This is a genomic window from Exiguobacterium indicum HHS 31 (assembly GCF_001939065.1).
GTDB classification, from domain to species: domain Bacteria; phylum Bacillota; class Bacilli; order Exiguobacteriales; family Exiguobacteriaceae; genus Exiguobacterium_A; species Exiguobacterium_A indicum.
Map to the genome: position 1 here is coordinate 115,343 of NZ_MPSZ01000006.1, position 57,671 is coordinate 173,013.

Sequence of the window (57,671 nt, forward strand, 5' to 3'; positions counted from 1 at the left end):
CCACGTTTACGGGAAGATGTTTACAACATGATGCGCTTTTGGCGGGATAAAGGAGTCAGCGGCTTCCGACTTGATGTCATCAATTTGATTTCAAAGACGCCAGGTCTTCCAAACGATCCAGCAGGAGACGGACGGACGTATTATACGGACGGACCGAACGTCCATGACTACTTGCAAGAGATGAACGCAGAAGTCTTTGCCGGACACGATCTCATGACGGTTGGTGAGATGTCGTCGACGTCACTTGAACACTGCCTTCGTTATTCTTCGCTTGATGAACAAGAACTGAAGATGACGTTCAACTTTTATCATTTGAAGGTCGATTATCCGAACGGTGAAAAATGGACGGCGGCACCGTTTGATTTCAAACAACTGAAACAGATTTTCTCCGACTGGCAATCCGGCATGAACGGACAAGCCTGGAACGCGATCTTTTGGTGCAACCATGACCAGCCACGCGTCGTCAGCCGGTTTGGTGACGACGCCACGTATCGCGTCGAAAGTGCGAAGATGCTCGCGACGACGCTTCACGGCTTACAAGGGACACCGTACATCTATCAAGGAGAAGAGATCGGGATGCCGAATCCGGACTTCACGGATCTGTCCGACTACCGCGATGTCGAAACATTGAATGCGTATCAGGAAGCGCGGGACAACGGTGTAGCGGAAGAAGAAATTCTTGCTGCGATTCGTCAAAAATCGCGTGATAATGCGCGGACGCCGATGCCATGGTCGGATGCTGTCAACGGTGGCTTCAGTACGAGTGAACCATGGATACCGGTCTCGCCAACGTATGATCAGATCAATGTCGAGACGGCTGTCGCAGATCCGGAATCGGTCTATCATCATTACAAACAGTTGATACAGCTCCGTAAACAGTATGACGTGCTCACGGATGGTTCGTACCGTCTGTTGACACCAGACGATCCGTCACTCTGGGCGTACGAACGCGTAACGAACGAGGAAGAGTTGCTTGTCGTTTCGAACTTCTACGGAACAGACACGACGTTCACGTTACCTCGTGACGGGTCGGACTATACGGTGTTGATTCACAACTACCAGGAGATGCAGACAGAAGATCACACTCTGACGTTACGTCCTTATGAATCCTTGATGCTTTATCGTAAAAAGTGATGCATCTCTTGTTGTTCTCTTGATCACCATCTCTAACAACGCATGTTTTATCATCCTCGCTTTCCACAGGCGGGAGTCGAGTATGATGCACATTCGTATTTCTTTCGGATCAAATAAAAAGGGAAATCACCATCCGAGTACATGACCCGGAACGTGATCTCCCTTTTCTCATACTTCATCATACACGAACTCGTTTTTAGAGCATGTATCCTACGAAACCTTCCGATTCGCTTCTTCTCGTCTCAACTGTTCGCGGAACAGTCGTGTCTCGGCAATGACGACGCCAGACAATCCAATCAAACCGATTAAGTTCGGAATCGCCATCAATCCGTTAAAGACATCGGAAATCGCCCAGACCATGTTCAAGTTCGTCGTCATCGCGCCGGCTCCGGCGACTAAAACGAACAGGATGCGGTACGGTAGGATTGATTTTTGACCAAATAGATAATAGATCGACTTTTCACCGTAATACGACCAACCGAGGACCGTCGAGTAAGCGAACATGACGAGACCAATCGTAACGATGTATTTCCCGGCAGGACCGAGGAAGACCTCGAAGCTTGCTGTCGTCAACTCGACGCCTTCTAATTTCGTGTCCAACTGTCCCCCCATGACGAGCGTCAGACCCGTGATCGAACAGACGACCAATGTATCGAGGAAGACTTGCGTCATCGAGACGAGCGCTTGACGCCCCGGGAAGTCCGTCTTCGCAGCAGCGGCTGCGATCGGTGCTGAACCGAGTCCTGCTTCGTTCGAGAAGACACCACGCGCGACACCATAACGAATCGCTGCCCCGATTGCCCCACCCGTGATGGCTTCGTTTGAGAACGTACTGCTGAAGATCGTCGAGATCGCACCTGGAATCAAGTCATAATTCATGACGAGAATCAGCAAGCCACTTCCGACATAGAAGAAAATCATGAACGGAACGAATAAACTAACAACCTTTCCAATCGATTTGACTCCGCCGAGAATGACGACACCCGTCAATACCATCAACGCGATCCCCGTCACGTAAAGTGGCACATCGAACGTCGATTTCATCGCAAGGGCGACCGAGTTTGTCTGGACCCCGTTTCCAATACCAAACGCAGCGATCGAAGCGAATGCAGCAAACAAGACACCGAGCCATTTTTGCTTCAGTCCACGCTCAAGGTAATACATCGGTCCTCCTGCCATCTGTCCTTTTTCATCGACGACGCGATATTTGACGGCAAGGATCGCTTCCGCGTACTTCGTCGCCATCCCGAACAAGCCGGACAGCCACATCCAAACGATCGCCCCAGGTCCCCCGAGAACGACAGCTGTTGCGACACCGACGATATTCCCCGTACCGACGGTTGCAGCTAGTGCCGTCATCAATGCTTGAAAGTGACTGATGTCGCCTTCTGACTTATCGTCCTGATGCTTTGAAAACGCAAGCTTCAGCGCATACGGCAGTTTGGTAATTTGAATGAATCCTAAGCGAATCGTCAAGTAAATCCCCGTACCGACCAACAGAATGAGTAACGGTGGTCCCCAAACAAAATTGGACACCTTACCAATCCAGTCACTAAATGAATTTCCCATTCGTTTTACCTCCCCCTATGTAATCTATAGTTCCTTACCATTTTTTCAGAATTTACTGATAATTGTCAAACTATTTTTTCATAAAACTATTCTACATTTTAATTTTTTCTATAATAAGTAAATTTTTTACTTGTGACGGTATAATCAAGAAAATGAATAGTTCATCTTGCAAAAAAAGGAGCGAATCATATGAAGATTAAAACGAAGCTTATCTTATTGTCCTCCATCCTTTTGCTTAGCTTGATCGGTGTCGGGTTATACGGCGCATCTTCTCTCAATCGTGTTGACCAAGAGAGTCAAACGATCACCTCGTCCTGGATTCCCGGTCTGAACTTATCTCATGAAACGAATACTGCTCTATCTGATTTACGACGTGTCGAATTACTACACATTCAAGAAAATGATCCAGAAATCAAAGCCGGTTATGATAAGCGTGTCAAAGACGGTTTAGCGACCGTTGATGCGAATCTCGCGAAATACGAAAAAACGATTTATTTAGAAAGCGATCGCGCACTGTACAATGATCTCACAAAAAAATGGCAAACTTTCAATGAGACGACTGATCGTCTTCTCGCCCTCAGTACACCAGAAACTCAAAAAGAAGCGGTCACCTATTATGAAGGTGAGAGTCGTGATTCATACTTCGCTGTTTCGGATCAATTGACGAAAATCGTGAAATACAATAATCAACAAGCTGGTAAAAATGGTGACGCTATCACCAGCGCCGCTAATACGGCGCACCTTATGCTGTTCACGATCATCGGTGTCGTCGGATTGCTCGGTGTCATCTTCACCGTCTTGATTTTACGCTCAATCTTCGGTCCACTCCGTCAACTGCAGGCGAAAACGCATGAACTCGCAACACAAGGTGGTGACTTGACGGCGCAACTCGACGTCGTACGAGAGGACGAAATTGGACAAATCGCCAAGTCGATGAATCAATTCATCGCTCACTTACGAACAATTATTGTCCAAGTCGATGATACGGCAACACACGTCGTGTCGACCTCTCGTCATGTCTCTGGTCGAATCAGCGAACTCGATCAAGATATGGCGTCGACTTCGCATACGATTGAAAACTTATCGGCGGGTATGCAAGAGACAGCCGCTTCAGCTGAAGAGATGAACTCGTCTGCCGTCGATATGGAAGCGACGATTCATGACATCGTCTCCGGCGCAGAAGCGAACGGAAAACGCGCTCAAGAAGTCGGCGGTCGTGCTGAATCGCTTCAAGTTGTCGCCACAGAAGCGAAACAGACCGCCACTCAAATTCTCTTCGAAACAAAAAATAAACTGGAAGATGCGATGGCACGGGCGAAAGCCGTTAAGGAAATTTCCGTTTTGTCTGACGCGATCCTTTCAATTGCGGCGCAAACGAATTTATTATCCCTTAACGCTTCGATTGAAGCAGCACGTGCCGGAGAAGTCGGTCGAGGCTTCGCCGTCGTCGCCGATGAGATTCGAAAACTCGCCGAGAGCAGTCGAGATACCGTTGAACAAATTCAAGACGTCTCACTCTCCGTCATCGATTCCGTCGAACACTTGAATGCCGCGTCCGGTGAGATGCTCTCTTTCATCGATACAAAGGTCGTCAAAGACTATGATTTATTCGAAGATGCCTCGATTCAATACCGTGATGATGCGCAATTATTCGGTGATGCAGCAGAACATTTTGCCGCTCAAGCTGGTCAACTTCAGGAACTGACAGCAAATATGCTTGGTGTCATCCACGATGTTGCCGTCACCGTCAATGATGGGGCGCAAGGCACACAATCGATGTCGGAGCAAATCAATCATTCCGTTCAAGCGTTCCGAGATGTGCATGAACAGACTTCCGTCAGTCAACAGCAGGCGGAAGCATTAAAAGAGGTATTACGTCAATTTCAAGTCTAAATGAGACAAGCCCCTCACTTCCGATTGGAGGTGAAGGGCTTGTTGTTCGTTATTGTGTCGCACCTGTGAGCGGTTGGGCATCTTTTGCTTCCGCCGGTAATTTGATTTCGTCAATCTCATTGAATTTCGAGAACGTCGACGCGTTTTTCATATTGAACTCGGTATCTTTTTCAATCGCAAATACCATGTCCATGTCGAGAGACTTCGGATAGAACGTTTTTGCGTCATACGTCATCTTGTAGTTCATCTTCTTATAGTCGATGCTATCCATCGCATCCTTCATCTGCGCCATCTGTCCTGTTTGTTCGAGCGAATCCTTCATGAAAGCTTTGAGGTCGTCACCCTTTAGTTTGACGTCGATTTGATAGACGTCACCCTCTTTTTTTGCTGTCCAGTTGTCTTTATACTTTTTCAACAGCTTGAGATTTTGATCCGTCGATGCCGATGACTCCATTGCTTCAACCATATCGCCTAGTTCCGAGACATCTTGAACGAGCCATTGTCCGTTTTGCGAGATATACATCTTATCGTCGACGATATAGCTCTCAATCGACATGTCTTTACCGTCCTGTGGATTTTTCATTGTCATCGTCTGGTGCATCGTAAGCGGCTTCTGGATGATATCGGCGGATACCTTTTGATCCACTGTCATCTCACCTGCTTTTGAGTTGACTGTCCCTTCCATATGGAACGATTTAATATCTTTTTGAGCGGCTGTCGCTTTATTCAGTAATTCCGTATTCGAGAGTTCCCCCGACTTCGTCGAACCAGACCCACTGCCACTCCCTGTATCTGTTTGTCCATCTTGACATCCAGCAAGCCCAATCGATGCTGCAACGATCCCGGCTGCTACCCACCTAGCTTTCTTCATATTCATTTCCTCCTTTATACGCGTTACCCTGATTTACGAAAAACATTGGAAAATGTTTCAAACTTTCTTTAGTAGACCATTACCGTTCTACTTAAAATTGAATCCTCAAATTTCAAATCAACGATTCTTTTTTTGAAATTTGATTCAATCTTCAAGAGATTTCCGCAAAAAAACAGGATGACGGAATGTACCGTCACCCTACCTCTATTCAATTAAATCGTCCGTAAAAGATTCGCCATCTCAATCGCAGAAACCGCAGCTTCGTAGCCTTTGTTTCCGGCTTTCGTGCCAGCACGTTCGACTGCTTGCTCGATCGAATCCGTCGTCAGGACACCGAAGATGATCGGCACGCCTGTATCGCGCGAGGCACTTGCGACACCTTTTGCGACCTCGTTACAGACATAATCATAGTGCGACGTCGCCCCACGGATGACGGCACCGAGTGTGATGACGGCGTCGTACTTACCGCTTTTCGCTAACTTTTCCGCGACGAGCGGAATTTCGAATGCTCCCGGAACCCACGCTGTATCGACAGCATCCGCTGCGACCCCGTGGCGGCGGAAAGCGTCGTTTGCTCCTCCGACGAGTTTTGAAGTGATCAATTCGTTAAAACGTGCTGCGACGATTGCGACGCGTAGTCCTTCTCCTGTTAAGAAACCTTCGTAGATCATGATGTGTGTCCTCCTTGGATGTCGAGCCAGTGCCCGAGTTTCGTTTGTTTTGTTTTTAGGTAACGCTGATTTTCCGGCTCGGCCGGTACTTGATGGGGTACACGTTCGATGATTTCGATCCCCTCTTGCTCGAGCACCCGTTGTTTGTCCGGGTTGTTCGTCATCAAGCGGATCTTCGTCACGCCGAGATCGCGCAACATATTGGCTGCGACCGTGTAGTCACGCATGTCCGTCGGATAACCGAGTGCATGGTTCGCTTCGACCGTATCGAGTCCTTGTTCCTGTAACTCGTACGCTTTTAACTTCGCCATTAGACCGATGCCGCGTCCTTCCTGACGTAAATACAAGACGGCTCCACCTTCTCGTTCGATCCGCTCGAGTGCCGCATCGAGTTGTGGTCCACAATCGCAACGCTTCGAACCGAAGACATCCCCTGTCAGGCATTCCGAGTGTAGACGGACGAGCATCCCGTCTTGCGCTTCGCCGGATAAGACAGCGACATGTTCTTTCTCGTCTTGCGTCGTATAGCCAATCATCCGGAAAGCTCCGAACGTCGTTGGAAGTAATACTTCTGCTTCACGTGTCAATGGACGCTCGAGATACGCGACAAGTGCTTCGATCGTGATCAGTTTTAAATCGTGTTCTTCCTTATAGAGAAGTAGATCGTCGACCCGTGCCATCGTGCCATCTTCTTTAATGATTTCACAGATGACGGCGATCTCATCGCTACCGGCAAGACGGGCAAGATCGACACCTGCTTCCGTATGTCCGCGTCGCTCCCGGACACCACCCTCTTTTGCGATCAACGGGAAGATATGACCCGGTCGTTTGAAACGTTCCGGTCCATCCGTCAGCATCCGCTGAATCGTTAGCGACCGTTCCTCGGCACTGATGCCGGTCTTTGCCTCTTCATGATCGATGCTGAGCGTGAATGCCGTCCCATGCGGGTCCGTATTATTCGCTGTCATCGGAGCAAGTTCGAGTCGCTGTGCGATCCGCGGACTGACTGGTACACAGACGAGTCCTTTTCCATGTGTAATCATGAAGTTGATGTTTTCCGGTGTCGCGTGTTCCGCGAGCATGACGAGATCGCCTTCATTCTCACGATCCTCGTCATCACAGACGATGATCGGTCGTCCGTTTTTCAAATCTTCTATTGCGTCTTCAATCAAGTCGAATCCGTTCATTACATGTCGCCTCCTAAGAATGCTGCCCAGTCCGTCTGCTTCTCATGCTGCGTGAAATGATAGAGATGTTTCGCCATCATGTCACACTCGATATTGACGACTGCACCGCTTGCCAATCGATCAAACGTCGTCACTTGACGGGAGTGCGGAATCAATGAAATCGAGATCGTTTCCGGTGTGACGCGTTGCAACGTCAGGCTCGTGCCGTTGATTGCGATCGAGCCTTTCGGAATACAATACTTTTGCCACGCTCCGACATCAAACGTATAGACCATCGCTTCTCCATCCGGTCGCCGACTGATCAGTCGGGCTGTTCCGTCGATATGTCCACTAACGAAATGTCCACCGAAGCGACCGTCTGCCGGCATCGCCCGCTCAAGTTGCAAGGGACTTCCGACTCGGTACGTACCGAGTGCTGTTGAACGGATCGTGTCATGGACGGCATCTGCCGTGAAACCGGTTGGACTCATCGACGTGACCGTCAAACAAATCCCGTCGACGGCGATGCTATCACCGATCTTCGTTCCTTCGAGTACCCGGTGCGCCTCAATTTCAAGCGCTAACCCGTTCGGTCGCGGGATCTTTCGTTTTAAGGTTCCGACTTCTTCAATCAATCCGGTGAACATGTCGTCTCCTCCTTTCGGATGTACGTCAGATGGAGATCCGGTCCGACCGTCTCAACCTGGTCGATTTGAAAACGATCTTCGATATCGTGTTGACCATTCCACGCATCGCCTTCAAAAATCGATGGGGCTTGGTAGACTTCGATTCGGTCAACGAGATCTGCCTCAAGGAAAGCGGCTTGAATCGTTGGTCCGCCTTCAATCAAGACACTACGGATGTCTTGTTCGTATAAGCGTTTCAAAATCGCTTCCGGCGTCTCATATTCACCGACAAGGACCGTCACCTGATCGTGACTAACACGCGGAACACTCGTCAGCCAGTAGGTTGGATTTTTACCATCGCGGAAGACTTGCGCCGTCTCCGGAATCCGCCCCCGGCGATCAACGATTACTCGAATCGGCTCGATGCCTGACGATGCGCGTAACGTCAGTGCCGGATCATCGACGAGCACCGTCTCACTTCCGACGAGGATGGCATCGTGGCGTCCACGCAGGGCACGACCGTTCGCGCGTGCTTCTTCTGACGTGATCCAGCGCTGTTCACCTGTCGTCGCGATCCCGTTCATCGTCTGAGCGATTTTGACGGTCACGGTCGGACGTTTTCGTTCGATCGTCTTCCAGAATACCGTGTAAAGGGCTTCTGCCTCATGCCGTAACAAGCCGACATCGACTTCGATTCCCGCGTCCTGTAGCCGTTTGATTCCGGAACCAGCGACAATCGCATGTTTGTCTTCCGTTGCAACGAAGACTCGTTTGATTCCTGCTTGTAGAATTGCTTCCGTGCATGGTGGCGTCTTGCCGTGATGGTTGCATGGCTCGAGCGTCACGTAGAGATCGGCACCACGGGCGGCTTCTCCTGCCATCCGTAAGGCTTCGACTTCTGCGTGCGGCCCACCGGCAAACCGATGTGCACCGAAGCCGATGATGCGTCCTTGTTTGACGATGACACAGCCGACACTTGGATTCGGACTTGTTTGTCCGTGTAACATTTGTGCTAATTGCATGGCATAACTCATCATCTGTGACATCGCGTTCACTCCTTTCAAATGAAAAAAGACGCCCCTTGAAAAAGGGGCGTCTGTATAGAAGGGTTCACGAAATACACGGTTCGCTTCCTGCATTTTTTCATGCAGAAAGAGACCGTCTCCTGAAAACATTTTTTCAGAAAACAGCTTGAATCGCGTCGTTTCGTTCTTCTCCCATCCGGACTTTACCGTCGGCCCTGGAATCTCACCAAGTCAGCCATGATGCGTACATCATGGGTCGCGGGCTCGTCGATCGATTGATCGCATCACCGCCGGTTGGGATTTTCACCCTACCCCGAAGAACTGGATTATTGAGTTATACAACTTTAGCCTAGCATATCTTTTTCAAGAAAACAAAGCGCAAATGCTTCTGTCTTGTCTCTTTTTTGATTTCGTTCCACTTCTGTCACCCGTCCCCAATTCGTAATCGACTGCATCTCAAAAACGACCGGAGCACTTGATAGCAGTGCGTCCAGTCGTTATTTTCCACTTACAAATAACCATTCTTCCGGTCATGGAATTCTTGCGCAATCACCCCGCGCGTCCGTTCATCAGCGAGGACGCGAAGCGCTGTCCGGGCGAGGATTTTTGCTCCTGTGATCAATGCTTCATCTCCAGCTTCTGAACGGGCCGCTTCTTTGAATGCTTCCGTATGGGCGACGAGATCATCTGGTCCAATCTTGATATACGGATGGATCGTCGGGATGACTTGACTGATGTTACCGGCGTCCGTTGAACCAAGACCCGGTCGTTCGTCCAAGTGAACGATTTCGCCGAGCGCCTCTGCTTCTTCTTGGAACAGACGGTCGAACGTCCGGTTGAAGACGAGGTTATCGACTTCATTTTGGAAGGCGATGACGTCAAGCGTCGCCCCGGTCGCGAGTGCCGCGCCTTGGGCAACGGCCTTGACTTTTTCCGTGACGGCATTGAGGCGTTCCCGTGTCGTCGCCCGGATGAAGAAACGTGCTTTTGCGTATTCCGGAATGATGTTCGGCGCATCGCCACCATGCGTGATGATCCCGTGGATCCGGACATCGTCCGGTAATTGCTGACGTAAGGCGTTGATTCCGTTGAAGAGTTGAATGACAGCGTCGAGGGCGTTGATGCCTTCTTCCGGTGACGCCGCTGCGTGTGCCGGACGACCCGTAAAGGCAAAGTCGAGCGGATCGACCGCAAGCGAAGAACCCGTGATCCGTGTTTGACCTGACGGATGGACCATTAAGGCTGCATCGATCCCTTCCAGCAACTGATGTTTGACGAAACTGCCTTTCGCACTACCGTTCGGTCCACCTTCCTCGGCCGGTGTTCCAAGGACAACGACACTCCCGCCGACTTCATCGAGTATTTTACTGAGCGCGATCGCCGCTGCGACGCTCGTCGTGCCGATGATATTATGACCGCACGCGTGACCAATGCCTGGCAACGCATCATACTCAGCAAGAAAGGCAATCGTCGCACCTGGTCGGTCGCTCGACTTCTTCGCGAAGAACGCGGTATCGTGCCCCGCGACGCCGAGTTCTACCGTAAAACCTTCCGCCGTTAGACGCTCCGCATGGAGCCGCGAAGCAAAGAATTCCTCGTTCCCGATTTCCGGCGTCGCATGAATTCGGTGACTCGTCTCAAGGTACGATTCCCGTTTTTGTTCGATGTCTTGTTCAATCGTCTCTACCCATGTCGTGCGTACTGGTGTCGTCATGCTATCCACTCTCCTTTTGAAATTATTCGCCGATGTCGCTTAGTGGGACGAACGTCGGGATTGTACTGCCTTTGTATTCTTTTTTGATGAAGGCCGCGACATCTTTTTGTTGATACAGCGATGCGATTTTTTTCAGTTCTTTTTTGTTCTTGTCTTCCGTCCGTGTCGCGATGATGTTGATGTATGGTTTTGCTGTCTCGTTCTCATGGACGATCGAGTCCTTGATCGGGTTGAAGCCAGCGTCAACGGCAATGCCATTGTTGATGATTGACGCCGCGACGTCCGGTAAGACGCGTGGCGTTTGCCCGGCGACGATCGGAACGATTTTCAGCTTCTTCGGATTCTCGACGATCTTATCGACCGAACCGTTGCCATCGAAGTCATCCGGTAACTTGATCAGACCGGCTTCTTGCAGTAACAAGAGGGCGCGTCCCATGTTCGTCGCTTCGTTCGGAACAGCGATTTTCCCGCCAGTTGGAATGTCTTTGACGTCCTTGTATTTATCCGAGTAGATCCCCATCGGTGCGATGACAGTCGTCGCAATCGGCGATAGCTTCAAGTTATGTTCTTTCTTGAAAGCGTTGAAGTAGGAAATCGTCTGGAAGGCATTGGCGTCGATTTCACCCTCAGCCAGTGCCATGTTCGGCTGGACATAATCGGAGAACTTGACGAGCTCGATTTTGATGCCCTCCTTTTCTGCTTTTTTGGCGACATAGTCCCAAACTTGTGTGTCTGAACCGCTGACACCGAGCTTGATTGTCTTTTCGTCTTCTCCTGATGCTGCGCACCCGGCAAATAAAATCGTCGTGAGTGTTGCTCCAATTGCTACTGCTTTTTTCATGGCTGAATCGCTCCCTTGATTAATGTCTTCTGATTTTTCGTGCGACGATGTTGCCTGTCGTCTGTAAGCCTTGGACTAAGATGACGAGAATCCCGACCGTGATGATCATGACTTTCGTATCAAACCGTTGATAGCCGTAAGTAATTGCTAAGTCACCCAAACCGCCACCACCGATGGCGCCTGCCATCGCCGATGCCCCGATCAAGCCGACCGTCGCGATCGTTAAGTTCAGGATGAGTGAACCGAGTGCTTCCGGTAGGAGGAAGCGGAAAATCGTTTGAAACGGTGTCGCGCCCATCGCTTCTGCTGCTTCAAGAACGCCTTTATCGACTTCGAGTAAAGAACTCTCGATCAGACGCGCCATGTACGGTGCAGCGTAAAAGACGAGCGGGACGATTGCAGCTTCGGTTCCGATCGACGTCTGGACGATCAACCGTGTCAACGGGATGATCGCGACGAGTAGGATGATGAACGGAATCGAGCGGAAGATATTGACGATACTGTTGAAGAACGTGAACAACGGAACATTTTCAAGTAACGCTCCTTTTCGCGTGACAACAAGCAGGATACCGAGTGGTAAGCCGATCAAGGTCGAGAACAAGAGCGAAACGGATACCATCGTCATCGTCTGCAAGAATGCTGTCCAGATATCACTGTAGTTAACTAGCATCAGCGAGCACCTCCTCGACCGTCACCTGTGCCTGATCGATGTATTGTAACGCTCGTTTCACTTCAGCCGGCTCACCAATCAACTCGACGAGCAAGGTGCCGAACGGCGTATCCTGCAACTCTGTGATGCTCCCGTGCAAAATGTTGACATCGACGTCAAAGCGTTTTGCGACTTGCGATAAGAGTGGTTGCCCGGTGTGATGTCCAAGGAAGTGAATCTTATAGATTGGATGCGCATTTCGCGACTCGATCAACTGACGAATCGATGCTGGAATCTCGTCATGCATGACAGACCGGACGAAGTTCCGTGCTGTCTCGGTCTTTGGATTCGAAAAGACGTCGAAGACCGTTCCTGACTCGATCAACTTTCCAGCTTCGATGACGGCGACACGGTCGCAAATCTCCCGGATGACGCCCATCTCGTGGGTGATCAAGAGAATCGTGATCCCGTACTCGGCATTGATCCGTTTTAATAACTGAAGAATATGATGCGTCGTCTGGGGATCAAGTGCTGACGTCGCCTCGTCACATAAGAGGACGGAAGGTTGCGTCGCGAGTGCCCGGGCGATACCGACGCGCTGTTTCTGCCCACCCGACAATTGATCCGGATAATGATTCGCCTTGTCCGCGAGATCGACGAATTCGAGTAACTCCGTCACCCGGCGGCGAATCTCGTCTTTCTTGACGCCTGCGAGAACGAGTGGCTTTGCAACATTCGTAAAGACCGTGTTCGCATTCAATAGATTGAAGTGCTGAAAGATCATCCCGATCCGTTGTTTTGCTTGGCGTAATTTTTTCGGAGACAGTTGCGTTAAATCTTCCCCATCGACCGTCACCGTTCCTGACGTCGGTCGTTCTAACAGATTGACACAGCGGAGCAGTGAACTTTTTCCGGCACCGCTAAAGCCGATGACACCAAAGATTTCGCCTTTTTCGATCGTCAGGTCGACACCGTCGAGTGCTGCAATCGTCTGATCTTTCGTGACGTACGTTTTTTTGACTTGATGAAATGCAATCATTCCGTTTTCCCCCTTCATTCAACAAAAAAGGTCCCTTCTTGAGAAACAAGAAGAGACCTGGATCCGCACAGTGGCAGAATCCACTCCACTCATCTCTCAGACATCTGTCTGATGGAATTGGCACAGTGCTCATAATGAGTCTGTTGCCGAGGTTTCGTAGGGCCAGTCCCTCCACCTCTCTGGATAAGTATTGCGGTATGAAATTCGTATGTGTGTTGTTGCGTTGTTGCTTATGTCGTAAAACTAATTTTTACATTACGGGTCGGAACTTTAAAAGTCAACCAACTTTTCAAAAATAATCCATTTGGCGCATATCGATGGATGATTAAGTTATGAGTTAGCTTACTGAACGGATCATGATTCGTCAAGAACGATTTGACAAGTCATTTTTGAACGTGCTACCATCGTTTCAATGATTATTCCGACAATTCCAATATGATATTTATCAAGAGTGAACGAGAGACCTGGCTCTATGACTTCACGGCAACCTGCAATCTGTAAGGTGCTCCGACCAGCAAAGCGCGGCTTTGGATGATACGGTGAAAAACTCGTGAGCGTCCAAGCAGTGACGTCGACGAGTTTTTTTCATGAATGGAGGAAAAATAGTAATGATGAACTATCCTGTATTGACTGGTGCTGAAGCGTTTTATTTTCAAGGTGGATCGATCGGCATTCTAATCTGTCATGGTTTTAACGCCACTCCGCAAAGTGTCCGGGACGTCGGTGAGGCATTTGCTGCTGAAGGTTTTACCGTCTATGCCCCGCGCTTACGTGGACATGGAACGAACGTCCGCGAGTTTGAACAATCGACTGCTCGATGTTGGAAGCAAAGCCTGAAAGACGGCTATGAACGTTTACAAGAAACATGCGATCAAGTCTTCGTCATCGGTCAATCGATGGGTGCGACGCTTGCACTGTCACTCGCCGCTGACGGCATTCCGTTTGCCGGCATCATTACGATCAATGCTGCACTCTCCGTTCCATCCTATGAAGCACTTTCGTTCGAGGACGGTCCACAGTACTTACCGGAAGGGGCACCGGACATTAAGCGAGCAGCCTTCGAAATCATTTATGACCTCGTTCCGAGCCGTTGTGCGTTTGAACTCGTCCGTCTGATGGATGAGACAAAAGGACGCCTCGGATCGATCCTTCTACCGACATTGATTCTCTACTCGGCGACCGATCACGTCGTTCCGCCGTCGAGCTCAGATTATCTGCACCAGCACATCGGAACGAATGATAAACGAAGCTACTGTTTACTCAACTCGTATCACGTCGCGACACTCGATCATGATCAGGATCTAATCGTCCGTGAGACGATTCGCTTTATCGAACAATCGTGTCAGTTTTCGCAAGAAACAGGCTGAATCAAAAAAACAGCTATTCGTTTCTATATGGAAGCAAATAGCTGCTACAGATTGTAAGCAAAGCGCAATTTTCTCTAATGGGAGGATTGCGCTTTGTTCATTTCAAATCGTTTTCCTGGGACAAGCATCGACCTCGTCCTGTTAATCAAGATGACGCTTCTTCAACATGTATTTAGTATTTCCTACATGCGACGTACCATCAAAGAGATCTAGACTAACATGACATTCCGTTAATTTTTAGGTCTTGGGTTGAAGGAATAGGTACCCTATTTCTCTACATTAGACGCGTTGCCCGAAAGCAAAAAGACAAATTAGATTAAGACGTCATATACAGGAGAGTACAACAGATCCGGGGAGTGAAAAAACGACGCTTCAAGCAATGCTTACTTTCATTACCGTGAACCTCGAAAAGCCTACAAATTGGTCCTTGGATCCCTCAGGGAATCCACGTTTCTTTAACATTTTAGTAATTAATACATACAACAACCCCTCATTTCAATTACGAAGTGAGGGGTTGTCTACAAGCTGAAACTCCCATATTTAATTATAGGATTTTTTTCTCACTTTTTTCTTTTTTAGCTGCTTTAAAGTTAAGATAAATGGTACACCCAACAGCTGCGATTAAAAAGATTATCCCGTACCCTATTTCAAAGTTAAAACCATAATACAAGATTGTGACTGTAACTAATACAATCAAAACTAATCGTATGCTAGATTTATGGTATTTACTCATTTGTTTACCTCCAATTCCTTACATCAACAGTTATCGTTGTTTGATCTTTTCAATTTATCCATTAAATAAATCCTTCAAAAACACTATACCTTACACCAAAAACCTTCGAAAGGTTACATACAAACGAGAAAAACAGTAAGAGTTTTCAGTTGATGAATCCTTATTGTCTTTTTAATTACTTATATACTCTATGTTTAGAGTTAGCTAACTCACGATAAAGAACTGTTACAAGTAGTAATTAGTTACTTTATTCTTTTAGTCCTAGCTTTCTTTATCATTAATCTCGAGTTTAAAAAAGTGACTAAAAGAAGCTGAGACTTAACTAGCTGAGTTTAACGAAAAAAAAGAATCGCCATCACTCAGGATGTGCAATTCCTTTTTATCATCTGTAAAACTGAGTTATATCCCAGCCTTCGCCTTTTTTCATTTATCGTTCTTGGTGCTGCACCGATTGGAGCGGCTTCGGTTTTCCAGGTACCTCATGGCAATGACGGCAACGTGGCTCATACGATTCCGACGCTCCGACTAGGATGATCGGATCATCATAGTTGGCTGGTTTCCCATCAATCAAACGTTGTGTCCGGGAAGCCGGATCCCCACACGAAAGACAGATGGCTTGTAGTTTCGTCACGAATTCTGCGCGCGCCAGTAATTCAGGCATTTTCCCAAATGGCTCTGCCCGGAAATCTTGATCAAGGCCTGCACAAATGACGCGTTTTCCGTCTTGTGCGAGTGCTTCGATGACTTGTACGATCTCATCATCAAAGAATTGAACTTCATCGATCCCGACGATTTGTGTTTCTTCTGCTACTGCCGCATAAAGATCACGACTCGTCGCCATCGGAATCGCTACGACAGAGTTGCCAACGTGAGAGACAACATGCTCTTCATGGTACCGGTCGTCGATTGCCGGCTTGAATACTTGCACGGGCAGTTTGCCGTACTGCGCCCGTCTGACACGACGAATCAACTCTTCCGATTTCCCGGAAAACATACTGCCACAAATTACTTCGATCCAGCCGTACTGATTTATTACATGCATCATCGTCCGACACCGTCCTCTAAAAATAGTCACTTTAACGAGTATAGCCCGAAACGGTATCGAGAAAAAGGGTTGACTTCCGGAAATCAAAATTCATTTTTTCTTTCCCTAGAATTTTTGTCCTTTCATTCCAACTGCCCCCTATTTCCTGTACACTGAAGAAGAAGATTCTCACGAAAGAAGGTGTCCCCGATTCATCATCTCTTACATGACATCCTGCACCAATATGGTGCCCTTGGTCTCTCCGTCCTTCTCGCAGGTGGTATCGTGGGATTGCCGGTTCCTGATGAGACCCTGCTCGTTTTGTCCGGATTTTGGATGCATCAAGGCAATCTACCACTCGTCGGTACGATTCTCGCCGCTTACGCCGGCAGTTGCATCGGGATGACGATCAGCTATTTACTCGGATTAAAACTCGGTATGCCACTACTACACCGCGTTGGACCGAAAATGCGTATCTCAGAAAAACATATTCTTTCCGCTGAAGCCGGTTTTCGTCGTTACGGAAAATCGGTCTTGATCATCGGTTACTACATACCTGGTCTCCGCCAACTCTCTGCCTTTTTTGCAGGCGTCTCAAAAATGCCGTTTCGCGTTTTTGCGAGTTATGCGTATACAGGTGCCTTGATTTGGATCAGCGTGTTCTTAGGTGCCGGTTACTTCGTCGGCCGCCATCTCTCGTTCCATAAAGTCATGGACTATGTCTTGGCACATCCGGAAGTCATGCCCTATTTAATCGGGATTGCTGGCGGAATCGCCTTCTCGTTCGTCTTGAAGACGTATCTCACGTATCGTTCACAATTCAGTCTATACAAAAACAGCCTGCTTCCGTAATGGAGGCAGGCTGTTTTTTAAGAACCAACAAGTAATTACTTGCGGCCGTATTTTTTGTTGAAGCGATCGACACGACCATCTGCCGCGTTGAACTTTTGACGACCTGTGTAGAATGGGTGCGAGTCTGAAGACACATCCACACGGATGAGTGGGTACTCGTTACCATCTTCCCAAGTGATCGTTTCGTTCGAAGAACGAGTAGAACCGCTTAAGAATTTGTACTCAGTCGTTGAATCCATAAATACTACTTTGTTGTAGTTAGGGTGAATTCCTTGTTTCATGGTTGATTTCTCTCCTTCCGCCCTGGTTCATTTGCTGAGCCAGAGTAAGTTACCTTCCTATACTAAACGATTTTTTTATGCGTCGCAATAGTTATTTTTCTGTCGTCGTTTCCTTCTTGACGGTACGTGGTTTAGCTGGCGCGCGTCGGACCGCCTTCTTCTGTTCTTTCTCAAGTACGACGAAAAATTCTTCATTATTTTTCGTATCACGAATCTTACGCAGGAACGTATCGACGAACTCGTTCGACTCATTCATCGTCCGGCGAATCGCCCAAAGCGCATCAAGCTGCTCTTTCGGAAGCAACAGTTCTTCCTTCCGTGTACCGGACTTCCGAATGTCAATCGCTGGGAAGATTCGACGCTCTGACAACTTACGATCGAGATGCAGTTCCATGTTGCCGGTTCCTTTGAATTCCTCATAGATGACGTCATCCATGCGCGATCCTGTCTCGACGAGTGCTGTCGCAAGAATCGTCAAACTACCACCGTGTTCGATGTTTCGCGCTGCACCAAAGAACCGTTTCGGCTTATGGAACGCAGCCGGATCAATTCCGCCCGAAAGCGTCCGACCACTTTGCGGTACCGTTAAGTTATAGGCCCGTGTTAGACGCGTGATCGAATCCATCAAGATGACGACATCCTTCTTGTGTTCGACGAGCCGCATCGCCCGCTCGAGGACCAGTTCAGAAATTCGGACGTGGTTGTCCGGTGTTTCGTCAAACGTCGAGCTGACGACGTCTGCTCCTGGAACCGAACGCTCAATGTCCGTTACTTCCTCAGGTCGCTCATCAATCAAGAGAATGATTAGTTCGACATCCGGATGATTCTCCTGAATCGAGTTTGCGATTTCTTTGAGGAGTGACGTCTTCCCTGCTTTTGGCGGTGCGACGATCAAACCACGTTGACCAAATCCAACCGGTGCGATCATATCCATGACACGAACGGATAGATGGCGTGGTTCTGTCTCAAGTCGCATCAATCGGTCCGGATAAATTGGTGTCAGTGCCGGGAAGAATAAACGGTTACGGGCAGTATCCGGTGCTTCACCGTTAACGGCTTCCACGCTAAGTAACCCTTGGAACCGTTCGTTTTCCTTCGGTGGACGGACTTTACCTGTGACGACATCACCATTACGTAGATTAAAGCGTCGGATTTGAGATGCTGCGATATAAATATCTTCAGAGGATTGGGAATAATTGATAGGACGAAGGAAGCCAAAGCCACCATCGTTTTGCATTTGTGGATTGCCAGGGATGACTTCGAGTACCCCTTCGAGGAAATAAAGACCAGTCGATTCAGCCTGTGCTTTTAAAATCTTGAACATCAACTCGCGTTTACGGGCTTCCCGGTATTGTGGGACATTTTTCGTCTTTGCGATTTCATAAAGTTCTTTTAATGTCAGTTGGCTCAATTGAGCCAGTGTATAGGAACGTTCTGGTTTATCTTTTTTATCAGTTGTTGGCATGTTCTTCACCTATTCTTTATAAATTCAACTGCATTCAGCATACTTCCATACATACATCAGGAGGTATGTAATTTTATTCGTGAACTAAAGGTATCATATTTTTTTGAATTCGTCGTCAACAATCCTTTGCGTTTCTTACTTTGTAATATTCAAGGATATTATTTCAGTTATGTTACAAAAACATCTGTTTTGTCTTCTAACTGAAAAAACGTTTTCAAGTGTGCGCATGCTAAGATATTCCTGCAGACAAAATTCTTACACAGTTGTAAGGTTCACTGCTTAACCAAACACTTAATGATTTCATCATATAACTTACGGACGCAACACACTACATTAAACGGAGGAATTCTTAACATGAAACGTTTTCTAGCATCGATCGCGACAGCAGCCTTAGTGGTTTCAGGTCTTACATCAGTGGGTACAGGTAAAGTTGAAGCAGCAACAGTCACGAAAGTCAAGATCACGGACAACGGTCTTCGTGTTCGGACAGCACCTTCTACGAAAGCAAGCATCGTCGGGAAAGTCAACGCTGGTCAAGTCTTTACATATAAAGGCAAGTCAGGCAGCTGGACAAAAATCTCATACGGCGGCAAAACACGTTATGTCTTCTCACAATACACAAAGACATACAAATCATCTTCAAGCGCTAAAAAAACAACGAGCACATCTTCTAAACGGACTAAAATCCTAAGCGAAGCAGCAAAACATAAAGGTACACCATATGTATGGGGCGGAACGACGACTCGTGGATTCGACTGCTCTGGTTTCACAAGCTATGTCTACAAGAAAGCGGCTGGTAAAACATTACCACGTACGTCTTCTTCACAATATTCTTCTTCTAAGAAAGTCAGCGTTTCTAAAGTACAGCCAGGAGATCTTGTCTTCTTCTCACACGGTAGCGGCATTCAACACGTTGGGATCGCAACAAGCAAGTCAAGCATGGTCAACTCAGAAACAGGTGGCGTTAAATACTCAAGCTTCAAATCAGGGTACTGGGGTTCACGCCTTGTCGGCGCAGGATCTTACCTATAATTCATCATCTCAAAGCGGTTGAGCATTGGCTCGATCGCTTTTTTTCATCGAATCGATTACAGGAGGAGGGAATCGGATGCATGTCTTAATCACAGGTGCTTCAAGAGGTCTTGGTCGTGAATTTGCTTATCTGCATGCCAAGCAAGGGGATCACGTCTTGCTCGTCGGACGCGATGCGACAGCACTCTTCGAAACGAAGTTCCATGTCGAGCGACTCGGGGGAACGGCAACCGTCTTTCCGTATGACTTAACGCAGCCGACGCATCGTCTCGCACTATTTCGGGCAACGGAACAGATTCCGGTCGACTGCGTCATCAACAACGCCGGGATCGGCGTCTTTGGTTCTTTCCTTGAGACCTCGTTCGAAGACGAGTCCCGGATGATTGCCTTGAATATCGAAGCATTAACACACGTGACGAAGGTCTATGCCTCTCGCATGAAAGCACAGGGAATCAAAGGACGTATCGTCCATCTCGCATCAACGGCTGCGTTTGAAGGGGGTCCATGGCTGAGTGTTTATTACGCAACAAAGGCCTACGTCCTTCATTTCTCGGAAGGATTGACGGAAGAACTCGCACAAGACGGTATCCAAGTCAGCGTTGTCTGTCCAGGCGCGACCCATACCGGCTTCGAATCAGCAGCAAATCTTGAACAGTCACGCTTGTTCTTGCGACCTGGTGTCATGGATGCTCCGACGGTTGCGCGCATCGCCTACCGCGGCTATATGAAGGGGAAAACGTTCATCGTTCCTGGCTTCGGGAATGCCTGGTATATCTTTTCGACGCGTTTTCTACCGCGTCGGTACGTCACCCGACAAGCAGGAGAAGTCCAGCGTCCGCGGTGATAGTTATAATGTTCATTATTTCAATATTTATGACGTTCATCCTCAACTCCTACAGGAAAAGGAAACGAGTTCAACGTTTCCGTCAGGGTAAGGTAAGACCCGACATTTCGCATAAGTTGCGAGATGTCGCGGCTTACCTCCCGCCTGAGGAAAGTGAGGATATGAACGTTATCAGTTTTAAACATCATCAAAAAAGAGTTGGCCTTCCGGAAATCATCCGTAACGCCAACTCTTTTTGTGTGGATTCAGACGTCCTTTTTGAGGAGTCAGTCTGTTTTACTTAATGACGAGCTTCGGTTTTTTCTTGAACGAATGAATACCTTCGACGAAACGTACCGTTCCGGATTTTGCACGCATGACGACAGAGTGTGTCTGACCGCCTTGCGCCGTGAACTGAACACCTTTCATCAATTCACTGTCCGTGACGCCTGTCGCAGCAAAGATACAATCGTCTCCTGAAACGAGATCATCCATCATAAGGATCTTCGATGGATCTTCAATGCCCATCTTCTTGCAACGCTCGACCTCGGCATCGTCTGCCGGTAACAAGCGTCCTTGGAGCTCACCACCGAGGCATTTCAAGGCAACGGCAGCAAGAACGCCTTCCGGTGCACCACCTGAACCGAGCAGGATATCAATCCCCGTATGCGGGAACGCCGTGTTGATCGCAGCAGCGACGTCACCGTCACCGATCAAGCGAATCCGCGCCCCTGTTGCCCGAATCCGTTGAATGATTTCTTCATGACGTTCGCGATCCAGAATCGAGACGACGACGTCTTCGATTTCTTTGTTCTTCGCCTTCGCTACGGCTGCGATGTTTTCTTCGATCGTCGCATCCAGACTGATGTGTCCTGCCGCTTCCGGGCCGACTGCGATCTTATCCATGTACATGTCCGGTGCATGAAGTAAATCTCCTGCATCCGCGACCGCGAGAACAGCAAGTGCGCCCCATGTTCCTTTTGCGACGATGTTCGTTCCTTCCAGCGGATCGACGGCGACGTCGAGTCGTGGTCCATACCCATTTCCTAGCTTTTCTCCAATGTAAAGCATCGGTGCTTCATCCATCTCGCCTTCCCCGATGACGACGGTTCCTTTCATCGGAATTGTATCGAAGACATCACGCATCGCGCTTGTTGCCGCATCATCCGCTTCATTCTTCAATCCTTTTCCCATCCAGCGTGCAGAGGCGAGTGCTGCTGCCTCCGTGACGCGTACCAGTTCCATTGATAGACTTCTCTCCATGTGTATGTCCCCTCTCCCTTGTTACAAATCGGTCAAATCGTTTCACGCCATACGAGGGCGCCAAGTTCCTTCAACTTCTGATCAAATCGTTCGTAACTCTGGTCAAGCACTTCTGCATGGTGCAGCGTCGTCTCCCCTGAAGCGAGAAGTCCCGCCAAGACAAGTGCTGCGCCACCGCGTGGGTCCGGTGCCTCGATTTCCGTACCAAGTAAGGATTCGCCACCACGAATGATGATTGAGGCGTCTTCATGCGTGATTCGAGCATTCAAGCGTCGTAACTCCTGCACATGCCGGAAACGCTGCGGATACAACTTATCGACGACGATACTTGCTCCTTTTGCTTGCAGCAACGCTGCCGAGATGACAGGCTGTAAGTCGCTCGGGAATCCACCGTAGTGGAAGACACGAATATCGACCGGCTTCGTCTCCTGAAACGTCGCCGTGACGGAATCATCCGTTGCTTCGATCAACGCACCGTACCGCTCGAGTTTTTGGATGACGCTCTCGAGATGAAGCGGAATGACGTTATCGACGGTGACGCGTCCAAGTGCCGCCCCCATCGTCAAGAACGTTCCTGCCTCCATTCGGTCCGGAATCAAGGTATGCCGGCAACCACTTAGTTGCGATACGCCCTTGATTCGAATCTCGTCCGTTCCTGCCCCTTTGACGCTTGCCCCCATGTTCGTCAACATCGTACTGACGTCGATGACTTCCGGGTCGTAGGCGGCGTTTTCGATGACAGTCGTTCCTTCAGCGAAGACAGCGACGAGTAAGGCACTGATCGTCGCTCCGAAAGACGGGAGATCGAGGTAAATTCGGTTACCGACGAGACGATCGACGCGCATGTAATGGACGCCTTGCTCGTTACGTACAGAAACACCTAGACGCTCTAGTGCTTTGATGTGTAAATCGATCGGTCGTGGTCCGATGGCATAACCTCCAGGAAGACCGACGACTCCTTGTTTGAATCTGGCTGCCAGAACGCTCATGAGGTAGATCGATCCGCGTAACTTGCGCGTCTCCGCACCAGTCAACGGCATCGATTCGACCCGGCTTGGATCAATCGTCACCATATCGCCTTGACGTGTCACGACCGCGCCGAGCGTCTCCAAAATCTCGATCATCGTCGCGACGTCGCCAATCTCCGGCACGCCTTCAAGAACGACCGTTTGATCCGTCAGGAGGGCTGCAGCAAGACACGGGATGGCGCTTTGCTTCGAACCACTGATTGATACGGTTCCTTCTAGGCGTTGTTGCCCTACGATATGCAAAATGTCCACGTTCCATCAACCTTTCTCTTCGCTACGATTATTGCTGCGTTTTTTCCCAGTCCGCGAGGAACTTTTCGATCCCTTGCGTCGTGAGTGGGTGGTGTGTGAGTGACTCGATGACCGAGAACGGAATCGTCGCGATGTCTGCGCCCGCAAGAGCAGCGTTCGTGACGTGAACCGGGTTCCGGACCGATGCCGCGATGATCTGTGTCGGAATATCATGTACGACGAAAATTTGAGCAATCGTCTCGACGAGCCCCATTCCATCTTGGCCGATGTCATCTAGACGACCGAGGAATGGTGATACGTATGTCGCACCAGCACGGGCTGCGAGTAACGCTTGGTTCGGATTGAAGATCAATGTGACGTTCGTCGTGATCTTCTCTTTTGAAAGGGCTGCGACTGCTTCGAGTCCTGCCGGAGTCATTGGAACCTTAACCGTAATGTTCGGTGCAATTTGGGCAAGTTCCTTCCCTTCACGAATCATTCCTTCTGCATCGAGCGCGATGACTTCAGCGCTAACAGAGACGTCCCCGACGATTTCACAGATTTCACGAAGTCGTGTATGGAAATCGACGCCTTCCTTAGCGACGAGCGACGGATTCGTCGTGACACCATCTAAAATCCCCATTTTATGTGCTTTCTTGATGTCTTCTACGTTTGCTGTGTCAATGAAAAATCTCATCTTTCTCGTTCCCCTTTCATCCCTTGAAATCGCTTACGACTCTATTATAGGTTTTTTTCACGAGAAGTCCTACTGTTTTCCATTGAATATATGTTCACATGATATGAAAAAAGCACGGTAGACCGAAGTCTACCGCACTTTAAAGAGGAGTCGATTAAGCTTTGTTGCTTGAACCGAACTCACGCATCTTACCGATGACAGTTTGTTTGATTGCTTCACGACCTGGTGCGATGAATACGCGTGGGTCATATGCTTCTGGTTTCTCAGCTAACACTTCACGAACGACTTTCGCGAATGAGATTTGGTTCTCTGTGTTAACGTTGATTTTTGAAGTTCCGAGTGAGATCGCTTTTTCGATATCGTGTGTCGGAATTCCAGTTCCACCGTGAAGAACGAGTGGGAGGTTTGTCGCATCACGGATTTCTTCCATCTCTTTGAATCCGAGGTTTGGTTCACCTTTGTATGGTCCGTGAACAGAACCGAGTGCAGGAGCAAGCGTGTCGATTCCAGTTTCTTTGACGATGCGTACACACTCGTCAAGTTTCGCGTACATGACATCACCGATGACGTCGTCTTCTTGTCCGCCAACTGTGCCAACTTCCGCTTCTACTGAAACGCCTTTAGAGTGAGCGTATTCAACAACTGCTTTTGTTGTTTCGATGTTTGTGTCGATCGGGCTGTGCGAATCATCGATCATGACAGATGTAAATCCAGCGTCGATCGCTTCTTTACATTTCTCAACGCTCGAACCGTGGTCGAGGTGGATTGCAACTGGAACTGTGATTTTCATGTCGTGTACAAGACCTTCAACCATTTTCACGACAGTGTAGAATCCGCCCATGTGGCGTGCTGCACCTTCAGATACTCCAAGGATGACTGGTGACTGCTCTTCTTGAGCCGCACCGAGAATCGCTTGTGTCCACTCGAGGTTGTTGATGTTGAATTGACCTACTGCATACTTACCTTCGAGAGCTTTGTTTAACATGTCTGTCATAGATACTAATGGCATAATGACATCCTCCTCTGTTTTGATCGCTGCTTACACGAACTCGTGCAATTTCAGACTGATTATAACATACTGATTCATCGGAACGTACAGCATTTCGCTCGGTTTTTTGGTTTGTGACGGCGACGTGAAAGATTAACCGCTTACATCGTGAGAAATTTGCACAGTCACTTCTTTTTTTAATTCAAAGATGTCAAATGGCTTTCCGAAGAAGGCGACAACCCCTAATCGTTTCGCTTCTTCCATCGCTTCTTTTTCACCGAGTGCCGTCATTAAAATCGTCCGGACACGTCGTCCGATCCGGTCCTGATGACGCAACACTTCGATCCCAGTCCGCCCCGGCATGTTGACATCCATCAACAATAGATCGTACGCTTTTTCCTGTAAGTAGACGATCGCTTCCTCTCCATCGACGGCGACGTCCGTTTCATACCCTTCTGCCCGGAACAATTGCGCAAGCAAATTCCGGATTCCCGGCTCATCCTCGACGATCAACAATCTGCCTTTCATCTCTGCCACTCCCCCTCTAGTTATTTCCATTCTACACTAAAGCAAAACTTGCTTTATACTGTCCTTGAGAGAAACATAGAAAGGATGAAGAAAAATGATGAAAATCTTAGCTACACAATTCAACGGAAAATTGCAAACGCTCGCAAAACAGGAAGACGAACTATTCGATGTCGTCCGTCTACTCGCACAAGCGCTCGTCGGAGAAGGCACGGTCTACGTCGACGCTTACGGCGAATGTGAAGGACTCTATCCGATGCTCTCAGAAGGACCAGACCAGATGAAACGCGTTACGAAGATCAAGGATCGAAAGACCTTGCACGCTGTCGATCGTGTCTTAATCTTCACGCCGGATACGGAACGTTCGGATCTCCTCGCTTCTCTTGCCCGTTACGACGCATGGCATACGCCTTATGCGATTGTCACACTCAGTGACGTGACGGAAACGCTCGAGCGTTCGATTGCTCCGCTTGCATTGAAGTTCAATAAAGGATTGCTTCCGGCAGAGGACGGTTCACGCCACGGACTACCGAGTCTTGCCCTTTGTGCGTTCCTCTTGACGCATATCTTGACGCAACTCCAAGAGATGACGGAAGAGTGGGATTGACGTTTTTCTTCTATAATATGCAGTTCTTAATCTAACCAATCAAAAAAGACGCGGTGACCTTCTATGATGCTGAAGGTTACCGCGTCTTTAATTATCTTTCTTATTCACCAAGTGATGCTTGGATGAAGTCATGGAAGAGTGCTTGTGGGCGTTCTGGACGTGAGATCAATTCTGGGTGGAACTGACACGCGACGAACCATTTGTGTTCTGGAATTTCGATGATCTCAACGAGACGACCGTCTGGGCTCGTACCTGAGAAGACCATGCCGTTTGCTTCGAATTGCTCACGGAATTCGTTACCGAACTCATAACGGTGACGGTGACGTTCGTAGACGAGTTCGCTTGAATACGCGGCACGCGCTTTCGTTCCGTCTTCGAGTTTACATGGGTAGAGTCCGAGACGGAGCGTACCACCGAGGTCCTCGATGTCTTTTTGTTCTGGCAACAAGTCGATGATCGGGTATGGTGTCGCTGGGTCGATTTCCGCTGAGTGTGCGCCTTCAAGGTTGAGGACGTTACGTGCGAATTCAACTGTTGCGAGTTGCATCCCGAGACAGATACCGAAGAACGGTACGTTGTTCTCGCGTGCGAAACGTGTCGCTTCGATTTTCCCTTCGATACCGCGTTCGCCGAATCCACCAGGAACGAGGATTCCGTCTGCCGAACCAAGCAATTCGTTGACGTTTTCACGCGTCACGTCTTCTGCGTTGATCCAGTCGATTTCGATGTCACTGTTGAAGGCAAATCCAGCGTGTTTTAATGCTTCTGCGACCGAAATGTACGCATCACGCAATTCGACGTATTTCCCGACGAGTGCGATCTTCGTCGTCTTCTCGAGGTGCGTCACTGTGTGAACGAGTTGTTTCCAAGCCGTCATGTCAGCAGCTGGTGTATCGAACTTGAAGTAGTCACAGACGAGTTGGTCCATACCTTGGCGTTGCAAGTTGAGTGGTACTTCATAGAGTGTCGATGCATCTTGTGCTTCGATGACTGCTTCCGGACGTGTGTCGCAGAAGAGAGCAATTTTATCTTTCATCTCTTGTGGGACTGGGTGCTCCGCACGTAAGACGATGATATCTGGTTGAATACCGTAGCTACGGAGTTCTTTGACACTGTGTTGTGTCGGTTTCGTCTTGAGCTCACCTGCTGCTGCAAGATACGGAACGAGCGTACAGTGAACGTACATGACGTTTTCTTTCCCGATATCGTTTTTCACCTGACGAATGGCTTCGATGAACGGAAGCGATTCGATATCCCCTACTGTTCCACCAATCTCTGTGATGACGACGTCAGCGCCCGTTTCTTTTCCAGCGCGGAAAACGCGATCCTTGATTTCGTTCGTGATGTGCGGAATGACTTGGACCGTTCCACCGTTGTAGTCGCCACGGCGTTCCTTCTTGAGGATCGTCGAGTAGATACGTCCAGACGTGACGTTTGCGTTCTGGCTCAAGTTGATGTCGATGAAACGCTCGTAGTGACCAAGGTCAAGGTCCGTCTCCGCGCCATCATCCGTGACGAATACTTCCCCGTGCTGATACGGGCTCATCGTACCCGGGTCGATGTTGATGTACGGGTCGAATTTTTGGATCGTGACGTTGAGGCCACGGTTTTTCAAGAGACGAGCGAGCGATGCAGCTGTGATCCCTTTACCGAGTGACGATACGACGCCACCTGTTACGAAAATATACTTTGTCATGTTAAATATTGCTCCCTTCTCTAATTCACATCTCAACAATACAGAGGTGGTAAAAACAAAAAAGCAAAAGTGCCCCCATTGGAATAGGAGACACTTTTGCTGAAATAAGCACGTTGCTTAAAGAAGCCCATGACTAACTTACGTCATTCGGAAAACTTCGTCAAGCCTAATTTTTCAAAGAAAAATTTCCGTGCTCGTTCGTCAGCCGTCAACGAAAAAACTGCCATTTCTATAGGGAAATAGCAGCTGTACAGTTGTGGTTGATCGTGCTTAGACTTCCTCTTCTTCTTCGAAGTCTTCTAAGTCTTCTTCGTCGAGATCGTCATCGAGATCATCGATGGCTGCGACTTTTTTGAACGTATCATCGTCTTCGCTGTCGTCAGCTGAATCATAGTCCGCTGTCTTCGCGAATGTATCGAGATCGTCTTCGATCGTCTCGAACTCATCTTCTTCTGCATCATAGTTGAACTCTTCTTCAAACTCATCGAGTTCTCCACGTTGACGCGCTTCGATGACGAGATCCTCATCCGACTTATCGAACGGATACCAAGCGCGGAGTGACCAACGGTTCGCTCCGACGTTGACGAAGTTTCCATCGATGTTCATGTCTGTATAGAGTTGAGCAAGTTTCTCGAACTTGTCTTCTTCATCTGTAAACGTATGGTACTTTTCGATTTCTGACGTGATGTCATCGAACGTGATTGGCTGTTCGCCAGCTTCTTGCAACATTTCGTTGACGAATTCGATCAGCGAAAGATCAGTAATCTCTTCTTTACTTAAACGGCTGAGGCTCATTGTGACGGCCACTTCCTTTCATTTGCGTTCAATCCATTACTTCTCATTATACGCAAAACGGCTTTTAAAAATCCAGTCTCTATTTAAAAAAAGCTCGAATTGATTCTCGATTCGTGTTTTTCCCACTCCCGAAAAAGGAATATCCAAGGGAGAAGAAGGAGGAATGACAGATGGAGATGACAATCGAACGGGTCAACGATTTTGATGACTTCAACTGGTTACCAATCTTATCAAAGAGTACACAGGAAGGCTATCCCTTCATCGAACGGATGCTACGTGAACGCCGAAATGAAACGTATCGAGAAGACGGAGAAGCAATGTTCGTCGTTTTGTCGCTCTCCGGTCACGTCATTGCGTGCGGGGGTTATATGAAACAAACCGACGCGATCGACGTCGGTCGGATTCGTCATGTCTACGTCTTACCGGAAATGCGACATCACGGTGTCGGTACGCAACTGCTTGAGAAAATCATTCCAGAAGCGCTGTTGACGTATTCCGAGCTCTGGCTCTATACGGACGATGCCAGTACATTTTATGAACGATTTGGTTTTGAGCCGTATACGGCAACTAAGGTGACACATCGACTTTTAAAGCATGCATTCGTCCAACCTTAAGTGTCTTGGATTGACATATCGAGAATCATCGATTAGTTTAAGCGTATGACAAATCAAGTGGATCTATTCAAGGCATTATCGAACGAGGTACGTCTTGATATCTTACGCTGGCTCAAGGATCCCGAGACTCATTTCAATAAGCCGACGGCCCATCTCGCGACGAATCTGTCGGACAAGGGAGGCATCTGCGTCGGAGATATCCAAGAGAAGGCGAACTTATCTCAATCGACCGTCTCCCAATATCTTGCGATGTTGCAAAAAGTCGGATTGCTCGAATCCGAACGTCACGGCAAATGGACGTATTACCGGCGAAATGAAGAAAAAATCCAGGAGCTTGCAGCGTACCTCAAAGGAGAACTTTGATCCGTTCTCCTTGCCTTACATATCGACATTTCTCGATATTTAGATTCGTGAAAGGATGAATTCTGTTGAAAATCGTGTATTACGTACTCGCGTTACTTGCGGGTATCGCTTTAAGTGTCGAAGGAGCCATCTATGGTGAACTCGGGAACTTCGTCGGAAAACTCGAAAGTAGCTTTTATAATTTCTTCGCCGGTACGATCATCATCGGACTGATCGTCCTCTTCTTCGGAAAAGGTTCACTCGGCTATACATTCCGTGCACCGAAATGGACCTTGCTCGGTGGTCTGCTCGGTAGCATCTACTTGACGATCCTGATCATCAGCATCCCGCTCGTCGGTGTCGGTCTCGCCATGATCAGTGTCATCATCGGACAGATGATTGCCAGCATGGTCATCGAACATTACGGCTGGCTCGGTAGTCCGAAACGTCCGATCAATCGTGACAAGCTGACGGCTTCTGCTTTGATGCTCGTCGCTCTATTTCTCATCTTTTAAGGAGGTTCGCTCGTGAATATTCTATTACTCGGTTTTACATTACTCGGCGGCGTGATGCTGAGCGCCCAGTCCTCGATCAACGGTGCCTTCAGTCAAAAGGCAGGGGCTCTCGAAAGTACGTTCCTGACTTTTTTCACCGGAATGCTGATTCTCGCACTCGCCATCTTGTTCTTTGGTCAAGGGAACGTCTTGCTCTTGCTTGAAGCACCACGTTGGCAACTCAGTGCCGTCTTGTTCGGCGTCAGTTATCTCTTCCTGACGATTCTTGCTGTCCCGCAAATCGGTGTCACGGCAGCTAGTATCGCGACCGTCATCGGTCAACTCGCAGCAGGTATGGTCATTGATCACATCGGTGCGTTCGGTGGCGTCGTCGTTCCGCTCAACGGAAAACGTCTGCTTGGTCTGCTTACGATGCTTGCTGCGCTTTACTTCGTCTATCGCGGGAACACACGTAAAGACGTGTCGGCTTCATCTGATTCGATGGCATCGTAACGATTGTCCTCACGATTCGTTCACGCGCTTTCCTCAGTCGAGACACAAGCCAGTCTCGGCTGTCAGTGACAGCCGACCCGGGTCTTGTTTATCTCTGACAGCGCAAAATCTTGCGCTTTTTCCTGTAGGAATTGCGTGAACAACGTGAGTCCTGCTGTTTCTCATGATCTATCAAAATAGAACATAAAAAACCGAAATGCTGAAGTATATTCACTTCAGCATTTCGGTTTTTTCGTGTCGAACGATCCGTTGATGAACGTGCAAGACGAAGACTCCTGCGGGAAAAGCGGAATGGGTGAGACCCCGTAGGCGCGAATGCGGCGAGGAGGCTCGCCTTCCGCCCGCGGAAAGCGAAGTCTTGCACGAGAATCAACACTTGTATTTTATAAATACCTTATTGCCCCAGCTGTTGTCTCTTAAGTAAGCGCAACGCTTCCGTCGCAAGACGATGATCTGCTTCCTGCGATAGACCGGAAACGGTGATCGTACCAACGACACCGACTCCTTCGATCCGGATCGGGAACGATCCACCGGCATCGGCATAATCAGATGGCGAGACCGCATACATCGAGTGGTACGAGCGATGTTTACTCTCATTATACCGACGCATGTAGAGCGAGCTATAGCCATGCCGTAAGACGACGTTCGATTTCCGGCGGATCCACTCTTCCTGATCCGGTGCCGTACCGTCGAGCGCCGCGTAATATAAACGCTGTCCATTCCGTTTGATTTCAACGGCGATCGATAAGTTCTCCTTCATCGCCCGTCCGATCAATTCATGTCCCATCCCGATCGCTTCCGTATTCGTCAAGGACGTCAAGACGAGTTCGTCCTCTTCCGCTAGCAACACCTTCAATTCTTCCATGCATCCCATTCCTTTCGTAAGAGGCGTCGTCCTTCATCACTGCTGATACGTACTGCTTCAATCAAACGCATCGTTTTTTCCGCGTCGCGTAAATCGACAGGTACTCGTCCCCTGCGAAGTCCTTCCGCCAACTGTTCATAAAACGTCGCATAACTGCCTGGAAGTGTCGCGAGACGCTCGACTGGCTGATCAGCGATTTGAAGGTAACCGTAGGAATCTACTTCATCTTCACCGAGCTGTTCGTTCACCGGATGACCTTTCGCAAGCCGTCCTTCTTGCGGGTCCATTCCGTATTTAATGTAACTGCCGCGCGTCGCATGAAACTCGAAACGTGGTGTTGGTCCTTGAATGAAGGACGTCGAACGGAGAATGACACGACGCGTCCCGTAGTGCAACGTGATATGGAAACCATCATCGACGACAGCACCGTCACGTTGCAGGTAGACGTCGCCCGTGAGTGCATCAGGTTCTCCGAATAAGGCAAGTGCTTGATCGAGTAAGTGTGAGCCGAGATCAAACAGGATGCCGGCGCCACTTCCCGCTTGTTCCCGCCAGCGTTCCCGAACGACCGGGCGATAGCGATCAAAGCGTGATTCGATGACTTGCCAGTCGCCGATCTCGTTCATTTCCATCAATTGTTCAAGTGTCAGGAAGTCACCGTCAAAGCGACGATTTTGATAGACGGCGACTTGAACGCCGTGTTGTTTCGCTAACGTTTGCAGCGCCAGTGCTTCTTCGATTGTTACGACAGCCGGCTTTTCGAGTAAGACGTGCTTTTTTGCTTCAATCGCTTGTTTTGCCATTTCGAAATGGAGTGCCGTTGGTGTCGTGATGATGACGAGCTCCGTGTTCTCATCCTGTAAGGCTTCAGCAAGTGTCGCGACGACCGTCGCCTCACTGAAATAGCGCGCTACCTGTTCCGGTCGACTGGAGACGACTTGTGTCACTTCAAATGCCGGTAATGCCTGTAAGAACGGAACGTGGAACGTCACCGCTGAAAAGCCGAATCCGACGAGCGTTGTTTGAATCGGGTTCATGTTGTTTCCTCCTCTGTCACGTCGAGATCGACATGATAATGATCTAGTCGTTCTTGCCACGTTGCATCTGGAACTTGATCGGTAACGAGCACATCGATTTGCTCCCAGTCACAGACCTTATGAAAAAAACGCTTATTGAATTTCGTATGGTCTGCGAGGACGATGACACGGGTCGCACTTCGAATCATCGCTTTCTTTACGACCGCTTCTTCGAGTTGTTCCGCAAAAAGTCCTTCTTCCGTCAATCCACATGCTCCAAGAAAAACACAATCAACTTGATAATTCAGGATGTCGTCTGCCGTCTTGATCCCACTCAAGCTACGCGCATGCCGGTCGAAACGTCCTCCCGTGACGTACAGCTCAATATCCGTGCGAGCTCCGACATAGTCTGCGATATCGAGGGAGTTCGTGATGACTTGTAGTGGATATGGCGGAAGTGCTCGTGCCATCTCAGATACCGTCGTTGCAGCATCGAGCAATAAGCGATCGTTCGCTTGGACGTGACGCGCTGCACGCTGCCCGATCCGCCGTTTTTCCGGTTTCTCTGTCCGCTGTTCATATGCAAGCGTTCCACCAGCACGGACTAATCCATTCTTAACGCGAATGATCTCCCCTTCTTGTTCGAGGACGATGACGTCACGACGTGCAGTATCTCGTGAAATCTGATACTCCTGCATCAATTGATCGAGCGAAATTTCAGGACTCGTCTTGATCCATTCCCGCATCTGTTGCAACCGTTCGATTTGCCCCATCGATTCCTGCCTCCTTTTTCTTTATATTAAGTTTTTTCATTACAATATGCAATTTTAATGCAAATAGTTCAACAGTAATTCGGGTAAATAATAGAAGACTACTACTTTCAGAACGGAGGAATTGATATGCAAACGATGTTGATCACGGGTGCTTCTTCCGGTATCGGTCTTGCAACGGCGCGGCGATTCGCAGACGCCGGATGGTTCGTCTACGCTGGTGTCCGGAGTCCAGACGAAATGACCGTGTCATTACCGACGCTTACCTTCTTGCCGCTCGATGTGACGGATGAAACAAGCGTGAAAGCAGCCGTTCGTCAAATTGAACAAGAAGTCGATCATCTCGACGTCGTGTTCTGTAATGCCGGTCATGGTTTGCTGCGCGCACTCGGTCAAGCGACGAGTTATGAAATCAAGCAACTCTTCGAAACGAACGTCTTCGGTGTCATCCGAACGATCGAAGCTTGTCTCCCCTTACTCAAACAAGCACCGGACGGTAGTCACTTACTCGCGACTTCAAGCGTCAGTGGTCTCGTCGGTCAACCGATGAATGAACTGTATTGTGCCAGTAAGTTTGCGATCGAAGGGCTGTTCGAAAGTCTTGCGACCTACTATAAACCGTACTTCAACATCGACGTCACCCTGATTGAACCAGCCGCCGTCGAGACGAACTTTACCGCAACTGTGCTCGATCAACTCGAACGGACGGGCGGCTTACACGAAGACGACTTCAAACCGATCATCACGGCCTATTTGCAGACGTATCGGACGCGACATGCCGATCGCCAATCGGCAGAAGCTCTGGCTGAGGTGATCTTCGAGGTCGTCCACCGTGACGAACGTCCGTTACGGATCCGGACGACAGAAGCCGATGAACATTTCGTCGCCCATAAGACACATCATGATCCGTCAGGTCTCGAAGGGATCGCCAAAATACGACGACTGACATTAAATCTCGACTGATTTCCCTTTTTTTGAAATTTCAATCCGCCTAAGCAATCTTCGCCCACTATACTGAGACTATCTACCTAAAAATTATCTAGAAGGGCGGAACGCCATGCCATCCTTGTTTCTTTTTACGATCGTCTATCTGATTCCGACCTTCATCATGTTCTACATGTCGATTGATATATTTTTACGCAATCCATCACGTCCGCAACACCGACTGCTTAGCTTATTCACGTTCGCTTACGGGATGTTGTTCCTTGGTGAATTTTTCCGGAATGCCTCCCCGATCGAGTTTAGTCCGGCATTCGTGACCTACTGGTTCGGAAATGCTGGTCTGATCGTCTTCAGTACATCGCTCCACTTCATCTTTCGCGTCTCGAATTTGTGGAAACGAATGCCACGTTTACTGTACCCATGGATCTTCTATCTTCCGATGGGCGTCGTGCTGACGACATACGTATTCCAGACGAACGTCATCAACAGTCAGCAATTCACACAGGTCGGACAGTTCATCTATCCTGAATTCAACACACAATATCTAGTGACGATGACGATCGGGAACATCTTCCATCTCCTCGTCATCGGTCTGCTCGTGTACGCACGGACACACTTGAAAGATGCGCGTCGTGGCATTATCAACGTCTTACTCAGTGTCGCGATTCTCGTTCTCGCGTGGGATATCGTCTTCGGCTACTGGTCGTTCTACGGCATCATGCCACCGTATGCCTATATGTATGGCGGTTTGTTCTGGGCAGGAGCACTGGCAATCGCAATGCGCCGATTCGATTATCTCGCGTCCTATCAGAAGCGTTTCGCGACGCTCTACAATTTGAATCCTTCGGCAATCCTGCTGCTCGACCGGGATGGACGAATCGAGAGTGCCAACCCAGCCGCTCATCGGCTGTTTGAGACCGATGACTTAACGGCATGTACGTTTTCGACCTACTTGCCGGATAAAAAACAAGCCGATTGGTCGCTGCATTATATGACGCACTTTTTATCGCAACGTAAGTTCAATGAATTCGAGACGAAGATTTTGACAGCACAACAACAAGAACGCTACGTCGTCATGGATGCCGATTTCGTCTTCATCGAACAAGAGCTGCACGGGATGCTGTTGATTCGTGATATCCAGTCCTTCAAGGAAGCGGAGCAGACGATTCGTTTCTTCGCCTACCACGATCCGTTGACGAAGATTGCGAATCGCCGGAGCTTTTATGAACGTGCAGCGCAAGAGTTACTCGAGCTTGATCATATCGCGATCATCGTCGTCGACCTCGATGGTTTCAAAGCCATCAACGATACGTATGGACATCAAATCGGTGACGCCTTCTTGATTCATATCGCTCGCCTACTAGAACATCATGCGGAACAGAATGGGTTCGCTGCCCGTGTCGGTGGCGACGAATTCTTCTTACTCTATCGTCATCCGTCTGTCGCTACGCTCCATGCCTATGCTGCGAATTTGTTGACGTACTTGCAAGACAACCCTTACCGGTTCGCTGAAGAAACCATTGAAATCCGAACGAGCATCGGACTCAGCTACTCACCCAATCACGGCGTCGATCTCGACACGCTGATTCAGCATGCTGACCAAGCGATGTATCGCGTCAAACATGCCGGAAAGAACGATTATTTCATTCATGATACGATGGACTCGACGCAACGATCCTAAAGGAGAGATTCCATGATTTCTGTACTGACGATTTTTTCACGCTTATTCAAGGGATTGCGCCGCGCCTTTCACTTATCTTACTTTCGTGGTCTATTGATTCTCTGCCTGTTGACGCTCGTCTCTGGAACGATCTTCTATAGCACGGAAGAAAACCTGTCGATGGTGGATGCACTTTACTTTTGTATCACGACACTAAGTACGGTTGGGCATCCAACATTCGTTCCAACGACGACGCTCGGTAAGGTCTTTACGATGGCATATATCACGATCGGCTGCGGGCTGTTCTTAACACTGATTGCCACGTTATCGTATGTCCTGATTAAACAACCGGAGGATGAATAAGGGGGAATGATCCATGCGCCAAGCTGCCATCCAAAATAATTTCGATTGGTGTCGCCTCGTCTGTGAGTCAGCCGGTTGCCGGGTGACGGAAACTGATTCGACCTGGCACGCTCAAGGAAGCGTACCGAGCTATTATCCGGAACTGATGGTCCGGCTTCCCCATCAGCGAATTGGTGTCACGGATGTCTACAGTATCAAGGACTGCACGGCAAGCTATGATTTCTCGAGTGCCGGTCTCAGTCATCTGTTCACAGCGGAATGGATGACCCGCCCTGCCATACTCGATCGCCGTGCTCTTCCCGTCGATTGGTCCGTCGTGACGGATCTCGATCAGTTCGCTCGCTTCCAGGCTATCCAGGCAACACCGGAGTTGCCCACAACGTTATGGCAACATCCCGCTGTCCGCTTCTTCTATTCGGAGGCGCAACAAGCAAGTTGCATCGCCTACTCGAATCAAGTGACGACCGGACTGACGTACGTCAATTCCGATTACCTCGACGAACGCTTATGGGATGATATCGCACGTTTGAGTTCAGCACATTTTCCCGGTCAATCGCTCGTCGGTTACGAGTATGGCGATCACCTGATCACAGCGCTTGAATCCGGCTTTGACGACGTTGGTCCACTCGCGATCTGGATTCGCACGACGCATGATCACACATGAAAAAACCGAACCGATTCCCTTCCTCTTGACGAAGATGAATCGGTTCGGTTTTTTTACATCAAGCGGCTAATGAATGCCGTTGCAATCCCGAAGTAGACGAGGAGCGATAAGATATCGTTCAACGTCGTGATCAATGGTCCGGATGCGATTGCTGGGTCAATCTTTAGGCGATGTAAGATGAGCGGAATGATTGTTCCAGCAAGTGTCCCAAAGATCAACGTGATGACGAGCGAACTGCCGACGACAAGTCCTAAGACGGCACTTCCTTGCCAGACGTAGGCGATGACGGCGATCAAGATACCACAAATGACACCAATGATTAAACCAACCCAGAGCTCCCGTAGGATCAACCGAGTCGCGACCCGCTTATCGACTTCACGCGTGATCAATCCGCGGACGACAACCGCGAGCGATTGGGTACCGGTATTTCCGGTCATACCAGCAATCATCGGCATGAAGAAGGCGAGCGCGACGACTTTTGAGAGCGTCTCTTCGAACTGACTGATGATTGATCCAGAGACGAGCCCGATGAACAGTAGCAAGACGAGCCACGGTAAGCGACGGGTCGCAGCAATCCACGGCTTCGTCTCGAAATCAATCGATTTACCGGATGCCGAGAGTTTCTCGATGTCTTCGTTTGCTTCTTCCCGTAAGACGTCAAGCGCATCATCGACCGTGATCAATCCAACGAGAATGTCGCCCTCGACGACGGGTAACGAGACGAGATCATAGCGTTCGAACAGTTGCGCGACCTCTTCCTGATCGGTCTCTGCCGCTACCCGAATCACCTTCGTCTCCATGACGTCACTAATCCGTTCCGTGTTTTCAGCTAAGATGACATCCCGGTATGAGATGACACCAACGAGTTCACTGAGTTGATTGACGACGTAGACATAGTTGATCGTCTCCGAATATTCGATGTAGTCGCGCATCTTCTCGACTGTCTCACCGACCGTGAAATCCTCTCCGACCCAGATGAACCGGTTCGTCATCAAGCGCCCTGCCGTTTCCGGTGGATACGTCAAGAGATTGCGGACGATCAGAGCCTCGTCCGTCCGCATGCTTCCAAGCAAGCGGTCAGTCTCTTCCGGTCCCAGTTCCTCGAGTAAATCCGCGACGTCATCGTTCTCCATTAAATCGAGGACGTGCCCGGCACGCTCGACGTCTAAACGACGTAAGACGGCGAGACGTTGCTCCCCTTCGAGCTCCTCGAGGACATCCGCCAATCGCTCGTGATCCAGATAGTCGAGGAGTCGTGCCTGATCGTCTTCGCCCAACTCTTCATACACTTGCGCGATATCATACGGATAGACCTCTTCGATGACTTGCTGTGCTTGCTCCCGCTTTTCCTTCGCGAGCGCATCGAGCAATAACCACTTCCATTGTTGTTCTGCTGTCTGACGCAATCTCCTCACCCCCATTACGATTCTGCCTTTTCATCTTAGCACGAGTTGATTCGCGATCGATATCGAAAAACAGTTGACATCTGTTTCCTATGGCTTTAAAGTTTGCCTTAAGGAAACATTATTTGTAGACCGAATCTTTTTCCAGTGATTGGAGTTAAAATTTTTACCCTTTTTTTGCCCTAAGGAAACTTTCCTTCTATATACCACAAAACCAAAGGAGTGATCATTCATGTACGCCCTTGACGTTGATCGTCTCACCGTCTCTTATTTTGATACCCATGCACTCGACGGAGTGTCCGTTCGCCTCCCGGTCGCTTCGTTGATTGGCATCATCGGACCGAACGGTGCTGGTAAATCCACATTCTTAAAAGCCGTCCTCGGTCTGATCCCGGCTCGTATCGAGCAGTTACGCGTGCTCGACCAATCACTCGAAGACGTCCGGTCACGCGTCGCTTATGTTCCACAACGAAGTGCAATTGATTGGGATTTCCCGGTTCGTGTGCAGGACGTCGTGTTGATGGGCTGTTATCCGAAGCTCGGCTTATTCAAACGACCATCGAAAGCACAAAAAGCGTTCGCCATGGATTGTCTCGAACGCGTCGGTATGTCCGATCATGCTGAACGCCAAATCGGTGAACTGTCAGGCGGACAGCAACAACGGGTCTTTCTGGCGCGTGCCCTTGCCCAAGAAGCAGAGCTACTATTGCTGGACGAACCGTTCGTCGGCATCGATGTCGCGAGTGAGCAGATGATCATCGAGCTCTTACGGACACTCCGAGCCGAAGGGCGGACGATTGTCGTCGTCCACCATGATTTGCATAAAGCAGAAGACTATTTCGACACATTGATGCTGTTGAACAAACAACTGATCGCTGTCGGTCCACCGTCTGATATCTTGACACCGGAATGGCTCGAACCAGCGTATGGCTTACCGCTATTCGAACGACGCAAGGAGGGACAAGGATGACGTTCATCGAGGCATTACTTCAGTATGAGTTCTTACAAAAAGCGATGATCACCGCCGTCATGGTCGGCATCATCTGTGGTGTGATCGGCTGTTTCATCATCCTTCGCGGAATGTCGTTGATGGGGGATGCAATCTCGCACGCCGTTTTACCTGGTGTTGCGATTTCCTATCTACTCGGAATCAACTTCCTGATCGGTGCTGTCGTGACGGGTCTCGTGACCGCACTCGGAATCGGCTTCGTTAGCCAGAACAGTCGCATCAAGAACGATACGGCAATCGGAATCATGTTCACATCCGCCTTCGCCCTCGGGATCATCCTGATTTCGTTCTTACGTAGCAGTAGCGATCTCTATCACATTCTGTTTGGTAACGTCCTCGCGGTCCGTCCGAGCGACATGTGGATGACCGTCATCATCGGATTGATCGTCCTCGGTGGAATCTTCTTGTTCTACAAAGAGTTGCTGATCAGCTCGTTTGATCCGACGATGGCGCAAGCCTATGGACTATCGACGCGTTGGATTCATTACGGACTGATGACGTTACTAACACTCGTCACCGTCGCTTCACTTCAGACCGTCGGCATCATCCTCGTCGTCGCGATGCTGATCACACCGGCAGCGACCGCGTATTTACTGACGAACCGCCTCTCACGGATGCTGTTCCTAGCGGGAGGCTTCGGTACGTTGTCCGCCATCATCGGACTGTATTTCAGCTTTACCTATAATCTATCTTCCGGTGCGTCGATCGTCCTCGTCGCGACGACGTTGTTCGCCCTCGTCTTCGTCTTCTCACCACGTCACGGTCTGATGCGTCACCGGAAACGAAAGGAGTCTACTGTATGAAATTAAAACTTTTTCTGTTCGTCCTCCTCAGCACGGTCTTGCTTGCTGCTTGTTCGACACCTGCAGAAGATAACGGGAAGCTGAAGGTCGTTGCGACATATTCGATTCTCGCTGACCTCGCACGTGAGGTCGGTGGTGAACATGTCGATGTCCACAGCATGGTCAAGATCGGGGCAAACCCGCACGAGTATGATCCACTTCCAGCAGACGTACAAGCGATGGCAGATGCTGACGTCGTCTTCTACAACGGGTTGAACCTGGAAGCCGGCGGTGCGTGGTTCGATAAACTCCGGGCAACGACTGGCAAAGACGCGTCTGACGCACCAGTCTATCGTTTAAGCAAAGGCGTCGAACCGAAATACCTGACGACGAAGGGCAAAGAATCGGAGACTGATCCGCATGCGTGGCTCGATATAAGCAATGGGATTCGCTACGTCGAAAACGTCAAGCAGGCATTAATCAAGGAAGATCCGAAGCACAAAGCCGACTACGAAAAAAATGCCGATGCCTATATTAAAAAATTGCAGACGCTTGATCAGGAAGCGAAAAAGCAGTTTGCCGCTATTCCGAAAGCAGAACGTCATCTCGTCACGAGCGAAGGAGCCTTCAAATACTTCGGAACTGCCTATGACGTCAAAGCGGATTATATTTGGGAGATCAACTCAGATAATCAAGGAACTCCGGCTCAAGTCCGCCGGATCGTCGATACGATCAAGGAGCAAGATATCCCTGTCCTGTTCGTCGAAACGAGCGTCGATCGGCGGAGCATGGAAACCGTCTCAAGGGAGACTGGTGTTCCGATCGGTGGTACTCTCTTCACTGACTCACTCGGTGCACCGGGTAAGGATGGCGACACTTACTACAGCATGATGCAAGCAAACATCGAGACGATCACGGAAGCACTCGCCAAGTAAGCGTCAACAAATCGTCACGCCTTCTCGATACGTCTTTCCTTATAATGAAGGCAAGACGATGAAAGAGAGGCACATTATGCAAACAGGACTATATCGTTACGCCTTTCCCCTCAGTATCAGCCTGTTGCTCGCTGCATGCGGAACAGCTGATCAAACGGGTGCTCCGAAGACAGAACAGACGAATCACGGAGATCATGCTGACCATGCCAGCCACGGTGCTGGTGATCAACTCGAGAAGACCGCGGGACCAGACACGTTACCCGCTTTTCTGAACGAACAGGATGAGTCGATCCAAACGATTTACCGCTCCGTCGCTAAACATCCTGATCTCTTGAAGAAGATGCCTTGTTATTGTGGTTGCGGTGAATCTGCTGGTCATACAAGCAACTATGACTGCTTCATCGAAGAGCAGACTGCTAGTTCCACGACCTGGACGACGCACGGCATCACGTGCGGCACCTGTCTCGATATCGCAGCACAGTCGATCGTTGCTTATCAAAAAGGTAGCTCCGTCAAGGAAATCCGGACTGCCATCGATCAAGCTTATAAGAAGACCGGTGTCACACCGACGCCAACTCCGGCACTTTAATAAACAGTCCGCCCTCCTCGCGATGAACGTCAGGAAAGGCGGACTGCTTTTTCATGTTCCGTTTTTCTGTCTCATGTGGAGCGCTCTTGACTTCTAGCTCGCAAGACGAGCGGCCGACCCGACAACAGCTCATCCAGTTGATAGTACGTATGCGCCCGAATCGGTCGATCCGTTCGTGGCAGATGACGGAGCTCGTATGCCACTTCGAGTAAGTAAAATTTGTATTCCTCCCCTTCATCAAAACCGAAGCTCGCGCGACGTTCTTCGATATACGCTAGGACACGCTCCTGTTGCGAGAACGAGAGCCGCTGGACTTGTGGGGCAAGTGCCTCGTGCGGAGAGAGCACGATTTCCCGCTCCGTGCGATACAGTCGATGCATGACGCCACCACTTTGACGCAAGGCAATCAAACGCGCGGGTCGATACGGACGTGGGTGCGGATGCGCATGGACGAGGTAACGTTCAATCGTGACTTGAGTCGGTCCTGCCGGTAGAGAGATGACGTCATACATACAAAATCGCTCCTTCTCAAAAGTTGATAGCTACTCTCATATGCTACCATATCTATCCAGCATTCTTACGTTGACGACAGAAGGGGAATCGGTTTTCAAAGTTTCGCAATTGGTTTTAAGACCGAGCGGGGGTGGAACAGATGGAGAGAAACGATTCCTATCTGGAAAGGATGATTGTCGATGTCGAACATGTCCGCTGTCGGTTTCCACCGACACTTACCACTAACGGAACAAGAGAGTCTGATTGATTTAGAACTGCCACGCCCGGAAGCAACCGGACACGATTTATTGGTTGAAATCAAAGCCGTATCGGTTAACCCGGTCGATACGAAAGTCCGTGCTCACGGGAAAGACGAAGACGCCCCGAAGGTCATCGGTTACGATGCAGCCGGAGTCGTCATTGAAGTCGGCGATGATGCCTCCCTCTTCCAAGTCGGTGATGAAGTCTATTATGCCGGTGCGATTCAGCGCCCTGGGTCAAACAGTGACTTCCAACTCGTTGATGAACGGATCGTCGCCAAAAAGCCGGAACGGTTGACGTTCAGTGAAGCCGCTGCTCTCCCGTTGACGACGCTGACAGCTTATGAAGCATTGACCGATCGTCTCGGATTGACGTTTGACGCTAAGTCGAATCTCGAGAAGACGATTCTCATCATTGGAGCTGCTGGTGGTGTCGGTTCAATCGCGACACAACTCGCGAATCACGCTGGGCTGACCGTCATCGGAACGGCGTCGCGTGACGAGACGATTGATTGGGCGAAGGAACACGGTGCACATCATACGATCAATCACCACGAGGCATTCCGTCCTCAGCTGGAAGCCCTCGGTTACAAATACGTCGACTATATCTTCTGTCTCAATGCGACGGACCAACATTTTGAGACGATGGTCGATGTAATTGCACCACAAGGGAAAATCTGTAGCATCGTCGAGACGGATCAAAAACTCGATTTAAGTGCGCTCCAACAAAAGAGTGCGACGTTCGTTTGGGAGTTCATGTTCACGCGTCCGCTGTTTGCGACAGAGGACATGATCCGCCAACATGAGATTCTGACGCAAGTCGCAGCATGGATCGAAGAGCATACACTTGAGACGACGGTGACACAGACGTTAATCGGCATGAACGCTGACAATCTGAAAGAAGCACACCGTCTCGTCGAGAGCGGAAAAACGATTGGGAAGATCGTCGTCGAACATCATTAATGGGCATCGGAGCAGGTTGGGAGTAAAATCCCGTCCTGCTTTTTTGTCGTTCTAAGTTTTCTTTGTGAACCTGTATCTCTTACTTTGAAGATATTTTAAGCATTATGACTATATTTATTCGTCTAAAAAATGTACGATTACGGTAACAAATATTCCAACGTAATACATCTAATCGACGCTTGACTCACATAGACAAAGGAGCATCCATAATCCATATGCGAAAATGGTTCAATCAAAAGATCAGCCGACAGATCATGTCGTCGTTTTATCTCATTCTTATTACACTATCGATCTCTTCCCTGGCTGCTTATTTTTACACGAACCACCAAGTCACGGATGCGAAACAAGAGCTCGATGCGATCAGCTTGCGCGAAGATCGAGCGACAAAACTTTGGGACGATTGGCAGTCCCTTCAATACGAGATGCGGGGTTATATCGTCTTCGGTGACGATGCCGTGCTCGACGTGATTGATGAAAAAAAAGCCTCACTCGAACAACAGACGGCTTGGTTTGAGAAAAATCGTCTCTACAAGGCGGATCAAATCTATGCGTCTGATATTCGTTCGCTCTATAATTCTTATACCAATTTCGTCATGCCAAGCTTAATTAAATATGTCCAAGCAAAACAAGAAGGAAAGATTGACGAACGTTTCTTGCAGATGCCAAGTCTGAAGGCGATGATGCCACAAGTACCACGGGATCCGAATCGGAAATTCAAGATGAATGCCTCAAACAGTGAGACGATGCGTAAAAGTGTCAACACGATGGAGAGCACATTCACGAACTATCGGAGTAGTCTTCGCGCGAAAGAACTCGGTGCAAAAGAACAACTTGTCACCCAGACAAAGTATGCTGAGTGGATTTGGCTCGTCAATCTGCTCGTATTGTTCCTTGTTATCTTGCTGATCGTCCGCCCGTTCATCGAACGGACGACGCGACAAATCCACCTTCTCAGCAAGGAGAGCAAGCTCCTTGCAAGTGGTGAGCATACGTTACCGTTGATTCCGCTCAACCGTGCTGACGAGATCGGTGAATTGAGTAAATCGTTCCATCAGATGGCGACAGCCTTGATTGAAAACAAACACCAATTGATGTCGACGAACGTTAATCTCGAAGATGCGTTGAAACTGACGCAACGGAACGAGTCCCATTTACGGCTACGTAATCAATTGACGGAGACACTTGCGTCGCGTGATAGCATCAGTGCTTATCCTTCTGTCATCCAAAAGATGGTTGAGATCACGCAGTCTGATCAAGGCGCACTGATCTTTAAAGAAGGAACAAAAGTCATCGATATCGTCTTTTATCCACAGACACCTCTCACAGTCGAGGATTGGATGCCAACGATTGAGCCGTTATTGCGTGAGTCGCGACAAGATAAACGACCGCATACACAGTTCGAGGACGAAGTCGCACGCGCTGTCACACCGGTTCTTGATCCGAGTCAAAATGAGATCATCGCCTATATCTTCTTGTCCCGCGATCAGGATCGGTTTGATCGTTACGAGCAGGAGGAACTAGCCGCTTTCGCGCGCCAGCTGGCATTGTCACTCTTGCGGATGCGGACGTTCGACGAGATTGAACGCGAACGGGAAAAAACGGCGCGACTATTGAACTCGATTCGTGAATCGATCGTCTATATCGAACCCGAAGGCGATATTCAATTGATCAATCGACCGTTACTTGACCTGTTCGATCATCCGGTAGATGACAGCCTCGATGAGAACGGACTGATGAACATCACTCCGTCTGTCGTTCAACTCAAGCATCGCGTCGACCAACTACCGGAATTCGAACGTTACTTGAAAAAGACGTTCGTGAAACGAGAAATCGGTGAAGGAATCACCTTCTCGATCGATCACGAGCGACGCTTCATCAAGACGTATTCCGAGAGCATTCATTATGGTGGACAGTTCCGCGGGATTCTACTCGTCTTACGTGACGTGACGAACGAAGTCGAGATCGATCGAATCAAAAATGAACTCGTCTCGACGATCTCGCACGAACTGCGGACACCACTCTCGTCGATCTATGGCTTTACTGAGCTGATGATCCAGCGTGACCTGCCACCGAAGCGACAGAAGAAGTATCTCGAAGCGGTCCATTCGGAAACAGAACGTCTTTCGCTGTTGATCAATGACTTCCTCGACCTGCAACGGATGGAAGCAAACCGTCAGGAATATGAGATGGCACCGTTCGATATCGTCGCGATGATTCGTGATTTGAAACAGTTGCATAGCCTGTCGTCTTCTTCCCATGCGATTGAAATATTCCGAAACGTCGAACCGCTGATCGTCGAAGGGGATGCGAAGAAGATTCGCCAATTGTTCAGTAACCTGATCAACAATGCGATTAAATACTCACCAGCTGGTGGAACGATCGATATCCAACTAACGCGACACACGTCACGTGTCACCGTCGCGATTCAAGATGAGGGCATCGGGATTCCAGCTTCTGCGATGAGTAACCTGTTCCAAAAATTCTATCGTGTCGATAATTCGGACACCCGTCAAATCGGCGGTACTGGTCTTGGGCTCTCAATCTGTCGCGAAATTGCGCGTGGACATGAGGGAGAAATCCATGTCGAGTCGATCGAAGGGCAAGGCTCGACGTTCACAGTCGAACTTCCGTTGACACAAAACACATGATGCATACGAAAAAGCGCCAGAATGCGAATCCGCATTCCGGCGCTTTTTAAATTAGGTAATGTTATGAGTTAAGACGGCTTGCCACTTCAACCGTCCGTTTCGCTTGATGGCGCACGGCTGGTTCGACTGATTCGACCATGTTGCCGTCTTGGTCGACAGTGACTGACGTACCATATGGATTTCCGCCCGCTGCGAACAAGACAGGATCCGAATAACCTGGTGCCGCAACGATTGCACCCCAGTGGAACATCGTCGTATAAACTGCGAGAACAGTCGCTTCCTGACCGCCATGCGGATTCTGTGCCGACGACATCGCACTGACGACTTTATTGACGAGTTTGCCTTGTGCCCACAGTCCGCCTGTCGTGTCGAGGAACTGTTGGAATTGTCCTGGGACATGACCGTAACGTGTCGGGACGCTAAAGATAATCGCATCTGCCCAGTCGAGTAGATCCGGTGTCGCTTCTTCGATATCACGTGTGGCATCCGCATGCTTTTGCCACAATGGGTTCGAAGCAATCGCTTCTGCTGGGGCTGTCTCCTTGATTTTCGCAAGGCGGACTTCTGCTCCTGCCGCTTCTCCCGCTTCTTTTGCCCATGAGGCAAGTTGATGGTTCGTTCCGGTTGCGCTGTAATAGATGACCGCTAGTTTCACGTTTGACATGACTTCGCTCCTTTTTTAAAAGACAGTGACGGACGATGGACGTACACGCTTTCTATTCCCGCTTTCTGCGCAAATTAACGTCAATTGTTTGAATTCAAGAGGAAATATAGACCAATTTTTCGACTACATCATGGAACAAGCGAACATGGCTGTCCACATCTGGGCGTTCCACCATCAAACGTTTAGGGTAAAGACCGTGTGACGACACACGTAAGGAGTACTGACCATGGCGATTCGCTACACCCTTTATCTGTTACTCGGCATGCTGAAGTTCATGCTGTTTAGTTACTTTACAAAGACCGATCTTTCGCTCCATTTAACACTCATGAACCTGGCCGGGATGCTGATCCTGTCGAGCTGGACGTTACTGATTCCGTGGAATAAACGCCGCTGGGTCTGGCTCGGTCTACTGCTCGCGCACAGTTTTCTACTGGCTTCCGACATGTGGTACTACCGTTACTTCGAGGACTTTCTCTCCGTCTCGCTCCTCTCACAGATGACGCAGATGAGTGACGTCAGTAGCGGCTTCACCGCCTTGATCGTACCGCAAGACTTCCTCTTGTTCGCTGATAGTTTGATCTTTGTACTACTGCTTTTTGTTTTCCACAAACGACCGGAAGTGACGACGAAGCAAACACGACGCCGGACGGCGGGAATCCTTGCAGTCAGTGGTATCGTCTTGTCTGCTTCGCTACTGACGTACCGGACGCTAACGGAAGAGCGTCAACCGACGGCAACGATCTCCGATATGCGTGACTACTACCTGTTTGGCTTTTGGGGTTATCACGGATGGGATGTGTTTAAAGGCGTGACTGGACGACCCGGCGACGGACTGACGGCACAGGAACAACAGCGCATCAATCAAAAGGAACAGACGAATCCAACGGGTCCGAAGCAGACGCCAAATATCATTCTGGTGCAGCTCGAGTCGTTCCAGGCTTCAGTCATCGACCAGACCATCAACGGTGAAGAAGTGACGCCGAACCTGAATCAATTGAAGAAGGAATCACTCTACTTCTCGTCGTTCTACCACCAGACGCATGAAGGACGAACTTCGGACGCTGAGTTCATCACGAACACGTCACTTTATCCATTAAAATCAGGCTCTGTCTATACGCGATATCCGACGAATGAATTCGAGCCGCTCCCTGCATTACTTGAGAAAAACGGATACGATACGGCAGCGATGCATGCCTACGAAAAAGGCTTCTGGAATCGTGACGATGTCTACAAGAACATCGGTTTTAAGCACTTCTTCAGCCAAAAGGATTATTCAAAAGAGAAGAAAATCGGCATGGCACTGAACGATCAACAGTTCTTCCTCGAATCGATTGATCACATGGAGACGTTGCAAGAACCGTTCTTCTCGTTTTTAGTCGCGCTGACGAGTCATACACCGTATGAAATTGACAAGGAAGACCAGACGCTTGATCTATCTGGTTATGAGGATCCAATGCTGAAACGGTATTATCAGACCGTCCATTACGTCGATACCGGTGTCGGAAAGATGATCGACGAGTTGAAACAACGCGATCTTTGGGATCAGTCTCTCGTCATCTTTTATGGCGATCACGATAGTGGACTTGTCAATGAAGACAGCGAGATGCGCAAAAAAGCGGATATCTCGTCCCCGGTTGCTGCCTTTGAACTCGAGCGCCGCATCCCACTCTTCATCAAAAAACCCGACCAGCAAACCGGTCGGGTCATGAAAGAGAATGGCGGACAGATCGATATCGCACCAACAATCATTGATCTATTGAATCTTAAGACGTCCTATATGATGGGACAATCCCTCGTCGATGATCAACCGAATCTGACCGGCTTCCGTGATGGTTCGTTTCGCTACAAGGACTATTACTATGAAGCGGATTTGACGAAAGCATCCGGTGAAGGCACCTGCTATGACGTCTCGACAAAAAAGAAAGTTGAGCTGAAGTTCTGTCGAAATCAAGTCAAGGATGTGAGTAAGCAGTTAAAGCTGTCGGATAAGATTATTGAGGAGAATGAACTGGAGTAATCAAAGGACATCTGATTTTCTTAAAATAAACAAGCCTGACTTCTCACTAGACGTGAAGAAGGTCAGGTTTGTTTATTGATTGTTATCTCCACCTATCCTCGAGCCCATCAATAGCAAGTAAAATGGTCTTCGATCCATTGCCATTCTTCGTCAAACAAGACTTCTCTTTTTGTTTGAATGATCCAATGAAACAGTTTAGGAATCGCCTGATGGGAATGCTGGTATCGATGTAAAAATCGAAGAGCGATTAGGACTTCATCTGTTTTTATTTGTCGCATTCGCTTCAATAATGTTTGTACACGTTTGATCACCGGTTCAATCGCTGCTTCATCACCATGTCGCTCAATTGCGACTAACGCATACTCTCTCACCTTGCTAGATCGATCTTTTAGTCCATGCAAAAATATTGAAAGATCTGATCTATTTCCAAGTTCACTTAGCGTAGCTAGAGCCGAATGCCTCGCGTCTCCTCGAGAATGATCCAATAAAGGAATCAGATAAGGAACGGCTCGTTCTGTTCCAATCGTGGCTAAAACAAAATTAGCACTCATGATATCAAAAGAGTTACTTGATGTCGTAATCAAACGAATTAGCGCATCTTCTGCTATCTCATCTCGACAGGCTCGCAATGCTCGAATCGCAGCTTCTCGAACAGACGACCGAGAATCGTCTATATATTTCACAATTCGTTCTGTATCAGGAATGCATTGTTGTTTTGCTAGTTCTTCCAAAATGCTTTCGAGAAGACTCGGCTTTGTCTCTTGCTCCAGTTTTTCAAGCAATAACATCCCTGCACGAACATCTCCCGAATTCACACCAATCGTTCCAATCATAAAATAAAGATGTTTTTTTTGTTCTGCTTGTTTCACTTTGTCGAGTAAAGTTTTCAATATCGGAAGCATATTTGCGTCCCTAAAATGATGGACTCTTTCATAAGCCAAGTCGGATGGTGAGCCTTCGTTCGTATAGCACTTCACTTCTTCATGATAGAGGTATTCTTCATCAGACATCTGTTCAACTAAATATAAAATCTCATCGTCCTTCATATCTTGTAGTTGCTCCTTAACCCTTTAAATATCTTTTTAACTTTGTTCTAGAGCAAACTGAATTAATTGATACGATAGCCAGAACATTAAGCATCCTATTCCAAAATCCAGTACTTTCCACGCTTTTGGTTGTTTAAACACAGGAATGAGCCATCTCGATCCATATCCTAATCCAAAAAACCAGACAAATGAGGCAATCAAGGCTCCGATCAAGAAATTGACTTTTTGATCAAACGTCAAAGTCCCAGCAATACCACCGATGACGACCACCGTATCTAAGTAGACATGTGGATTTAAAAGTGTGATTGCTAATGTGAGTAAGATCGTTTTGTGAATGGGCATGATTTTAGAATCTGTTGAAACATCCATTGTATGTGATGACGAAAATGCACTACGAAAAGATTTAAATCCATACAAGAGAAGAAATAGTCCTCCGACAATCGCAAGACCAACATTTGCAAACGTATTATTCTTAATGACGGTACCAACTCCCAGTACGCCCGTACACATCAATAACACATCGCATAAGAAACATACTAGCGCTACCCAAAAAATATTGTTTTTCATTAAACCCTGTTTAAGAACGAACGCATTTTGAGCGCCGATTGCGACGATGAGCGTACCCGACGTTACTATACCTTTTAAAATTTCATTCACTTGACGTCTCCTCTCTCGTTATCTTTATTTCTAAAATGACGAGTACTGTTTATGTAATTCTTTCAACTATTAAGTATACTATCGCAAACAAAAAGTACCGAACCCTACTTACTAGGATTCGGTACTTTTAGATGAAATGTCTTACATCATTCCGCCCATTCCACCCATGCCGCCCATATCAGGCATTGCAGGAGCAGATCCGGCTGGTTCTGGTTTATCGGCGATGACGGCTTCTGTTGTTAAGAACATCGCTGAAACGGACGCTGCGTTTTGAAGTGCTGAACGCGTTACTTTCGCTGGATCGACGATTCCTGTCTCGATCATGTCGACATACTCGTCCGTTGCCGCATTGTAGCCCATTCCTGGCGCTTCATGCTTGAGACGCTCGACGATGACCGAACCTTCTTGACCTGCGTTTTCCGCGATTTGACGAAGCGGTGCTTCAAGTGCGCGAAGCACGATGTTGACACCTGTTGCTTCGTCACCTGTTGAGACCGACAGAATCGATTCGACGGCTTTCGTAACGTGAATGAGAGCTGTTCCCCCACCTGCTACGATACCTTCTTCGACCGCTGCGCGTGTCGCGTTAAGTGCATCTTCAATCCGGAGCTTGCGTTCTTTGAGTTCTGTCTCGGTTGCTGCCCCGACTTTGACGACTGCTACGCCGCCTGCGAGTTTCGCCAGACGCTCTTGTAATTTCTCACGATCGAAGTCACTTGTCGTCTCTTCGATTTGCGCACGGATCGTACCGACACGTGCTTCGATCGAATCCCCGTGTCCGTGACCTTCGACGATTGTCGTGTTGTCTTTTGAGACGACGACTTTCGACGCGCGACCGAGTTGCGTGATTTGTGTTTCTTTCAGATCAAGACCGAGGTCTTCTGTGATCAATTCTGCGCCTGTGACAATTGAAATGTCCTCAAGCATTGCTTTCCGGCGGTCACCAAAGCCTGGTGCTTTGACTGCTACCGCGTTGAACGTACCACGGAGTTTGTTGACGACGAGTGTCGCCAGTGCTTCGCCTTCAACGTCTTCTGCGATAATAAGGAGTGGTTTGTTTTGTTGAACGACTTGCTCGAGGACTGGAAGAATCTCTTGGATGTTCGAGATCTTTTTGTCCGTGACGAGGATGTACGGGTTCTCAAGGACCGCTTCCATCTTATCTGAATCCGTAATCATGTATGGTGACGCGTAACCACGATCGAACTGCATGCCTTCGACGACGTCGAGTTCTGTCGTGAAGCCGCGTGATTCTTCGATCGTGATGACACCATCTTGACCGACACGTTCCATCGCTTCTGCAATCAATTGACCAACTTCTTCGTCCGCTGCTGAGATTGCTGCGACTTGGGCGATTGCTTCTTTACCTTCGATTGGTTTTGCGATCGTGTGCAACTCTTCGACAGCGCGACGGACCGCTTTTTCGATTCCTTTACGGATGACCATCGGGTTTGCGCCCGCTGTAACGTTTTTAAGACCTTCACGAATCATCGCTTGTGCGAGGACTGTCGCTGTTGTCGTACCATCCCCTGCGATCTCATTCGTTTTTGAGGCAACTTCTGCAACGAGTTTTGCACCCATGTTCTCGAAATGATCTTCGAGTTCGATTTCTTTTGCGATCGTCACACCATCATTCGTGATGAGTGGTGAACCGAACTTCCGCTCGAGGACGACGTTGCGTCCTTTTGGTCCGATCGTGACTTTGACTGCATCCGCTAATGCGTCGACCCCGCGGAGCATTGCTCGACGTGCTTCTTCACTGAATAAAATGTCTTTTGCCATGACTGAAATCCCCCTTTAGATGATTGACTGAATTACTCGGCTACTGCCAAAATATCGCTTTCGCGTAAAATTAAGTATTCATTGCCGTCGACTTTGACCTCTGAACCGGCATATTGTGCATAGATGACGTGATCTCCGACACTCACTTCAAGTGGTACACGTACGCCTTGCTCTGTCACACGGCCTGTACCGACAGCGACGACTTTACCCTCTTGTGGTTTTTCTTTCGCTGACCCAGGAAGAACGATTCCTCCGAGTGTTGTTTCTTCTTTTTTAACGACTTCGATCACGATGCGATCACCAAGTGGTTTTAACATGCGAAACATCCTCCTTGAAAATGACTGTTTTTTAGCACTCACTTTAGTTGAGTGCTAACATATTTTTATCTTATACGCTTTCTCTTCTGAATTCAAGCCTGAACCTTTATCCGTTTTCCCGAAATCGACACCTTTGAATCATCGTCAATCGTGCGCCAAGACCGTTTGTTTGTTACAATCGGGACAGTACCTTCATTACAAAGGAGTTGTGTCCTGTACGATGAAAAATCCAATCAGTCTGCCTTTCGTGATGGCGGAGAAGTGGCAAAAGCGTCACGTCATTCCGATCATCATCTATCTGATCGTCCAATTGGTTCCGGGTTCGTTCCAGTATTTCCTTCCGAAAAACGTCATTGCTGACGTCGCCGGTTGGTGGCTTGCGATCGGCTTCACGGTCGCCGTCATCGTCTCCTACTACTGCCTGCGTCCCGATTGGCAGAAGTGGAAGGCAGAGGGACGTCAAACCGATCCGATGGATACGTTGAAATGGATCGGAATCGGGATCGTGCTCCTGTATGCGCTCTTGATCAGCGTCAACTTGATCGATGCCTGGATGGCAGGCGGGATCGAGAATGTCGCGAAATCGCAAAATACGGATCAGATCATCCAAGCGATCCAAGTCATCCCACTCCTTCAAGTCATGGTCGTCCTGCTCGGACCGATCATGGAAGAGTTCTTGTTCCGGCATATCCTGTTCGGGAATCTCTCCTCGAAGCTCGGTTTCTTCTTCAGCTTCATCTTGACGGGTGCCTTGTTCGGACTGATTCACCAAGACAACAAATTTTTAATCTATGTCGCGATGAGTTTTGTCTTCTCGCTCGTCTTCGTCAAGACGCGCCGGATCATTGCTCCGATCGCCATCCATGTCTTTAACAACGGAATCGTCGTACTCGCCATCTACGCGATGTCTTAATTTACGAAAGGTCGTGTTTTCATGCGTCAAAGCTCGAACTTCATGGCAGTATTCTATGCCATATTCGGTATTCTCTTCATGTTCCTCGCCTACAACAACTCGGTCGAAGCAGGAACGGTCTTTAACTTCTGGACGATCCTGCTGACGTTGTTTGCCGCGATCGACTTCTACCGTCTCTACTTGATCTTCCGCTTCCGCGCAGCAGCAAAGAAGATGATCAAGAAGGAACAGGACAAAAAGAACGACAAACAATAAAAAAACGAGATTTCCGTCAGACGGGAATCTCGTTTTTTGGTTTATTCTTTCGCTTGACCCTTGCGGTAGGAATCGATGATCGTCTTCGCCACATCGAGACTCAACCGTTCATCTAAGACCAAGTTCTTGATCATATTGACGAACTCGACATCCTCTTGCTGCACCGAATCAATCCGCTCGATCAACTGGTTCAACTTCGCCCGGACGGTCGGGTAGGATACTTGATAGGCAGTTGCCATATCCTTTAATGAACCAGAGCTCAAGACGAACTTGCGGATGAACTCGAGATGCTCCTGTTCGAGTGCCAGTACCCAAGCGGGCACGTCTTGTCGTTCCATCGTGTTCCCTCACTTCTCTTACAAATCTTGAATCTCCATTCGTTCTTTTTCACGCTTCAGTTGCTTGCGACGTGAGTTAACTCCCATCTCGGCCATTGAGATCATGAGTGATAAACAGGCAAACGTTCCCATCCGAATCACTGACTCCCGATCCGACGTGTGTGGTCCTGTTCCGAAATACCAGTAAATTCCGAGCCCGATGATGATCGCTGGAATGATGAGGCTCCAGACTCTTCCTCGCCGTGCTAAGTAAAATTGTACGATACAGACTATGACAATACCAATGACGATTCCTACCGTTTCCATCCTATCGCCTCTCCCCTATGATTATATCAATAATATTAACTTTATAATTAATAATATTCAACATAATTTTAACTATAATCAAAAATAAGGGATTTTATTTAAAAACAATCGACTTTAATCTATTTTCAAGGACGAAAAAAAGAAGGACTGACGATTCAGTCCTTCCTTATATTTACGACAATCACGCACTGCGGACGTCGTCTTTTTTACCTTCTGTCGACATGAACGTCTCGAGTTGGTCTTCGTCAAGGACACCTTCCCACTTCGCGATGACGAGTGAAGCGAGCGTGTTTCCTGTGACGTTGACGACCGAGCGCATCATATCCATGATTCGGTCAATCCCCGCGATGAAGGCAAGTCCTTCTGCCGGGATACCGACCGTACCGAGTGTTGCGAGTAAAACGACGAATGAGACGCCAGGAACGGCAGCCATCCCTTTTGATGTCAGCATTAAGACGAAGACAAGCGTCAGCTGTGTTCCAATCGAGAGATCAATCCCGTACATCTGTGCGATGAACAAGGCTGCGAGCGCTTGATAAAGCGCAGATCCATCAAGGTTAAACGAATAACCCGTCGGTACGACGAAACTGACGATTGATTTCGGAACACCCATCTTCTCGAGTTTTTCCATGATCCGTGGCAGTACCGTCTCAGACGACGCCGTCGAATACGTCAGCAAGAGCTCATCCTTAAAGATACGCGTGAAATCAGATACCCGAATGCCAACCCACTTCATGATGGCACCGAAGACGACGACCATGAAGAGAAGCGCTGTGACGTATAACGTCGCAATCAATTTAAACAATGAACCGAGCGATTCAATCCCGAACGTCGAGACCGTGACACCGATTAAAGCGAAGACACCAATCGGCGCAAATTTCATGACGATATTGACGAGATTGAACATCGCTGCTGCGACGCCTTCAAAGAAACGAACGACCGGTTGGCCCTTCTCTCCTGCAAAACCGACACCGAGTCCGAATAAGACCGAGAAGAAAATAATTGCAAGCATGTCACCGCGGACCATCGCGTCCAAGATGTTCGTCGGGACGATGTTGACGATCTTGTCGACGAGTCCTGCGTCTTGTGTCGTCTCTTCCGTTTCGACATATGTCGAAATGTCCGTTTTATCGAGTGTCGACATGTTAATACCAGCACCCGGTTCAACGAGATTGGCTGCGAACAGCCCCGTGAAGATGGCGATCATCGTCACGATCGTGAAGTAACCGAGCGTTTTGACGCCAAGACGTCCGAGACTTTTCGGACTACCGACTGATGAGACACCGAGGACGATCGTCGTGAAGACGATCGGAACGACAATCATTTTCATCATCCGGATAAAGATGTCACCGATTGGCTTGAGCCACTCCGCGACATGGGGATTCCCATAAAATACACCACCGACTGTGATCCCGAGAATCAAGCCGATTAAAATTTGCCAGGCAAGACCAATTGGCTTACGTTTCGTAGTTGTCATACTCTTCCTCCTTATACATCCGTCTTACTTGTATCCTACATGTAGTGGAACATAAGTAGAATTTTGTCCTAAATACAGTACGTTGTCAAATCATTCTGTTATAGTACAAAACTAGATTCTGTATAAAAAAACGTCCAAAATCCGCTTGTTTCCAAGCATTTTGGACGTTTGAACATTATTCAAGATTGTTGATTGACGCGTTCCTCAATCAACGCACGATTGCGTTTTTTAAAGACTTCGTTATGTGACGAGACCATCGCCACTTTTGGCGCTTCCGGCTCAATGAAGCGTTTTGCCCGGTTGACGGCATTCGCCGCATCTTGAAAGGCACCTGAGATCAAATGGACCTTCCCGTCGTGTGAAAGAATATCTCCGGCAGCATATAGTCCCGGTACACTCGACTCGCTCGCTGCGTTACCCGCGATATAGAAGTCATCGACCCGTGCGATATCGAGATCACAGGCGTCAAGCAGTGCCGCGTCCTGCTCGTAGCCGTGATTGATGATGACTTCATCAATTGGAATCTCAACGATTTCCTCTGTTTGACAGTCGATCAATTCGACTGATGCGATCCGTTGATGATCAGGACTTGCGATCAGCTTGTGAATCGTCGTGTTGAGGAGACAAACAGCCGAACTTTTAACGAGCTGGTCGACTTGCGCCTCGTGCCCCGAGAAACAATCCCGGCGATACGTGACGTAGACTTTTTTCGCGACCGGTTCGAGCTCGTTCGCCCAGTCGATCGCAGAGTTCCCACCACCTGAGACGATGACGGTCTTTCCTTTAAAGCGTTCAATCGATTTGACCGTATAGTTCAAGTTCGACACTTCAAAGCGTTCCGCACCTTCGACTTTTAATTTTTGTGGATTGAGGATGCCGCCGCCGACCGCGACGATGACCGTCTTCGAATAATGGATCCGACCCGATTCTGCTTCTAAGACGAAGTTGCCGAAGACGTCTTTTGCGATCGAGATGATCTTTTCATTCAATTGAACAGTCGGTTGGAACGTCAGTCCTTGTTCGACGAGTTGAGCCATGAGTTTTTCACCAATGATCGGTGGCTGTCCGCCGACGTCCCAGATCATCTTTTCCGGATAGACGTGCAATTTTCCTCCGAGTTCTGCTTGATACTCGATCAATTTCGTCTTCATGCCCCGAAGACCACTATAGAACGTCGAATATAACCCTGCAGGTCCTCCGCCGATGATCGTTACGTCGAACAACTCCTGTTCCCTCATCTCGCTCACTCCTCATCTTTGATTACGATTGATTATCATTCTCACTCCCTCATGATAACGTGAACATCTCTTGAACACAAGAAAAAATGTTGACAGCGTTTTTACAGGACTGGTATGGTTAATGAGACGATAGTGATAATCATTATCATTGAAAACGGAGAGAACAACGAAGGAGTCGTCGCGTATGGTACGTCTAGCAACAGAAGAAATCAATATCGGCTACGGTGATCGTCCCATCGTCAAAGACTTGTCCGTCCAAATTCCCGATCGACAAATCACGACGATCATTGGGGCGAACGGATGTGGCAAATCGACTTTATTGAAAGCGATGACACGGATCATTCCTCATCAATCAGGACGTGCATTGCTCGATGGTCTCGATATCGCCAAGGAAAGTACGAAGCTACTTGCCCGGAAAATGGCTATTCTGCCACAAACTCCAGAGAGCGCAAGTGGTCTGACGGTCGCAGAGCTCGTCTCATACGGTCGTTTCCCGTACCAAAAAGGATTTGGACGCTTGACGAAACACGATTACGAGATCATCGATTGGGCACTCGAAGCAACGGATACGATGGCATTTAAACATCGTCCCGTCGATGCGCTGTCGGGTGGTCAACGTCAACGGGTCTGGATTGCGATGGCACTCGCCCAAGAGACGGACATCATCTTCCTCGATGAACCGACGACTTATCTTGATCTCGCCCACCAACTCGAGGTACTCGAACTACTCGA

At 48.8% G+C, this 57,671-nt stretch carries 59 protein-coding genes and 3 riboswitches (2 of these 62 running past the window's edge); of the genes, 25 read left to right on the forward strand and 34 right to left on the reverse strand.

Annotated features, from left to right (window positions below; genetic code table 11):
• Positions 1-1,134, forward strand: partial view of an alpha,alpha-phosphotrehalase gene (gene treC / locus N179_RS13385; RefSeq protein WP_075643033.1) — the 3' portion only. Its footprint begins 507 nt before the window's first position; the window shows 1,134 of its 1,641 coding nt (coding positions 508-1,641); its start codon lies off the left edge, out of view; the stop codon is at positions 1,132-1,134.
• 210 nt (positions 1,135-1,344) lie between these two features.
• Here treC and N179_RS13390 read toward each other — a convergent pair whose 3' ends face one another.
• Positions 1,345-2,703: an alanine/glycine:cation symporter family protein gene (locus tag N179_RS13390; protein ID WP_035395828.1), complete on the reverse strand. Its 1,359-nt coding sequence runs from the start codon at positions 2,701-2,703 to the stop codon at positions 1,345-1,347.
• 189 nt (positions 2,704-2,892) lie between these two features.
• Between N179_RS13390 and N179_RS13395 the strand changes: the two genes are divergently transcribed.
• Entirely contained in the window at positions 2,893-4,596 is a 1,704-nt protein-coding gene (locus N179_RS13395) for a methyl-accepting chemotaxis protein (protein ID WP_035395827.1), read from the forward strand.
• Between the two features lie 49 nt (positions 4,597-4,645).
• On the opposite strand, the gene N179_RS13400 is transcribed toward N179_RS13395, so the two are convergent.
• From N179_RS13400 to N179_RS13440, 9 genes are all read right to left on the reverse strand, one after another.
• A complete protein-coding gene (locus N179_RS13400) occupies positions 4,646-5,467 on the reverse strand; it encodes a DUF6612 family protein (protein ID WP_035395824.1) in 822 nt (273 codons plus the stop codon).
• 212 nt (positions 5,468-5,679) lie between these two features.
• A complete protein-coding gene (gene ribH, locus N179_RS13405) occupies positions 5,680-6,138 on the reverse strand; it encodes a 6,7-dimethyl-8-ribityllumazine synthase (RefSeq protein ID WP_035395821.1) in 459 nt (152 codons plus the stop codon).
• A complete protein-coding gene (locus tag N179_RS13410; protein WP_035395818.1) occupies positions 6,135-7,325 on the reverse strand; it encodes a bifunctional 3,4-dihydroxy-2-butanone-4-phosphate synthase/GTP cyclohydrolase II in 1,191 nt (396 codons plus the stop codon). Before N179_RS13410 ends, ribH begins: the two co-directional genes overlap by 4 nt.
• Positions 7,325-7,951, reverse strand: a complete 627-nt coding sequence (gene ribE / locus N179_RS13415; protein ID WP_035395815.1) for a riboflavin synthase — start codon at positions 7,949-7,951, stop codon at positions 7,325-7,327. Before ribE ends, N179_RS13410 begins: the two co-directional genes overlap by 1 nt.
• Positions 7,936-8,976, reverse strand: a complete 1,041-nt coding sequence (gene ribD, locus N179_RS13420; RefSeq protein WP_075643055.1) for a bifunctional diaminohydroxyphosphoribosylaminopyrimidine deaminase/5-amino-6-(5-phosphoribosylamino)uracil reductase RibD — start codon at positions 8,974-8,976, stop codon at positions 7,936-7,938. The genes ribE and ribD overlap by 16 nt, the downstream gene beginning before the upstream one ends.
• A gap of 159 nt (positions 8,977-9,135) precedes the next feature.
• A riboswitch (FMN riboswitch) is annotated at positions 9,136-9,280 on the reverse strand.
• 183 nt (positions 9,281-9,463) lie between these two features.
• A complete protein-coding gene (locus tag N179_RS13425; protein WP_075643034.1) occupies positions 9,464-10,669 on the reverse strand; it encodes a M20 family metallopeptidase in 1,206 nt (401 codons plus the stop codon).
• 22 nt (positions 10,670-10,691) lie between these two features.
• A complete protein-coding gene (locus tag N179_RS13430) occupies positions 10,692-11,510 on the reverse strand; it encodes a MetQ/NlpA family ABC transporter substrate-binding protein (RefSeq protein ID WP_029342773.1) in 819 nt (272 codons plus the stop codon).
• Between the two features lie 19 nt (positions 11,511-11,529).
• Positions 11,530-12,180: a methionine ABC transporter permease gene (locus N179_RS13435; protein ID WP_023469541.1), complete on the reverse strand. Its 651-nt coding sequence runs from the start codon at positions 12,178-12,180 to the stop codon at positions 11,530-11,532.
• Positions 12,170-13,198, reverse strand: a complete 1,029-nt coding sequence (locus N179_RS13440; protein ID WP_075643035.1) for a methionine ABC transporter ATP-binding protein — start codon at positions 13,196-13,198, stop codon at positions 12,170-12,172. The genes N179_RS13435 and N179_RS13440 overlap by 11 nt, the downstream gene beginning before the upstream one ends.
• Positions 13,199-13,284: 86 nt before the next feature.
• Positions 13,285-13,388, reverse strand: a riboswitch (SAM riboswitch).
• A 249-nt stretch (positions 13,389-13,637) separates the two neighbouring features.
• Positions 13,638-13,739: riboswitch (SAM riboswitch) on the forward strand.
• A 67-nt stretch (positions 13,740-13,806) separates the two neighbouring features.
• Between N179_RS13440 and N179_RS13445 the strand changes: the two genes are divergently transcribed.
• On the forward strand, positions 13,807-14,565 hold the full coding sequence (locus N179_RS13445; protein WP_075643036.1) for an alpha/beta hydrolase: 759 nt from the start codon (positions 13,807-13,809) through the stop codon (positions 14,563-14,565).
• A 1,160-nt stretch (positions 14,566-15,725) separates the two neighbouring features.
• On the opposite strand, the gene N179_RS13455 is transcribed toward N179_RS13445, so the two are convergent.
• Entirely contained in the window at positions 15,726-16,340 is a 615-nt protein-coding gene (locus N179_RS13455) for a thymidine kinase (protein ID WP_035395950.1), read from the reverse strand.
• A 183-nt stretch (positions 16,341-16,523) separates the two neighbouring features.
• Here N179_RS13455 and N179_RS13460 point away from each other — a divergent pair, with 183 nt between their 5' ends.
• Positions 16,524-17,174, forward strand: coding sequence for a DedA family protein (locus N179_RS13460; protein WP_023469545.1), 651 nt, complete (start codon positions 16,524-16,526; stop codon positions 17,172-17,174).
• 35 nt (positions 17,175-17,209) lie between these two features.
• Here N179_RS13460 and N179_RS13465 read toward each other — a convergent pair whose 3' ends face one another.
• Positions 17,210-17,455 (reverse strand): type B 50S ribosomal protein L31, encoded by a 246-nt coding sequence (locus tag N179_RS13465; protein ID WP_023469546.1) that lies wholly within the window; start codon positions 17,453-17,455, stop codon positions 17,210-17,212.
• Positions 17,456-17,546: 91 nt separating this feature from the next.
• Complete coding sequence (gene rho, locus N179_RS13470; protein ID WP_023469547.1) at positions 17,547-18,920, reverse strand: transcription termination factor Rho; 1,374 nt, start codon at positions 18,918-18,920, stop codon at positions 17,547-17,549.
• Between the two features lie 354 nt (positions 18,921-19,274).
• On the opposite strand from rho, the gene N179_RS13475 reads away from it, so the two are divergent.
• Positions 19,275-19,952, forward strand: coding sequence for a C40 family peptidase (locus N179_RS13475; protein WP_075643037.1), 678 nt, complete (start codon positions 19,275-19,277; stop codon positions 19,950-19,952).
• A gap of 76 nt (positions 19,953-20,028) precedes the next feature.
• On the forward strand, positions 20,029-20,796 hold the full coding sequence (locus N179_RS13480; protein WP_023469549.1) for an SDR family NAD(P)-dependent oxidoreductase: 768 nt from the start codon (positions 20,029-20,031) through the stop codon (positions 20,794-20,796).
• Positions 20,797-21,072: 276 nt separating this feature from the next.
• On the opposite strand, the gene glpX is transcribed toward N179_RS13480, so the two are convergent.
• The 5 genes from glpX to N179_RS13510 all read right to left on the reverse strand — a co-directional run bounded on the left by glpX (position 21,073) and on the right by N179_RS13510 (position 25,510).
• A complete protein-coding gene (gene glpX, locus N179_RS13490) occupies positions 21,073-22,038 on the reverse strand; it encodes a class II fructose-bisphosphatase (protein WP_035395794.1) in 966 nt (321 codons plus the stop codon).
• Positions 22,039-22,070: 32 nt separating this feature from the next.
• Positions 22,071-23,318 carry a UDP-N-acetylglucosamine 1-carboxyvinyltransferase gene (gene murA / locus N179_RS13495; protein WP_023469551.1) on the reverse strand — a complete coding sequence of 416 codons (1,248 nt, stop codon included), beginning with the start codon at positions 23,316-23,318 and terminating at the stop codon, positions 22,071-22,073.
• A gap of 28 nt (positions 23,319-23,346) precedes the next feature.
• A complete protein-coding gene (gene fsa, locus N179_RS13500) occupies positions 23,347-23,994 on the reverse strand; it encodes a fructose-6-phosphate aldolase (protein WP_023469552.1) in 648 nt (215 codons plus the stop codon).
• Positions 23,995-24,148: 154 nt separating this feature from the next.
• Positions 24,149-25,003 (reverse strand): class II fructose-1,6-bisphosphate aldolase, encoded by an 855-nt coding sequence (gene fba, locus N179_RS13505; RefSeq protein ID WP_023469553.1) that lies wholly within the window; start codon positions 25,001-25,003, stop codon positions 24,149-24,151.
• 132 nt (positions 25,004-25,135) lie between these two features.
• Positions 25,136-25,510, reverse strand: a complete 375-nt coding sequence (locus N179_RS13510) for a response regulator (protein ID WP_023469554.1) — start codon at positions 25,508-25,510, stop codon at positions 25,136-25,138.
• A gap of 94 nt (positions 25,511-25,604) precedes the next feature.
• Between N179_RS13510 and N179_RS13515 the strand changes: the two genes are divergently transcribed.
• Positions 25,605-26,114, forward strand: a complete 510-nt coding sequence (locus N179_RS13515; protein ID WP_035395788.1) for a DUF2529 family protein — start codon at positions 25,605-25,607, stop codon at positions 26,112-26,114.
• A 100-nt stretch (positions 26,115-26,214) separates the two neighbouring features.
• Here the strand turns inward: N179_RS13515 and N179_RS13520 are convergent, their stop codons facing one another.
• Positions 26,215-27,810 (reverse strand): CTP synthase, encoded by a 1,596-nt coding sequence (locus tag N179_RS13520; RefSeq protein WP_023469561.1) that lies wholly within the window; start codon positions 27,808-27,810, stop codon positions 26,215-26,217.
• Positions 27,811-28,080: 270 nt separating this feature from the next.
• Positions 28,081-28,605 (reverse strand): DNA-directed RNA polymerase subunit delta, encoded by a 525-nt coding sequence (gene rpoE, locus N179_RS13525; protein ID WP_023469562.1) that lies wholly within the window; start codon positions 28,603-28,605, stop codon positions 28,081-28,083.
• 170 nt (positions 28,606-28,775) lie between these two features.
• Here rpoE and N179_RS13530 point away from each other — a divergent pair, with 170 nt between their 5' ends.
• The 4 genes from N179_RS13530 (at position 28,776) to N179_RS13545 (ending at position 30,568) form a co-directional block, all read left to right on the forward strand.
• Complete coding sequence (locus N179_RS13530) at positions 28,776-29,219, forward strand: GNAT family N-acetyltransferase (RefSeq protein ID WP_023469563.1); 444 nt, start codon at positions 28,776-28,778, stop codon at positions 29,217-29,219.
• A 45-nt stretch (positions 29,220-29,264) separates the two neighbouring features.
• Positions 29,265-29,582 (forward strand): ArsR/SmtB family transcription factor, encoded by a 318-nt coding sequence (locus N179_RS13535; protein WP_023469564.1) that lies wholly within the window; start codon positions 29,265-29,267, stop codon positions 29,580-29,582.
• 65 nt (positions 29,583-29,647) lie between these two features.
• A complete protein-coding gene (locus N179_RS13540) occupies positions 29,648-30,076 on the forward strand; it encodes a DMT family transporter (RefSeq protein ID WP_023469565.1) in 429 nt (142 codons plus the stop codon).
• Between the two features lie 12 nt (positions 30,077-30,088).
• Complete coding sequence (locus N179_RS13545; RefSeq protein WP_075643039.1) at positions 30,089-30,568, forward strand: DMT family transporter; 480 nt, start codon at positions 30,089-30,091, stop codon at positions 30,566-30,568.
• A 394-nt stretch (positions 30,569-30,962) separates the two neighbouring features.
• On the opposite strand, the gene N179_RS13555 is transcribed toward N179_RS13545, so the two are convergent.
• The 3 genes from N179_RS13555 to N179_RS13565 are packed head-to-tail and all read right to left on the reverse strand — an operon-like array spanning position 30,963 to position 33,222.
• On the reverse strand, positions 30,963-31,433 hold the full coding sequence (locus tag N179_RS13555) for a heme-degrading domain-containing protein (RefSeq protein ID WP_075643040.1): 471 nt from the start codon (positions 31,431-31,433) through the stop codon (positions 30,963-30,965).
• A complete protein-coding gene (locus tag N179_RS13560; RefSeq protein ID WP_075643041.1) occupies positions 31,421-32,470 on the reverse strand; it encodes a Gfo/Idh/MocA family oxidoreductase in 1,050 nt (349 codons plus the stop codon). Before N179_RS13560 ends, N179_RS13555 begins: the two co-directional genes overlap by 13 nt.
• Positions 32,467-33,222: a DeoR/GlpR family DNA-binding transcription regulator gene (locus tag N179_RS13565; protein WP_075643042.1), complete on the reverse strand. Its 756-nt coding sequence runs from the start codon at positions 33,220-33,222 to the stop codon at positions 32,467-32,469. The genes N179_RS13560 and N179_RS13565 overlap by 4 nt, the downstream gene beginning before the upstream one ends.
• A 126-nt stretch (positions 33,223-33,348) precedes the next feature.
• Here N179_RS13565 and N179_RS13570 point away from each other — a divergent pair, with 126 nt between their 5' ends.
• From N179_RS13570 to N179_RS13585, 4 genes are all read left to right on the forward strand, one after another.
• Positions 33,349-34,182 carry an SDR family oxidoreductase gene (locus N179_RS13570; protein WP_023469570.1) on the forward strand — a complete coding sequence of 278 codons (834 nt, stop codon included), beginning with the start codon at positions 33,349-33,351 and terminating at the stop codon, positions 34,180-34,182.
• Positions 34,183-34,276: 94 nt separating this feature from the next.
• Positions 34,277-35,842: a sensor domain-containing diguanylate cyclase gene (locus N179_RS13575; RefSeq protein ID WP_075643043.1), complete on the forward strand. Its 1,566-nt coding sequence runs from the start codon at positions 34,277-34,279 to the stop codon at positions 35,840-35,842.
• A 12-nt stretch (positions 35,843-35,854) separates the two neighbouring features.
• Positions 35,855-36,184 carry a potassium channel family protein gene (locus tag N179_RS13580; RefSeq protein ID WP_047394390.1) on the forward strand — a complete coding sequence of 110 codons (330 nt, stop codon included), beginning with the start codon at positions 35,855-35,857 and terminating at the stop codon, positions 36,182-36,184.
• Positions 36,185-36,197: 13 nt separating this feature from the next.
• Positions 36,198-36,848, forward strand: a complete 651-nt coding sequence (locus N179_RS13585) for a hypothetical protein (RefSeq protein WP_075643044.1) — start codon at positions 36,198-36,200, stop codon at positions 36,846-36,848.
• 53 nt (positions 36,849-36,901) lie between these two features.
• Here N179_RS13585 and mgtE read toward each other — a convergent pair whose 3' ends face one another.
• Entirely contained in the window at positions 36,902-38,254 is a 1,353-nt protein-coding gene (gene mgtE / locus N179_RS13590) for a magnesium transporter (protein WP_035395754.1), read from the reverse strand.
• Between the two features lie 229 nt (positions 38,255-38,483).
• Here mgtE and N179_RS13595 point away from each other — a divergent pair, with 229 nt between their 5' ends.
• The 4 genes from N179_RS13595 (at position 38,484) to N179_RS13610 (ending at position 41,566) form a co-directional block, all read left to right on the forward strand.
• Positions 38,484-39,221 carry a metal ABC transporter ATP-binding protein gene (locus tag N179_RS13595; RefSeq protein WP_035395750.1) on the forward strand — a complete coding sequence of 246 codons (738 nt, stop codon included), beginning with the start codon at positions 38,484-38,486 and terminating at the stop codon, positions 39,219-39,221.
• On the forward strand, positions 39,218-40,063 hold the full coding sequence (locus tag N179_RS13600; RefSeq protein WP_023469576.1) for a metal ABC transporter permease: 846 nt from the start codon (positions 39,218-39,220) through the stop codon (positions 40,061-40,063). The genes N179_RS13595 and N179_RS13600 overlap by 4 nt, the downstream gene beginning before the upstream one ends.
• Positions 40,060-40,977: a metal ABC transporter substrate-binding protein gene (locus N179_RS13605; protein ID WP_023469577.1), complete on the forward strand. Its 918-nt coding sequence runs from the start codon at positions 40,060-40,062 to the stop codon at positions 40,975-40,977. Before N179_RS13600 ends, N179_RS13605 begins: the two co-directional genes overlap by 4 nt.
• A gap of 76 nt (positions 40,978-41,053) precedes the next feature.
• Positions 41,054-41,566: a PCYCGC motif-containing (lipo)protein gene (locus N179_RS13610; protein WP_023469578.1), complete on the forward strand. Its 513-nt coding sequence runs from the start codon at positions 41,054-41,056 to the stop codon at positions 41,564-41,566.
• Positions 41,567-41,637: 71 nt separating this feature from the next.
• Here N179_RS13610 and N179_RS13615 read toward each other — a convergent pair whose 3' ends face one another.
• Positions 41,638-42,078 (reverse strand): hypothetical protein, encoded by a 441-nt coding sequence (locus N179_RS13615; RefSeq protein ID WP_023469579.1) that lies wholly within the window; start codon positions 42,076-42,078, stop codon positions 41,638-41,640.
• Positions 42,079-42,267: 189 nt separating this feature from the next.
• Here N179_RS13615 and N179_RS13620 point away from each other — a divergent pair, with 189 nt between their 5' ends.
• Together N179_RS13620 and N179_RS13625 are read left to right on the forward strand one after the other, a co-directional pair.
• Entirely contained in the window at positions 42,268-43,281 is a 1,014-nt protein-coding gene (locus tag N179_RS13620) for a zinc-binding alcohol dehydrogenase family protein (protein WP_304465957.1), read from the forward strand.
• 215 nt (positions 43,282-43,496) lie between these two features.
• The gene (locus N179_RS13625; protein ID WP_075643045.1) at positions 43,497-45,929 is read left to right on the forward strand and encodes a HAMP domain-containing sensor histidine kinase; all 2,433 of its coding nucleotides are present in this window, start codon (positions 43,497-43,499) and stop codon (positions 45,927-45,929) included.
• Positions 45,930-45,990: 61 nt separating this feature from the next.
• Here N179_RS13625 and wrbA read toward each other — a convergent pair whose 3' ends face one another.
• Positions 45,991-46,593 carry an NAD(P)H:quinone oxidoreductase gene (gene wrbA / locus N179_RS13630; protein WP_023469582.1) on the reverse strand — a complete coding sequence of 201 codons (603 nt, stop codon included), beginning with the start codon at positions 46,591-46,593 and terminating at the stop codon, positions 45,991-45,993.
• Positions 46,594-46,819: 226 nt separating this feature from the next.
• Between wrbA and N179_RS13635 the strand changes: the two genes are divergently transcribed.
• Positions 46,820-48,610 carry an LTA synthase family protein gene (locus N179_RS13635; protein WP_035395732.1) on the forward strand — a complete coding sequence of 597 codons (1,791 nt, stop codon included), beginning with the start codon at positions 46,820-46,822 and terminating at the stop codon, positions 48,608-48,610.
• 107 nt (positions 48,611-48,717) lie between these two features.
• Here N179_RS13635 and N179_RS13640 read toward each other — a convergent pair whose 3' ends face one another.
• The 4 genes from N179_RS13640 to groES form a co-directional block, all read right to left on the reverse strand.
• Positions 48,718-49,656, reverse strand: coding sequence for a HEAT repeat domain-containing protein (locus N179_RS13640; RefSeq protein ID WP_075643046.1), 939 nt, complete (start codon positions 49,654-49,656; stop codon positions 48,718-48,720).
• A gap of 36 nt (positions 49,657-49,692) precedes the next feature.
• Complete coding sequence (locus N179_RS13645) at positions 49,693-50,313, reverse strand: LysE/ArgO family amino acid transporter (RefSeq protein WP_023469585.1); 621 nt, start codon at positions 50,311-50,313, stop codon at positions 49,693-49,695.
• Positions 50,314-50,454: 141 nt separating this feature from the next.
• Complete coding sequence (gene groL / locus N179_RS13650; protein WP_023469586.1) at positions 50,455-52,095, reverse strand: chaperonin GroEL; 1,641 nt, start codon at positions 52,093-52,095, stop codon at positions 50,455-50,457.
• A gap of 32 nt (positions 52,096-52,127) precedes the next feature.
• Entirely contained in the window at positions 52,128-52,412 is a 285-nt protein-coding gene (gene groES, locus N179_RS13655; RefSeq protein ID WP_023469587.1) for a co-chaperone GroES, read from the reverse strand.
• Positions 52,413-52,632: 220 nt separating this feature from the next.
• On the opposite strand from groES, the gene N179_RS13660 reads away from it, so the two are divergent.
• Together N179_RS13660 and N179_RS13665 are read left to right on the forward strand one after the other, a co-directional pair.
• Entirely contained in the window at positions 52,633-53,325 is a 693-nt protein-coding gene (locus N179_RS13660) for a CPBP family intramembrane glutamic endopeptidase (protein WP_023469588.1), read from the forward strand.
• A 21-nt stretch (positions 53,326-53,346) separates the two neighbouring features.
• The gene (locus N179_RS13665; RefSeq protein ID WP_023469589.1) at positions 53,347-53,580 is read left to right on the forward strand and encodes a DUF4305 domain-containing protein; all 234 of its coding nucleotides are present in this window, start codon (positions 53,347-53,349) and stop codon (positions 53,578-53,580) included.
• A 41-nt stretch (positions 53,581-53,621) separates the two neighbouring features.
• Here the strand turns inward: N179_RS13665 and N179_RS13670 are convergent, their stop codons facing one another.
• The 4 genes from N179_RS13670 to N179_RS13685 form a co-directional block, all read right to left on the reverse strand.
• Entirely contained in the window at positions 53,622-53,918 is a 297-nt protein-coding gene (locus N179_RS13670; RefSeq protein WP_023469590.1) for a DUF2089 family protein, read from the reverse strand.
• 18 nt (positions 53,919-53,936) lie between these two features.
• Complete coding sequence (locus N179_RS13675; RefSeq protein ID WP_075643047.1) at positions 53,937-54,224, reverse strand: hypothetical protein; 288 nt, start codon at positions 54,222-54,224, stop codon at positions 53,937-53,939.
• A 181-nt stretch (positions 54,225-54,405) separates the two neighbouring features.
• Complete coding sequence (locus N179_RS13680) at positions 54,406-55,701, reverse strand: cation:dicarboxylate symporter family transporter (protein ID WP_023469592.1); 1,296 nt, start codon at positions 55,699-55,701, stop codon at positions 54,406-54,408.
• Between the two features lie 179 nt (positions 55,702-55,880).
• Positions 55,881-56,939: an NAD(P)/FAD-dependent oxidoreductase gene (locus tag N179_RS13685; protein WP_075643048.1), complete on the reverse strand. Its 1,059-nt coding sequence runs from the start codon at positions 56,937-56,939 to the stop codon at positions 55,881-55,883.
• Between the two features lie 184 nt (positions 56,940-57,123).
• On the opposite strand from N179_RS13685, the gene N179_RS13690 reads away from it, so the two are divergent.
• Positions 57,124-57,671, forward strand: partial view of an ABC transporter ATP-binding protein gene (locus N179_RS13690; RefSeq protein WP_023469594.1) — the 5' portion only. Its footprint extends 244 nt past the window's final position; 548 of the gene's 792 nt are visible here — the first part of the coding sequence; its start codon is at positions 57,124-57,126; its stop codon lies off the right edge, out of view.

Bases quoted from the DNA above. Each gene is read 5' to 3' on its own strand.
- N179_RS13520 (WP_023469561.1), bottom strand. From the start codon at position 27,810: ATGACAAAGTATATTTTCGTAACAGGTGGCGTCGTATCGTCACTCGGT.
- N179_RS13600 (WP_023469576.1), top strand. From the start codon at position 39,218: ATGACGTTCATCGAGGCATTACTTCAGTATGAGTTCTTACAAAAAGCG.
- fsa (WP_023469552.1), bottom strand. From the start codon at position 23,994: ATGAGATTTTTCATTGACACAGCAAACGTAGAAGACATCAAGAAAGCA.
- N179_RS13390 (WP_035395828.1), bottom strand. From the start codon at position 2,703: ATGGGAAATTCATTTAGTGACTGGATTGGTAAGGTGTCCAATTTTGTT.
- N179_RS13635 (WP_035395732.1), top strand. From the start codon at position 46,820: ATGGCGATTCGCTACACCCTTTATCTGTTACTCGGCATGCTGAAGTTC.
- N179_RS13575 (WP_075643043.1), top strand. From the start codon at position 34,277: ATGCCATCCTTGTTTCTTTTTACGATCGTCTATCTGATTCCGACCTTC.
- N179_RS13515 (WP_035395788.1), top strand. From the start codon at position 25,605: ATGATGAAAATCTTAGCTACACAATTCAACGGAAAATTGCAAACGCTC.
- N179_RS13445 (WP_075643036.1), top strand. From the start codon at position 13,807: ATGATGAACTATCCTGTATTGACTGGTGCTGAAGCGTTTTATTTTCAA.
- N179_RS13570 (WP_023469570.1), top strand. From the start codon at position 33,349: ATGCAAACGATGTTGATCACGGGTGCTTCTTCCGGTATCGGTCTTGCA.
- glpX (WP_035395794.1), bottom strand. From the start codon at position 22,038: ATGGAGAGAAGTCTATCAATGGAACTGGTACGCGTCACGGAGGCAGCA.
- N179_RS13605 (WP_023469577.1), top strand. From the start codon at position 40,060: ATGAAATTAAAACTTTTTCTGTTCGTCCTCCTCAGCACGGTCTTGCTT.
- N179_RS13565 (WP_075643042.1), bottom strand. From the start codon at position 33,222: ATGGGGCAAATCGAACGGTTGCAACAGATGCGGGAATGGATCAAGACG.
- N179_RS13665 (WP_023469589.1), top strand. From the start codon at position 53,347: ATGCGTCAAAGCTCGAACTTCATGGCAGTATTCTATGCCATATTCGGT.
- N179_RS13510 (WP_023469554.1), bottom strand. From the start codon at position 25,510: ATGAAAGGCAGATTGTTGATCGTCGAGGATGAGCCGGGAATCCGGAAT.
- N179_RS13625 (WP_075643045.1), top strand. From the start codon at position 43,497: ATGCGAAAATGGTTCAATCAAAAGATCAGCCGACAGATCATGTCGTCG.
- N179_RS13455 (WP_035395950.1), bottom strand. From the start codon at position 16,340: ATGCATGTAATAAATCAGTACGGCTGGATCGAAGTAATTTGTGGCAGT.
- N179_RS13680 (WP_023469592.1), bottom strand. From the start codon at position 55,701: ATGACAACTACGAAACGTAAGCCAATTGGTCTTGCCTGGCAAATTTTA.
- ribD (WP_075643055.1), bottom strand. From the start codon at position 8,976: ATGTCACAGATGATGAGTTATGCCATGCAATTAGCACAAATGTTACAC.
- rho (WP_023469547.1), bottom strand. From the start codon at position 18,920: ATGCCAACAACTGATAAAAAAGATAAACCAGAACGTTCCTATACACTG.
- N179_RS13395 (WP_035395827.1), top strand. From the start codon at position 2,893: ATGAAGATTAAAACGAAGCTTATCTTATTGTCCTCCATCCTTTTGCTT.
- N179_RS13435 (WP_023469541.1), bottom strand. From the start codon at position 12,180: ATGCTAGTTAACTACAGTGATATCTGGACAGCATTCTTGCAGACGATG.
- N179_RS13400 (WP_035395824.1), bottom strand. From the start codon at position 5,467: ATGAAGAAAGCTAGGTGGGTAGCAGCCGGGATCGTTGCAGCATCGATT.
- N179_RS13535 (WP_023469564.1), top strand. From the start codon at position 29,265: ATGACAAATCAAGTGGATCTATTCAAGGCATTATCGAACGAGGTACGT.
- N179_RS13530 (WP_023469563.1), top strand. From the start codon at position 28,776: ATGGAGATGACAATCGAACGGGTCAACGATTTTGATGACTTCAACTGG.
- N179_RS13620 (WP_304465957.1), top strand. From the start codon at position 42,268: ATGTCCGCTGTCGGTTTCCACCGACACTTACCACTAACGGAACAAGAG.
- N179_RS13480 (WP_023469549.1), top strand. From the start codon at position 20,029: ATGCATGTCTTAATCACAGGTGCTTCAAGAGGTCTTGGTCGTGAATTT.
- N179_RS13595 (WP_035395750.1), top strand. From the start codon at position 38,484: ATGTACGCCCTTGACGTTGATCGTCTCACCGTCTCTTATTTTGATACC.
- groES (WP_023469587.1), bottom strand. From the start codon at position 52,412: ATGTTAAAACCACTTGGTGATCGCATCGTGATCGAAGTCGTTAAAAAA.
- N179_RS13560 (WP_075643041.1), bottom strand. From the start codon at position 32,470: ATGAACCCGATTCAAACAACGCTCGTCGGATTCGGCTTTTCAGCGGTG.
- ribH (WP_035395821.1), bottom strand. From the start codon at position 6,138: ATGATCTACGAAGGTTTCTTAACAGGAGAAGGACTACGCGTCGCAATC.
- wrbA (WP_023469582.1), bottom strand. From the start codon at position 46,593: ATGTCAAACGTGAAACTAGCGGTCATCTATTACAGCGCAACCGGAACG.
- N179_RS13475 (WP_075643037.1), top strand. From the start codon at position 19,275: ATGAAACGTTTTCTAGCATCGATCGCGACAGCAGCCTTAGTGGTTTCA.
- N179_RS13465 (WP_023469546.1), bottom strand. From the start codon at position 17,455: ATGAAACAAGGAATTCACCCTAACTACAACAAAGTAGTATTTATGGAT.
- fba (WP_023469553.1), bottom strand. From the start codon at position 25,003: ATGCCATTAGTATCTATGACAGACATGTTAAACAAAGCTCTCGAAGGT.
- N179_RS13430 (WP_029342773.1), bottom strand. From the start codon at position 11,510: ATGAAAAAAGCAGTAGCAATTGGAGCAACACTCACGACGATTTTATTT.
- N179_RS13610 (WP_023469578.1), top strand. From the start codon at position 41,054: ATGCAAACAGGACTATATCGTTACGCCTTTCCCCTCAGTATCAGCCTG.
- N179_RS13440 (WP_075643035.1), bottom strand. From the start codon at position 13,198: ATGATTGCATTTCATCAAGTCAAAAAAACGTACGTCACGAAAGATCAG.
- N179_RS13640 (WP_075643046.1), bottom strand. From the start codon at position 49,656: ATGAAGGACGATGAGATTTTATATTTAGTTGAACAGATGTCTGATGAA.
- N179_RS13410 (WP_035395818.1), bottom strand. From the start codon at position 7,325: ATGAACGGATTCGACTTGATTGAAGACGCAATAGAAGATTTGAAAAAC.
- N179_RS13555 (WP_075643040.1), bottom strand. From the start codon at position 31,433: ATGGAAGAATTGAAGGTGTTGCTAGCGGAAGAGGACGAACTCGTCTTG.
- N179_RS13670 (WP_023469590.1), bottom strand. From the start codon at position 53,918: ATGGAACGACAAGACGTGCCCGCTTGGGTACTGGCACTCGAACAGGAG.
- N179_RS13685 (WP_075643048.1), bottom strand. From the start codon at position 56,939: ATGAGGGAACAGGAGTTGTTCGACGTAACGATCATCGGCGGAGGACCT.
- N179_RS13675 (WP_075643047.1), bottom strand. From the start codon at position 54,224: ATGGAAACGGTAGGAATCGTCATTGGTATTGTCATAGTCTGTATCGTA.
- groL (WP_023469586.1), bottom strand. From the start codon at position 52,095: ATGGCAAAAGACATTTTATTCAGTGAAGAAGCACGTCGAGCAATGCTC.
- rpoE (WP_023469562.1), bottom strand. From the start codon at position 28,605: ATGAGCCTCAGCCGTTTAAGTAAAGAAGAGATTACTGATCTTTCGCTG.
- ribE (WP_035395815.1), bottom strand. From the start codon at position 7,951: ATGTTCACCGGATTGATTGAAGAAGTCGGAACCTTAAAACGAAAGATC.
- N179_RS13425 (WP_075643034.1), bottom strand. From the start codon at position 10,669: ATGACGACACCAGTACGCACGACATGGGTAGAGACGATTGAACAAGAC.
- N179_RS13580 (WP_047394390.1), top strand. From the start codon at position 35,855: ATGATTTCTGTACTGACGATTTTTTCACGCTTATTCAAGGGATTGCGC.
- N179_RS13615 (WP_023469579.1), bottom strand. From the start codon at position 42,078: ATGTATGACGTCATCTCTCTACCGGCAGGACCGACTCAAGTCACGATT.
- N179_RS13585 (WP_075643044.1), top strand. From the start codon at position 36,198: ATGCGCCAAGCTGCCATCCAAAATAATTTCGATTGGTGTCGCCTCGTC.
- N179_RS13660 (WP_023469588.1), top strand. From the start codon at position 52,633: ATGAAAAATCCAATCAGTCTGCCTTTCGTGATGGCGGAGAAGTGGCAA.